The sequence below is a fragment of the Paenibacillus sp. sgz302114 genome, from assembly GCF_056120345.1.
On the sequence record NZ_JBVYOI010000001.1, the window covers coordinates 230,687 to 288,357 of the forward strand.

Sequence of the window (57,671 nt, forward strand, 5' to 3'; positions counted from 1 at the left end):
CCAGAACAGAGAGAGCAGCTAAACAATGCGGTTCCGGCGCAAAACTCGAATTTGACCTTGGATAGCAAAGGCTTTATCTATACGCCTACCGTTCTGATCGACAAGGATCAGATCAAGAAGTTCAACGCGATGGGCGAAAACATTTATGCGAAGAAGTTTTTCGGCGAATCATCAATTGCCAGCGGAGCATTGGAGAATCCATATTTCGTTGACGTTGCAATCGACCAGTACGGAGTCGTGAACGCGCTCGATGCGATGTCCCGGAAGATTTACCAGTATGACCAAGAAGGCAGCCTGCTTGCGGTATTTGGTGGGCAAGGGGATACGAAGAGCCGCTTTGAATATCCGTCCAGTATCGTTGTCGACAAGTCGGGTAACCTTTACGTGCTCGACCGAGACCGCAACAATATTCAAATTTTTGAACCGACGCGCTTTGCGGAGCTCGTCCATCAGGCCAGCCAGCTCTATTTCAACGGTCGTTATCAGGAAGCGTTTGCTCCCTGGCAGGAAGTTTTGAAGATCGACGAGAACTTCCCGCTCGCTCACCGAGGCGTGGCGAAAGCGCTGATGAAAGAAGAGAAATGGAAAGAGGCAATGAAGGAATTTAAGTTGGGCGGGGACCAGGACGGCTATTCCAAGGCTTTTGCCGAATACAGGCATGACCTCATGCGCGAGTACCTCGGCTGGATCCTTATCGCGATTGCCGCTCTCGTATATGTCATCTACCTGATCGTCAAATTTATGATCCGCATCACCAATACCGTCATTAGGAGGTATGGCTTTTGAACAGAACAGCGGAAATCAAACAATCGGGCTTTCGCTCGCTGCGGCTTGGAGTCGCAGTATTATTCCATCCGATAGACGGTTTTGAGGAGATTCAGAAAACGAGAAGCTTGATAACGGCTTTCGTGCTCATTCTGCTCACCCTTTGCGTCAGAGTCGTCACGATCTACATGACAAGCTTCCATATTACTTCGCTTCAGCCCGAGGACGCCAATTTAAACTTGGAGCTCATCCGCTTCGTTGCGCCGCTGATTTCGGGAGTCATCGCCTGTTATTTGATTACGACGATTATGGATGGCGAGTCTCACTTCAGCCAAGTGCTGACGGCGATGTCGTACGCTTTAATCCCGTATATCGTATTCTCAATCCCGCTTTCAGCATTATCAATCATCCTATCCAGAGAAGAACTCGGCCTCTATAACAGTATTGATTCTCTGATCTGGATTTGGGTTGCTCTGCTTATCTTCATTCAATTGAAAGTGCTCAACGACTATACGTTCAAGAAGGCAGTCGGCGTCATGCTGTTAGTCCTTTTCGCGTTCGTCACCTTCTGGGGGACGGTAGGACTGGCATTCGCGCTGACGAACCATGTTCTGCAATTCGCACACGAAATTATGGTTGAAATACGATACTTGGCGAACAATTAGGGGGGCCCATGAATACGAGAACAGCCAAACGAACCATCTATTATGGAGCTGTTAGCTTGATTGTCGCGGCGCTTGTGTTCTTGGCTTATCCCTCGGTGAGAAGCGCCATCGACCGTGCGAATCAGGAGATGCATCCGCAGAGCGCCGCGGCGCAAGCTGCGGATGATACCTCGGTTCAAGCGGGGCAGCAGCAAGGCAGTTTCGAGAAGATTGCCGAAACGGACCGCCTTGAGCTGTTCTTCCGCTCATCCGACTCCGCCATTCAGGTCAAGGATAAGAGCAACGGGCATGTATGGAATTCGGCCGTCCCGATCAAACAGGCCGTCACGGACGGGAATGAGCTGTGGTCAGCGAGCAGCCAGTCCATCTTTCACATGACGTACACGGATCCTGAAGCTCCGACGTTAGAAACGCTGGACACCAACTCGGCTATCGAACAGCCGGTTATTAAGACGACCCCGCTGGATAACGGAATATCCGTGCATTATGAGCTGCAAGCGCTCAAGATGAGCTTTGATATGAGCTTTACGTTGAAGGATAATGCCCTCGAGGTCAAAGTGCCGGGGAAATCGATTCAAGAGTCGAACAGTTTCTGGGTGATGTCGATATCCCCTCTTCCTTTCTTCGGAGCGGCTACGGACCATGATCAAGGCTATGCCGTTTATCCGGACGGACCTGGCGCATTGTCGATCTTCAAAGCGAACCATCCGAGCTACCTGGACCCATACCGCGCAAGCGTATATGGACCTGATGTCATTAATTTCGACAGCTACAGATCGCAACAGAACGCTATGCTGCCAATCTTCGGTTTGAAGGTGAACAACAACGCATTCCTCGGCATGATTACTGAGGGCGAATACGATGCCAACATTCTGTATGGTCCGAGCGGCTATTTGATTAATCTGAACCGCGTATCCTCCGAGCTTGTCTACAGGCGCGGATATGAAGCGGTGAAGAAGAACGGCAACTTGGCTAAGAAGGCTGAGAAGCAGCTGCTGCGGGAAGATCATACGATCCGCTACGTCTTCTTCAGCGACAAGGAAGCCGATTACGGCCATATGGCCTCGGCATACCGGGAGTTTCTGGTCAAGGAGCAGGGGGTTACTCCTCGTATTCAGAAGGGCGATTCGATTCCATTCGGGCTTGATTTGCTTACGGGAATCAAGAAGGACCAAATCTTGTTTGACCATTTCATCCCGACGACAACCTTCGATGAGGCGCAGGATATTATGGCAGACTTGAAGAAGCAAGGCGCAACCGGGATCTCTGCCAATTTGCTTGGTTGGACAGGGCGAGGATATTTATCATACCCTTCGGGGTATAAGCCGGCTTCCAAGCTTGGCGGTACATCCGGATTGCAGAAATTAAGCGACTTTGCCAAAAAGAATAACATTCAGCTGTTCCTGCAGGATGACTATGTAGATGCTTGGGCTGGCATCGATGGGTACTCGACGCGAGATGACGTCGCAGTCGGAGCCAATCATTTTGCCATAACAGACCGTTACAGCTCGCAATACTATCTGAATGCGGCTAAGCAGAATGCAAGATTTGAAGACAATGTGCTGGATCCGCTTCGCAAGCTGAATATCTCTGGCATTAATTTCGATGCTATCGGATATACGGACTTCTTCGACTATAACAAGGATCATCCGCTCACAAGGGAAGGAACAGCCAAACAGTGGACCGAGATGATGGAGAAGTCGGTGAAGCAGTTCGGTGGCGCGGCATCAATCGGAGGTAACGGCTACACACTTAAAAATTCGTCGCGCTTGTTCGCCATTCCGATGGATGACAGCGGCTTCTTCTTCACCGATGAGACGATTCCATTCTATCAGATGGTCGTGCACGGGCTGATCCCTTACTCGGGCGATCCACAAAATCTATTCTATGATCCGCAGATGCAATATCTGAAGATGGTGGAATACGGCTACATGCCTTACTATCAGTTCACGATGAACTACTCGGAAGACCTGAAAGACACTTATTACAGCGATCTGTTCAGCTCGTCATATAAGAGATGGGTCGAAAAATCCATGAAGCAGTATAAAGAAATGAACGAGAAGCTGCAGCCTGTTTGGTCGCAAGCCATGACCGGACATCGCGAGCTCCAGAAGGATGTATACGAGGTCGAGTATGAAGATGGCACGCGCGTAATCGTCAATTATACGCCTCGCGAGGTTAAGGTCGGAAATTCCGTCGTGCCGGATAAGAACTTCATCGTCGTGAAGGGAGGGGAATAACCATGAGGCGTAGATTAAGCCTGGAACGTAAGAAGATGCTTGCAGGGTACGTATATATCGCTCCATGGGCGATCGGATTCGCGCTGTTCATGTTGTTTCCGCTCGCATATTCCCTCTATCTTGGCTTTCATGAGGTGGTAGGAGTCGGCGACTTCAAGCTGACAAGTGTCGGTTGGGACAATTTCAAGAAAGCCTTCGTGCTCGATACGAACTTCGTTCCGCTCTTCATATCTGTCGTACAGGATGCGCTCATTAATACACCTCTGATCATTGTGTTCTCGCTGATCATATCCATTATGTTGAATCATAACATTCGGGGACGTGCTTTCTTCCGGGCTGCATTCTTCCTTCCTGTCTTGATCGGCTCCGGTCTTGCGATGCAGCAGCTGCTGTATGCAGGTGTAGGCAAGGACACGTTAGTGAACGGGATCGGCGTGCCGGATGAAGTGTTTCTTTATATGGGACCGACCTTCTCTCAGATCGTCTTCGATATGCTGAGCAGGCTGACCGTCATCTTCTGGAAGACCGGCGTGCAAATTCTGCTTTTCCTTGCAGGACTTCAAGGCATTCCGGTTTCTCTCTATGAGTCATCCAGATGCGACGGGGCAACGGAGTGGGAGATGTTCTGGAAGATTACGCTCCCGCTCATGACGCCGATTATTCTGCTCAATCTGGTATACACCTGTGTCGATTCCTTCACGGATATTAACAACCGCATGATGGTGTACATTAAAGATACGGCTTTTACGAAGATCGAGATGGGGTACTCTTCCGCCTTGGGATGGATTTACTTCCTATTTATTTTCGTTCTTCTCGTTCTCGTGTTTGCGTCGACTAGACGTCTGGTTGTATACACAGGAGAAAAATAATATGAGATATCCATTGTTAGGAGGTGCAGCGTGAAGTCGATTCCGATTCCGAAGTCCAAGCAGCACACGGCTGCCGTTGATCGAGTCAAGGTCGAAAGCAAAGTGAAAGCAATTCGCAACAATGCTTTGGTCAGCCGGATAGGCAGCAAGAGCCGTTGGTTCTCGCTCATTTATCGCATCTTTGTCTATGTCCTTCTTATTGATATGGCTTTCGTCTTTCTCTATCCGTTCATCTACATGGTTACGACGACGCTTAAGCAGCCTGAGGATCTGCTCGACTTTACAATTAAGTGGATTCCTCAGAGCATGGCGTGGGAAAATTTCTATTACGGCATGGAAGGCTTGCAATTCATGCGGCACTTGAAATACTCGGCCCTGATCTCTGGCCTTAGCGTAATCGGACAGGTGTTGTCATGCTCTTTCATCGCTTACGGGTTTGCCCGCATTAAGTTTCCCGGACGCGAAGTGCTGTTCGTGCTTTGCATGTTCACCATGATCGTGCCGCCGCAAACCATCATCGTACCGCTGTTCATGCAGTACAAAAATCTAGGTTGGACGGACAGTATCCTACCTATGGTTGTGCCATCCTTCTTCGGAGGCGGACTACGGGGAGCGCTGTTTATCTTCATCTTCCGTCAACTGTTCCGGGGGCTTCCGTGGGAGCTGGAGGACGCAGCTCGAGTGGATGGTTGCGGCAGCTTCCGCGTATACTGGCGCATCATCATGCCGCTCACTCCGCCGGCTATCGTCGTTACGACGCTGCTGTCGCTAGTCTGGCATTGGAATGACTTTTTCGAGCCGTCGATCTTCTTGACCTCTGAGGAGAAATTCACAATACCGATGATGCTTCCTCGTCTCTATCAATCGCTAACTACGATTACAGGCAGCAACTTTGAGGTGTTCAGCTTACCCGTCGTTATGGGTGCGACATTCGTATCACTGCTGCCAATGCTCATCGTTTACTTATTCCTGCAGCGATATTTCATTCAAGGTGTTGCACGTTCAGGACTTGTTGAATAGTTCAGCGAGGTGATCGTTATATGACGAAGGATAACTCCACAACTAGCGCCATGTACAAAGAAGCTTTACAGGCATTTGTGGAGAAGACAAGAAATGATGATCAAGTTATCGCAGCGATCTTGCTTGGCAGTCTCTCCTATGATCAGGTGTGGGAGAAATCCGACATTGATATTAGGCTAATTGTGCATGATCAGAAGCTGATCAAGCATGGCATGTGCTTTGTTGAGAATGGGATCGCCATTAATGCAAACATACAAACCCGCGATGAGTTTAAGCGGTGGATAGAGAAATCTCTATCCACTTCTTTCGTTCATTCCTACATGCTGCGGGGAACGCTGCTGTTCACCAAGGATAAATCCTTGGAAGACTACTTTGCGAATATCCGCTATATTGGCGACCGTGATCGGCAGCTTCAGCTCTTGCAGCTGGGCTGCTTCGTGCTTGGCGGACTCGCTAAAGCGGAGAAGTGGCTTTACGTGAAAGATGATGAGCTGTACAGTTCATTTTGGATAATCAAAATGATCGATACGCTGGCACAAATCGAAGTGATTCGCAACAATGAGGTTCCAATGCGTGAAGCTGTTCTGCAAGCGATGAACATTAATCCGGTTTTCTTTCAGGAGATTTACATCGGGCTAGTTGGCGGTGCAGTCGATAAAGCGAAGGTGAAAGCAGCCTTAGAGAGCATCGTCCAGTTCGTTCAAGAACGGGAGAAGGAATTGTTCTCTCCGATTCTCGATTACTTGAACCAGGAGCAAGATGTCCGCTCCCTATCGGAAATAGTAGAGAAGATTGGAATCGTGATCCGCATGGACACGGGCACGCTCGAGCTCGCCTGCAGCTGGCTCGTTAACCGCGGGTATCTGGTGCTGTTTCCAAGTGACGTGAAGGCTACTCCGAAGAGTAGAGTTTATTTGGAGGAACCAGCCTATCTGCTTGAGGAGGAAGATTAAGTTTATTTGAAGGAGTCGTTGCTGCCGATGAAAAAGAATATCGAGGTAAGAGGCGCCAGGCAAAACAATTTGAAAAATATTGACGTCCTCATTCCACGGGATCAATTGACGGTTATTACGGGTGTGAGCGGCTCCGGTAAATCCTCGCTTGCATTCGAGGTCATTTACGGTGAAGGTCAGCGCCGCTTCCTCGAATCTCTGTCTACGTTCGCCAAAAGCCGGATGAACCAGCTGAAAAAGCCGGATGTCGATTTTGTATTCGGGTTGTCTCCGGTCATTGCAATCGAGCAGAAGAAGGGAAACTCGAATCCTCGCTCCACAGTGGGTACGATGACGGACATGTATGACTTTATGAGACTATTATTCGCCTCTTCGGGCGAAGCGTGCTGTCCATTCTGCCAGCATCCGATTGCAACCAAGTCGGTCAATCAGATGATTGATCACGTCCAGGCATTGCCGACGGGAACCGAGCTTGAGGTGCTCGCTCCAATCTTTAAGCTGTACGACGAAGATTATCAGACGTTGTTTGACGAGATTCGGAGCAAAGGCTTCCGTTCCGTCAAAATCGACGGGCGGGTTCATAACTTGAGCGACCAGCTCGAGCTCGATGATGAAACGGAGTATCAGATGGAGGTCATCGTCGATAAGGTGATCGTCATGCCAGGATTGTTTAAATCGCTTGCTAAGACGATTGAAAACAGCCTGGAGCTAGTCGGCGAAGGTTTTATCCGATTCGAAGTTACGAGCTCGGGCGGTGAACGGTTCGATATGGATGCGTTTTACCACAATTTCGGCTGCCCGGAGCATCATCTCGTTATCGGTGAGCTGCATCCTTCATACTTCTCCTTTAATGATCCGGGCAGCGCATGCCGGACGTGCGGCGGGATCGGTACCTATCTGCGGACAGAGAAGCGCTTCTTAATCAAGAACCCGGAGAAAAGCGTCAGCAAAGGCGCGCTCGACCACAACGTATACGGGCCCAGTACGAAGAAGTCGTATCGGGGCATGCTCTTTCACAGCATATTCACCCACTATGGCGTAAGCCTAGATACTCCTTTTTGCGAATTGCCGGATGACTTTGTCGACCGATTATTTCATGGAACCCAAGGCGAGCAATTTCGGATCTTGGTTACGGATGATCATCCTCGTCACGCGAGGAGCGAGGAGGGCAAGCTGAGAAGATACAGCGGTCTCGTCAATGAAGTGAATCGCTGGTATAAGCAGCATGTGAAACGAAGAGGCGAGAACGGCATCGGGGATAATGATTTCTTCAAGCGAGTCATGGTCGAGCATGCTTGTCCAGACTGCGAGGGCAAGAAGCTCAAAGCCCAAAGGTTCTGCGTAAGCATTGAGGGTAAGGATATCCATGAGCTGTGCAGCATGCCACTGAAGGAATTGAAATCGTTGCTTGATCACGTTACGTTCTCGGAAGAGAAGAAGCAGGCTGCCGGTCAAATCGTTGGCGAAATTTTGTCGAGGCTTAAGCTGCTCATCGATATTGGTCTTGAGTATTTGCACTTGGGTCGAAGATCGGACACCATCTCGGGCGGAGAGGCACAGCGAATCCGGTTATCCACGCAGATCAGCACCGGACTGATGGGGATGCTCTATGTGCTGGACGAGCCGAGCATCGGACTGCATGCCAGGGACAGTATGCGAATCGTGGAGACATTGAAGAAGCTGCGCGATATCGGCAACACCATTATCGTCGTCGAGCATGACCTTGATACGATTCGCAGCGCGGATTATATTATCGAAATTGGGCCAGGGCCTGGCGAGCATGGCGGTCAAGTTATTGCGCAGGGCACGGCATTAGAGCTGCTGGAGCAGAAGGACTCATTGACTGGCGCCTTTCTGACGGGTGCGAGAAGAATCGAAGTGCCTTCCAAACGGAGATCTCCTTTGGGACTATGTCTGAGTATTAAGGGAGCCAGAGCGAACAATCTGCGGAATATCAGTGTGGACATTCCCCTTGGCGTCATGACATGCATCACCGGTGTTTCCGGTTCCGGCAAGAGTACGCTTATTAATGAAGTCATGTTTAAGCAGCTATACTCCCACTTCCATGACCAGCGAATTGTGCCAGGCGAGCATGATTCAATCGAAGGAATCGAACATTTGACGGGCATCATTAACATTGACCAATCGCCGATCGGCCGAAGCACGCGCTCTAATCCGGCTACGTATGTTGGATTCTTTGACCGGATTCGTGAGCTGTTTGCGGATACAGAAGAGGCTAAAGCACGCGGAATCGGCAAGAACGAATTCAGCTTCAATCAGAAGACGGGTCGTTGCGAGCATTGCCAGGGCGAAGGGATCATAACGACGCAGCTTCAGTTTATGCCCGATGTAGAGTCGGTCTGCCCTTCCTGCAAAGGAGCCCGGTTTAACAACGATGTGCTCGAAGTGCTGCTGAATGGGCGGAACATCGCGCAAGTGCTCGATATGAGCATTGAAGATGCCGTTTCTTTCTTCTCCAGTCAACCCTATGTTCTACATAAATTAAATGTGTTAAATCAATTGGGCTTAGGCTACCTGAAGCTCGGCCAATCTTCTACTACCCTCTCAGGGGGCGAGGCGCAGCGAATTAAGCTGGCGACCGAAATCAGTAAGCTGAAGCGAGGCTCACATAATCTATACATTCTCGACGAGCCGACGACCGGACTGCATCTGCACGATATTCAGAAGCTGATCGACTGTATGAATCAATTGGTTGACAATGGACACTCCGTGCTTGTCATCGAGCATCACTTGGATGTCATTAAAGTTTCCGATTACTTAATTGATTTGGGGCCAGATGGCGGAAGAGACGGCGGGACCGTCGTTGCACAAGGGACACCGGAGCAGGTAGCAGCGGTTGAAGCGTCGTATACCGGTCAGTTTTTGAAATCGATTCTATCCACGGATCATCAATATTGGGCTGAGCCTGTCGTTAGCCCTTTGTAAACAAAGAGAAACCCGCGTACCTTGTGTATACGCGGGTTTCTAAGTTTATTGCCCAATCGGGCATTAGTATACGTTTGGTGCTTCCACGGTCGGTTCAACGTCTGCTTCGTAATCGACGCCTTCGGTCTCGAAGCCGAACAGCTGGAAGAACTCTTTGCGATAGCCTTCGAGATCCGACAACTCATGAATATTTTCCGTCGTCATCGCTGCCCATAGCTTCGCTACTTCTTCCTGTACATCCTCGCGCAGCTCCCAGTCGTCGATGCGGATGCGGCCTTCAGCGTCCACGGGCACTTCGCCGCCAGTGTAGAGGCGCTCTGCGAACAGACGGTATGTTTGCTCGATGCAGCCCTCGTGAATGCCTTTCTCCTTCATCACTTTGTACAGTGCGGAGATATAGAGCGGAACGACAGGAATGGCGGAGCTCGACTGCGTGACAAGCGCTTTGCTTACGGTTACGTATGCGTGGCCGCCATTGGAAGACAGCTGTTCGCTGAGCTTCTTCGCCGTCGCTTCCAGATGATCCTTTGCTTGGCCGATGGAGCCTTCTCTGTAGATCGCTTGCGTAATTTGCGAGCCGATGTAGGAGTAGGATACCGTCACTGCACCTTCAGCTAGCGCGCCGCCTTGCTGCAAGGCATCAATCCACATCTGCCAGTCGTCGCCGCCCATAACATGAACGGTGTCTGCGATTTCTTGCTCCGATGCCGGGTCGATGGACACCATGCTCACTTCGCCGGTATGGAAGTTAACGGTCTTGTTCGTGTATGTATCGCCGATCGGCTTCAGCACGGAATTGAACGTCTCGCCTGTGCGCGGGTCGGTTCTGCGCGCGGATGCAACGCTGTATACGACGAGATCGACTTGGCCGAGCTCCTTGCGGATTAGCTCAACTGCCTTCTGCTTCGTCTCATCCGTAAACGCATCGCCAGTTACGCTGAACGATTTCAATCCAGCTGCCTGCGCCGCTTGCTCGAATGCAGCCGAGTTGTACCAGCCTGCGGACGCGGTACGACCGTTCTTGCTCTCGCCTTGGCGGTAAATGCCGACTGTGTTCGCACCAGCGCCAAATGCGGCTACGATGCGGGATGCAAGGCCATAGCCTGCGGATGCGCCGATAACGAGGACATTCTTCGGTCCTTGGATGGGTGCATGCTCTTTCACATAGTTGATTTGCTCCTGCACTTGAAGGGCACAGCCTGTCGGGTGAGCGGTCGTGCAGATAAAACCGCGTGTTCTAGGTTTGATAATCATTGGATGGATTCATTTCCTCTCATGCAAAGTCGAATGGATAGTCGTGTAGAACCTCAATGTTCTGATAGTACCTTTATTGTAGGGAAAATTGCAACATTCCTGATGTCAGACAGCAACTTTTTTTGTATGAGGCATAGGAGGATTGCTTGCATCTGGAGAAATTTTACAGATTGAAGTGATTAGTGATGATAAAGGAGCAAACGTGATGATGAGACAGCTGTCCGAGCATTTATACCAACATGAAGATACTTGCAATGTGTATGTAATTGTTAACGGTTCTGAGGCGGTGCTCATTGATTTCGGATCAGGCTCTGTTCTGGACGAGCTTGCGTCAATCGGCGTGGAGCGTGTTACAGATGCGCTGATGACCCATCATCACCGGGATCAGGGTCAGGGGCTTTCGCGAGCTGAAGCTTCCGGTATAAAAATCTGGGTTCCGCATCATGAGCAGGATCTGTTCGCGAACGTCGATTTGCACTGGTATGGAAGACAGATATATAACAATTATGATGTTCGCCAGGATCGCTTTTCATTACTTGCGCCTGTTGCGATTGCGGGAACATTGAAGGATCACTCGCGGCATGATTTTGGCGGAAGATCCTATCTGATCGTGCCGACGCCTGGTCATACAATCGGTTCGATCTCCATTGCTTCGGAGGTGGATGGACGGAGGGTGGCATTCACAGGCGATCTCATCGCTGGGCCGGGCAAAGTGTGGTCGATGTCAGCGACGCAGTGGACGTACAACGGCAGCGAGGGTGTAGTGAGCACAGTGCTATCCGTCTCAGACTTGCGTGTGCTAGAGCTAGATATGCTGCTGCCATCGCATGGCGTCGTCATGGAGGAGCCGGCTGCTGCTATTGATTCATTGGTTGCGAATATGAAGCAGTTGCTGCAGCTGCGGGGTAATGAAGAGGTTCTGGAACAGAGCAAGGAGCCGAGGTATAGGGAGATTACGCCGCATTTGCTTTGGAATATGCGCTCTTTTGCCTATTCATATGTGTTGATTTCGGAGAGCGGAAAGGCGCTGATGATCGATTACGGCTATCCGTCGTTTCATCAGGCGTTCTATGCGGGGGTAGATCGTTCCTCGAGGCGGCCGGATTTGCGGCAAATTGCTTACTTGAAGAAGCGGTATAATGTGCAATGCATCGACGTTGTTATGCCGACACATTACCATGACGACCATATAGCGGGCTTCAATCTGCTGAGGGATGTGGAAGGCGCTAAGACATGGGTAGCGGAGAGCTTCGCGGATGTGCTGGAACAGCCTGCAAAATATGATGTGCCGTGCCTCTGGTACGATCCGATCCCGGTGGATCGGCGGCTTCCGCTTGGCGAGCCGATTGAGTGGGAGGAGTATACGTTCCGGCTCTATGAGCAGCCGGGGCATACGTTGTATGCGGTGGCGATCTCGTTCGAGGTGGACGGCAAGCATGTGGTAGCGATTGGGGACCAGCAGGGCACGGATGGGAAGCTGAACAATTATGTCTATAAAAATAAATTCAGATCTCACGATTATGTGCTAAGTGCGGAGCTGTACCGACAGTTGAAACCGGATCTCATCATATCGGGTCACTGGGACCCGCTTGAGGCGACGGATGACTACTTGGAGAAGCTCGCTCGCGATGGCGAGAGCTTGAAGAAGCTGCACGACGAGCTGCTGCCTTTGAGCGAGATTGATATGGGCGCTGAGGGCTTCTGCGCTTGGATCAAGCCTTATCAGATCGAGCTAGTTGCTGGGGCGACGATGGCGATCAGGGTGGAGGTGCTGAACCCGCTGCCGGTGAAGGAGCGGGTAACGGTGCGGCTCGTTGCGGAGGCAGAAGGCCTAGCGTTTGAAGTGCCGGAGCAGGTGGTGGAGCTTGAGGCGGGAGCAGCGGGCGAGCTGCGCTTCGAATTGACGGCGGAAGCGAGCATGCGCGGCGTGAAGCGCGCGCGCATCGCCGCTGATGTCACCGTCGGCGCGCGAAGGCTCGGCCAACAAGCGGATGCGATTGTGACGGTGGTTTAGGGCGCTATCTCCCGCCAAAGTGGCATCAAGCCGTCCTGCTGAGAGCACGAATGTGATCTCTCAGCGTTCAAAACCGGTGAAAAGTAGGCTGAGAGAACGTATATGATCTCTCACCGCCAAAGAGGCATCAAGTAACTCGATTCATGCTGCGGAGAGCACGAATGTGATCTCTCAGCGTTCAAAACCGGCGAAAAGTAGGCTGAGAGAACGTATATGATCTCTCACCGCCAAAGAGGTAGCAAATAACTCGATTCGTGCTGCGGAGAGCACGAATGTGATCTCTCGGCGTTCGAAACCGCGCGAAAAGTAGGCTGAGAGAACGTATATGATCTCTCACCGCCAAAGAGGTAGCAAATAACTCGATTCGTGCTGCTGAGAGCACGAATGTGATCTCTTACATTTGGGATGATGGTGGAGTATGTTGTGAAATCCTATCTCGAGGCTTGAAGCCGCCGAAAACTCGGCTCAAGTCCCACTGAAAGTGGAAAAACTCTCTCTCAGCTCCTGAAAGCCGACAAAGTCCGGCGCGAGAGAGGAAAAAGCCTCTCTCAAGAGTCAAAACCGCCGCCAACTCGGCTCAAGTCCCACTGAGAGAGGGAAAAGCCTCTCTCAACGCTATTTTCGGCGAATGGAGTGGCTGGAAGAGTGTATATGCTCTCTACAACTTTCAAAGGGGTGGACGACTGTGAGATAAACGTATTTGCTCTCTCTCACAGTCGACCTCCAATCGCGGGAGCTGCTTGACCGGCTATACCGATTTCCGCAGCCGTAGCAGTCTCCCTACCACAAAAGGCAAGTACATCAAAGCAAAGATCACAACAGCAATCGCTTCCTCGACCAGTAAGTAATACGGGTATGGACCCAATACCGAGAGCAGCGAAGCGCCAGCAGGCTTGTGACGAAGGAACATATAATTGGCATCGAGCCAGAAGTCGATTCCGCCGACTACGATAACGAGAATGTTGAGGAATATCATCGTGATTCCGATGGATTTCCAGGTTGGACGATAGCGCTCGACCCATGTCAAATAAAGCGGCGCTAGGATGATCGCGATATGCACGATGAAGAAGTGGAAGAAGCGGAAATGCGGATACGGATAATCGAGATCAGGCGTGAAAATCGCCTGCAGCGCCCCTCCGATCCCGGCGAAGTAGACGATTTGGTAAAGCAGTCTGCTGCGCGTGACCAGCAATACAATCGCAAGCATTTGCGAGATGCTGCAGAGCTCGAGCGGGAGTGTATACCTGGTATTCCAGAGCTGCTCAGCGGCATACCAATAGTAGAGACCTGCCTCGGGAACGGCCAGTCCGAGGAGCAATGAGGCACGAATAATCGTTCGAAGTCTTGCTCGCTCACGAATGGAGTCGCGAAATAGATACAGCACCAAGGCAAGTCCGAGCAATATGGCGATCATGAACAAATGTGGAGCCGTGTATGCGATGAAATGCTCCTGAGTATGAGGCGAGAACAATGAACCCATTAACGGTAGCCCCCTTCTTACAATAACAATTCGGGAAGCAGCTTCGAAAATCCTTTGCAAATGTTGGGAGGTTTGTACGTGCGTGAGCCAGTCGGTCAGTGTCAGCTATGTAACCATACCGTTTATTGCGAGGATGGTTTCTTGAACGGAGTCATCGAGGAGAACGGTACGCTTATCTGCATGGAATGCGCTGAGGAGCGTAAGGAGCGAGAAGAGATAGTAGAACTCTAGGACTGTCTCAGATAAAAAAGCCGAATGCGACATCAAGTCCGCACTCGGCTTATCGTTATTTCTTCTGCACAACCGGCATCATCATGCCGTCCATGCCCATCATGCTGACGTTCTCGCCATCGGAATCGTCGCCGTCATAGAGATACACTTCCGTGCCGAACTTCGGCTCGGCATAAGGCAGATGCGTCCGGCCGCGGGCAAGAATTTGCCGATAGTTGCCGGAATCGCCGTCGAAGTGATCGTGATCCCAAGGCACCCATGAGCGTGCGTTGCAATAGTGGAGCACGTAAGAGCGGCGGAAGCGATCGACCGTCTGATTCGGATACGATCTATGGAACAGATGCGAGTGGAAGAATAGGACATCGCCTGGCTGCATCGGCACCGAGATTGGCGGCGGATATTTTGCAACGACGCGGGAGAGCGTGTTGACCTCATCGTCGAGATGACTCACATGCTGCACGGCATGAAGGTCGGAGAATGCATCAAGCGCGTGCACATTGCCGCCTCCGATGCCGTCCGGCGGATAAATCGGTTCATGATTGGAGCCTGGCACAACCCATAGGCAGCCGTTCTCTTCATCGACCTCTTCAAGGGCGATCCATGCGCCGATAAGCGTATCCGGATGTGTCCGGATATAGCAAGCGTCCTGGTGCCAGCCTTGGCCGCCACGGCCCGGTGGGTTCAGGAACATCATCGACTGCACGGCATAAACATCCGGTCCGATCAATGCTTCGATGACGTCGACGATACGAGGATTTAGCAAGCCGCGCTCTGCGGCCGGTTCAAGCCGGGACAGCATATGGATACGCGTCTGCTGCTTAAATTCTTCATTAAGCGGATCGCTGGCATTGTTGCGGTCTTCATTTGGTGTTGTCTTCAAACGAGTATCCTCGGCAAGCTGGTAGAGCTCGGCGATGTCTTCTTTTGACACGAGTCCTCTAGCAACCAGATAACCATTACGGTGATAATGGGTATACTGGTCCGTGCTTACCAGATAACGGTCTTCCCGTTCACGAGACTTAGGCGTATAGTAAGTTCCCATCGTTATGAATTCCTCCAGTAAACGTAAATTATGCTTCTATTGTGCAGGAGAGAGGCAGCGTTTTCAATGGAGGAAAGAGAATAAACGATGTGTTTATTTGATATCGGGATTAACGACAATATGCCGGTTAACAAAGGAACGGTCACGATTATCCTCAATTGCCGCATGACGGAAAATCGGGGACTTACACCTTTCAATGTACTCCGTCGCCGTAATGCCACGAATCCGCTTATACATTTTTGAGAAGTGATGCTCGTCTCCGAAGCCGGCCAAATAAGAGATTTGCTTCACCGTGCCTTGGCCCCGCATCATCAATTCCTCCGCGTAGTGCAGCCGTCGTTCCAGCAGCATACGCTTCGGCGTCATCCCGACAGCTGCAACGAACATGCGTGTAAAATGCTCATGCGACCAGCCAGACTGCTGTGCAATGCTCTCGATGGTAATCGGTTCAGTCAAATGAGCGTCCATATAAGCGATGCTTCGGGCAATTTGCACAGGGTAGCTGCTGGCTGCGAACTCAGGCGTTTTGTCCGCGTAGGCGGCCAATTCCTCAAGCGCGGCATCGAACAGGGAGGTTAGCCGACGCTTCCAGTAATTCGATTGATGATTGGCGACGACGACAATTTGCTGCATGATGGCGGCAATAAGCGAGCTGTGGCGGGCCGGGACGACGTGCACCTGCTGCAGCATTGAAGTGAACCTCGGATCTCTGGCCCGGAGCAGCTCGTAATCGAAATGAACGAACAGATGCCGGACGTTGCGGTCACGGTCGAACAGATAGCGGTGCTGAACGCCTGGCTGAGTGAGAACGAAACAGGGCGTGTCGAGCGGGAAGGACAGCTCTTCAACCTCATAGATCGTCCCGGTCCCGTCCGGAAAATATACGAGCTCATAATCTTCAATAGCGCGCGGCCCTAGAATATGACCGCCTGCTTGAACGCGAATATCGCCGATGCTGTTAATGACAGGTGTGACATGTGCGTCCATCCGCTAAGTCACTTCCTTTCTATCTTCTATCGTTATTATTACTGAGAGGCGGGGAGTGGCGCAAGCTCATCCATTTGGAGCAGATGCCGTGCTTTTTTATGTTGAAATTACTTGTGACGCGAGCTATAGTGGAGATAGATTAGTTTACTATATAAAAGTTGGTTTTATATGAAAAACCTACTGGATATGGATGAGGCGATGGTGTAGCAGTGGCTGAGGAACGCAAATATTGGGTGCCTGCGCTAGAGAAGGCAGATAAAGTGCTGGCTGTGCTCGCTAAGGAGCCGGCCAAGCTTAAGCTGATTGACCTTTCGCGGAAGCTGGACATTAACAAGAGCTCGATGTTCTCGCTTTTGAACACAATGGAGACGCTTGGCTGGGTGAGGCGCAGCGGGAGCGGGGGAGATACGTACTCGCTTGGGCATGCTTTTGCCGAATACGGTTCGTCGTACTTGAAGCAGTATGATCTGCATCAGTCGTTCCAGGAGGAAGCGTCAGGCGCCCGGGATCGGCTGCAAGAGACGGTTCAGCTGGCGAGGCGCGCAGGCAATCAGGTTCTCTACTTAGGGAAGCTCGAAGCGGTATCTCCGGTTCGGCTGCAATCCGAGCCAGGGATGCGGCTGCCTGCGCATGCAACGGCACTTGGCAAAGTGATACTAGCTCAGCTGAGCGAGGAAGAACTGCTTCGGTTATACCCGGAGGAGCAGCTAGCGCAGCTCACGCCACATACGATTAGTACCCGAAGCGCGCTGTTCAAGCAGCTGGAAGCGATTCGTGCAGATGGCTTCGCGCTGGACGATCAGGAGTCCGTGATGGGCTTCCGATGTGTAGCGGCGCCGATTCGTGCAAGCAGCGGGGAGCAAGCGGCGGTCAGCTGTTCCATGCTGCTGCATCAATGGGCAGTGAAGTCAGATCAGGCAAGAGCAGAAATGCTGGATTTAGCAAAGCGGTTATCCGTGTAAAACGACTATGTTTAGGGAGATGAGAAGCATGCGTTTGCAAAAAAAAGTTATCCTCATTACAGGCTCAGGTTCAGGTATCGGCAAGGCGACGGCGCTTCTGTTCGCAAGCGAAGGGGCGAAGCTGATCATTAACGACTTGTCCGAGGAGAATGGACAAGCAACGGTGCAAGAAATCGAAGCAGCAGGCGGCGAGGCGATCTTCATTCGCGCTGACGTCACGAAGCCGGATGAAGTATCCGCAATGGTGGATCAAATTATTGCCCGCTACGGCGCCATCGATGTGCTCTTCAACAATGCCGGCATCAGCGGCGTCGGCGTTCTCCACGAGATCGAGCCGGAAGCTTGGGATCGCGTCATTAATGTGAACATCCGCGGCGTCTTCCTGCCGAGTAAGTATGTCATTCCGCATATGATCGAGCGCCGCAGCGGTTCAATCATCAATATGTCCTCTTGTATCGCGGAGATCGGACTAGCCCGTCGCGCTTCCTACGCGGCAACGAAAGGCGCTGTGCTTGCGCTGACGAAATCGATGCAGGTTGACTATGCGCAATATGGCATTCGCGTAAACGCGCTGTTGCCGGGCACGATTATGACTCCTTTTGTAGAAAATTACTTGAAAACGTCCTACTCCGATCCAGAGGAAGCGATCAAAGGACTCAAGAAGCGCCAGCTGAGCGAGGAGCTTGGATACCCAGAGGATGTAGCGAAAGCGGCTCTGTTCCTTGCATCGGATGAGTCTTCATTCGTAATGGGTTCGCCATTCTATGTAGATGGCGGCGTCGTATTCGGTAAGAACGCATAACAGGTGTGATTCCATAGCAGCTTTTTTTTATAACTACTATTTGAATGGAGGCATTCGAGCTTTATGAAACTGGTTACGATCTCGAAACAAGGACGGGGCGCATTGGGAGTTGCTGTCGCGGACGGCATCATTATCGATATTGAAGAGGCGCTTCAAGTTGTAAAAGCTGATCGCGAGGTACCAACTACGGTGACAGCGGTAATTGAGGGTGGCGAATCCGTGCTTGCCGCGCTGCGCAGCTTTGTGAGCGCACTGCCAGTGACTGGCAGCGAAGCTTATGCTCGCAAGGAAAGCGACATTGAATGGGGACCGTGTGTCACACATCCGAACAAAATCATCTGTGTCGGTCTTAACTACCGCAAACACGCGGAAGAGACGAACGCGCCGATCCCGGATTACCCGATTCTGTTCAATAAATTCAACAACACGTTGACTGGCCACCTGAAGGACATCGCCGTGCCGAAAGTAACGGAGAAGCTGGACTATGAAGCAGAGCTTGTTATCGTCATCGGCAAGAACACGAAATATGTGGCAAAAGAAGATGCGCTGAGCCACGTATTCGGCTACTGTGCGGTAAACGACTTGTCTGCGCGCGACTTGCAGCTTCGTACGCAGCAATGGCTGCTTGGCAAGACTTGCGACGATTTCAGCCCGCTTGGACCATACCTGGTTACAGCTGATGAGGTTGGCAATCCGAACGACCTGTGGATCAAATCGACGGTGAACGGCGAGGTGCGCCAGTCTTCGAATACGTCGGATATGATTTTCCACTGTGATGAGATTGTGAGCTACATCTCGCAGCATATGACGCTTGTGCCTGGCGATGTTATTTTGACAGGAACGCCTGAAGGGGTCGTACTCGGCTTGCCGCCGGAGCAGCAGGTTTACTTGAAGCCTGGCGATGTCGTCACGATCGAGATCGAGAAGCTTGGCGCACTGACGAACCGATTCGTACCGGATCAAGGATAGTAGACATGAAGAAGGAGTGCCGAGGCACTCCTTTTTTATAGATATTTAGTCAAGGATTACAGTCGCGGTGATCGGATAGTGGTCAGAAGGGTATCGCCCGTTATAGAGGCCGCGGTCGATAGAAGTTGACGAAATTCGTATATCCTTCGAAACGTAAATATAATCGATAGGACTTCCTGTATCGCCGCCTTGGAAGGCGTGATAGGTGCGGCTTAGCGGTTCTTCCAAGACCGAGAAGGCGGAGATGAGGCCTGCCTCATGAATGAGTTCGATGACCCGGCTAGTCGGTTCGCAGTTGAAGTCGCCAGTTAGCATAGAAGGGATGAGGCTGGTTGAATGGTTCATCTTGGAAAGGATGAGCTGTATGCCATTCTGCCTCGCTTCTTCGCTCACATGATCGAGATGGGTGTTATAGACGATCCATTCCTTGCCTTCACGACCGCTGAATCTAGCCCATGTGCACATGCGAGGACAGGCGGTGTTCCAGCTCTTAAGCCCGAGCTCTTCTGGATGCTCGGAAAGGCCGAAATGACCGTACTCTTCTAGTGTAATGACATCATGCTTGTAAAATATCGCGCAGCATTCGTCTGGCGTACCACTGCTTCGGCTTGCGCCAATTGATCGATATTCGGGCAGCAGCGCTTGCAGATCTTGCAGCATGGAAGGCAATCCTTCTTGGGTGCAAACGATGTCTGCTTGTGCTTGCTTAATGGCTTCAGCAGCCTCATTTATCCGGTTCGGCCACGCATTGTCGCCATCTCCCAGAACGTGAACGCGCAAATTGAATGTCATTAGGTTTAGTTGCATAAGTATCCTCCTACGATATGGAATGAATAAATAGCAAGCGCTTACAGTTTGTTCCTATTATAACCGATGAACCGCTTCAGAACGAACCAAATATGAATAAGAGGTGTATGGAAAATGATCAGAATAGATGCGCATCAGCATTATTGGAAGCTTGATCGTGGCGATTACGGCTGGCTGACTCCGGAAGCGGGACCGGTTCTTTATCGCGATTATGGACCAGCCGACCTTGAGCCGGAGCTTGAACGCGCCGGTGTATCCCGTACGATTATTGTCCAGGCGGCAGCTACCCATGCGGAGACAGAATATATGCTGCAGCTTGCCGAGCAATCGGAGTCGGTGGCTGGCGTAGTGGGGTGGCTTGATTTTGCCGATCCGAACTGGCGTCAGGTGCTGGAGTCGTTCTCCTCGCATCCGAAATTTGTCGGCATCCGCGTCATGATCCAGGACATGGTGGATGCGCGTGAAGTGCTGCAGCCGCAATTTGTGGAGGCGCTTCAAGAGCTGGCGGAGATTCAGCTGCCTGTCGATCTGCTCCTTGTATCGCATCAGCTCCCCGAAGCCATTGAACTGCTGAAGCAAGCGCCTGGCCTGCATGCGGTTATTGACCACATTGCGAAGCCTCGGATCGGCGAAGGAGTTATTGAGCCTTGGGCGAGCCAGATGAAGGAGATCGCGGAGTCGTTCCCGGGCGTGTATTGCAAGCTGTCCGGCATGCTTACGGAGGCGAACCATCAGGAGTGGAAGCCAGAGCAATTCGTTGCGTATGTGCAGCATATCGTTGAGGTATTCGGTACGAAGCGTATCCTGTTCGGCAGCGATTGGCCGGTATGCTTGCTCGCTGGCAGCTACGGTGATGTGTGTGATGTACTGGCTTCCGCGCTGCCATCATCACTCGAAGCGGAGGAGCTCGAGGCGATTTACGGTGGAAACGCCGCCGCATTCTATAAGCTGACTTAGCCGAATACTCCTTTTATACAACTTTCGCATAATATCTGGAAGATGCATGCTCTGTGTACAATAGTAGAGAGTTGCATGAGATCGTTATGTGGGAGGTAAGAGGATGCTAAGTTTGAATGGCGGTGCATACGCGCGGAGGCTTATATGTCTGTTATGTGCAATGCTGCTCGTTTCCGTAGCGCTGCCGCTTCCGAGGGCGCATGCGGAGGTGCACATCTCCAAGTTCCAACTTTTAACGTTCGGCGCACCTTACTTAATTGGCGGGGCGAAGATTAGCTACAGTGTTGCGGATGATAAAGCAATCAACACGGATGTAGAAAGCACGAATATTATGTACTCTTCAGATAATGGTCTCAATTGGTATCCGGTTCAGGAGTTGAATGCATATGCACCTGGATTCGGGGGCTCATTCAGTCTGCCGCTCGATTCATCAATAACAAGCGTGAAGCTGAGGCTGGATTCTGAATACTCGCCTCTGTTTGGTTCCAATAGCCATCCTTCCATCACGATCGGCCCTTTCCCTGTCAAGCAGCCCGTTCAGTTGGATGGTTTGACCCTAACGGAGAACAAGGGCGGCTCCGTTACTCTTGCTTGGAATGATAATTCGAACATGGAATCGTACTATCAGATCAAACGAACAGGCGGCAAGGACGGCGAAAAGGTCTTCTATGTCAATGATACGATGGATCATATGGGACCGCTTAGCTTCACCGATCCTGTAACGAGTCCGGAGACCGTCTATGTCTATTCAGTCGAAATGATCATCGATAAGTTTACGCTGCCGGATTATTTGATTCCAGGCGACGTGCCGCGTCTTTTTCAGACGAAGAAGAGGTTACTTATCGATTCAATTACGGATATCGATGTTATATCCGTGGCTCCGGGGATCAAACTTCCAGATCTAGGCGAGATAGTCGGCGGGAACACAGGTGGAACAGGGACCGGGGCAGGTTCTGGAATAGGCGCTGGAACAAGTGTGCCGCCTATCACCGACGAGCAGCTTGCGGCTCTCGTTGCAGGAGCCAGCGAGTGGGCGAAGCCTGATCTGATCGAGGCAATCAAGCAGAAACTAACGACTGATGTCGTACTAAACCGTTATCAGAGTTCAATTACAAGAGAAGAATTCGCCGGAATCGTCGTTCAATTGTATCAAGCGATGACTGGCACAACCGTACAGCTAACAAAGCCTATTACCTTCTCCGATACGGTTGATAGGCATGTGTTGGAAGCGAGCCAGCTTGGCATCGTAAAAGGTACGTCAGCTACGACATTCTCCCCGAAGGCGACGATTACACGTCAGGAAATCTGCGTGATGCTGTACCGAGCTGCGCAAGCGGCCGATCCGGCGCTGGTCAATTCAGATAATCACCCTTCATTCACGGATCAATCTCAAATTGCTGCTTGGGCACGGGATGCCGTCGGTTTTCTGTCTAGCAAAGGAATTATGAAAGGCGTCGGCGGTGGCAAGATCGATCCGCTGGGCAAAGTAACGCGTGAGCAAGCGATCGCACTTATCATTCGTGCGTATAAGACGTTGTAATTAGCCGTTATTCCAGCACTGAATAGAAGCCTAAAGTACTCGCGAGGTACTTCGGGCTTTTTATTATGCTCTGGGGCAAGTTATAGAGAAATGTAGAAATGAAATCAGTCCCGGGACCGTTGACTTTGATCATCCGAAACCGTATAGTCGAAGTAGACTATGCGGTGTTACTGCGTTTCGAAGGAGAGAATGGGAGATGCTCAAACGGAAAGTGAACAACATGCTGGCACTAGCTGTCTTGTCATTGCTCATTGAGAAACCGATGCATCCGTATGAAATTTCCGCAACGATGAAGCAGCGCGGCATTCCGGATGTGATCAAGCTGAACAATGGCTCGCTCTATTCCGTTGTTGAATCGCTGCTTAAGCAGAAGTGGATTGTGTCGCTTCAGACGGAGCGGGAAGGGAGGCATCCTGAACGTACGATCTATGCGCCAACGGATGCAGGCCGTGCAGGATTTCATGAATGGCTCCGGGAGCTGATCTATTCACCGGTGAAGGAGTATCCGCACTTCCCGGCGGCTCTGTCGCTCATCGGCCACATTGCCCCGCAGGAGACGATAGAGCTGCTCCATCAACGCGTCGGCTACATCGAGAAGGAAATTGTGGAGCGGCGTGCGAGTATTGAGCTTTTCTTGAGCAAGGGGCTTGCACGAATCTACATTGTGGAGCAGCAGTTCATTCTGCATCAGCTGGAATCGGAGTTCTCATGGCTTCAAGCTTTTATTCGGGATATTAAGGATGGAAGCTTCACGGAGCTGCAGGAAGGCGAGCAAGCGTGGTCGAACACGGTGCCGATTTTTGATGATGAGCTGTAATGGCGGGGATCACAACACGAATCATTTTATGAACTGGAGGGGAGCTTCACACAATGGTAGCAAAGCGTAATAATGTGGGTATCGTAGTCGCTGGCTTGCTGTTAGGCATTCTGATGGCATCCATGGACAATACGATCGTAGCAACAGCAATGGGAACAATCGTCCACGATCTCGGTGGAATGGACAAATTCGTATGGGTGACATCCGCCTATATGGTAGCGGAGATGGCCGGCATGCCGATCTTCGGAAAGCTGTCCGATATGTACGGACGCAAGAAATTTTTCATATTCGGAATTTTGACGTTTATGCTCGGCTCCATTCTATGCGGAACGGCGCATTCGATTGTAGAGCTTAGCATTTATCGTGCTATTCAAGGTATTGGCGGCGGCGCACTCGTTCCGATTGCATTCACGATCATGTTCGACGCCGTCCCTCTCGAGAGTCGCGGTAAGCTTGGCGGTTTGTTCGGTGCGGTATTCGGTATGTCAAGTATATTCGGTCCGCTTCTTGGTGCGTACATTACGGATTACATCAAGTGGGAATGGATCTTCTACATTAATTTGCCGCTTGGCTTAATTGCTTTCGTTATGATTGCCTTCTTCTATAAGGAGTCGGTAGAGCACTCCAAGCAGAAAATCGACTGGGGCGGCGCCTTCACGCTGGTAGCCGGCATCGTCTGCCTCATGTTCGCGCTCGAGCTTGGCGGCAAACCGAATTATGCTTGGGACTCTGCGCGCATTCTCGGCTTGTTCGCCGGATTCGCGGTCATGCTCATCGCGTTTATCATTATTGAGAGTAAAGTATCTGAGCCTATTATTAGCTTTAAAATGTTCCGCAAGCGGCTTTACTGGACCAGTAACGCGATGGCGATGTTCAGCGGCGCGGCGTTTATTACTGCGTCTGTGTACATCCCGATATTCATTCAAGGGGTACTGGGCGGAAAAGCAACGAACGCCGGTCTTGTGCTTCTGCCGATGATGCTAGCTTCGGTTGTTACAGCTTCTGGCGGCGGTTTCTTAATGACCAAATTATCATTCCGTACACTTATGTGGCCAACGTTAGCAACCCTTGTTCTTGGAAATATTTTGCTTACCACACTCGGTGTTGATTCCACTCGTTTCATTGTAACGATCTTCATGATACTTGTTGGACTCGGCATTGGCGCTTCGTTCTCCGTACTGAGCAATGCTGCGATTTATTCGTTCTCGCCTAGAGAACGTGGTGCCGCGAGCGCGACATTGAATTTCCTTCGCTCGCTCGGAATGACGATTGGCATCACGGTATTTGGTATTGTTCAGAGTCACGTTATGACAGGTAAGCTTAAAGATGCGTTTGCAGGTTCCGATAGCGCCCAAATTCCTGCCAATCTGGACCTTAGCGATCCGCGAGCGATTCTGACTCCGGAGACGCGCAAGCTTATCCCGACGGAAGTGTTGGATAAGATCGTCGCGGCGCTGTCCTCTTCCATCACCTACACCTTCATGTGGGCGATCATTCCATCTGTACTTGCGCTTGCCTTCGCGTTCTTCATGGGTCGCGAGAAGCTCGACGCGATTGCAGAGAGCAGTGAATACGGTCCGTCGCACTAAGATTGTTAAGCTTATCGTTCTAACCTAAAAAGCCTGTCGTTCTAAGCCCCATGGCTTAGGCGGCAGGCTTCTTTGTTACGAATTAAGCAATAGCGCAAGCATGACGACATCAAGAAACTTGTGCGTCACTTCATGCATCAGATACTGCTTCAGCACACCTTCCTCATGAAACCCAAGCTTGTGCAGCACGCGTATAGACGCTTTATTCTCCGGCAGCACTTCTGCCTGAATCCGATTAAACCCAATCGATTTGCGGCTGAAGTCGAGCACGCCGTTCAACGCCTCGGACGCGATACCTCTATTCCAATAATTGGGGTGCAGATCATATCCGAGCGACAGGGGGAATTGAGGGACTTCATCGAATGTCCCTCTGGTCGGCATAAGGATAACGGACCCGATGACTTTGTCCTCTTCATGCTGGGATATGCCCCAAGCCAGCAGCTTGCGATCGGTGTAAGCTTCATTCCAAGAATCGATCAATGACTCCGTTGCTTCGATCGTCGGCGGCCCGGCCCAATCTTGGTGCTGCATCACGCGCGGATCTGAATAGAAGTCGAAGACGTCTGTCGCGTCTGCCGGATGTATTTGCCGCAGGCGCAATCGTTTGGTTTGAATGAGCGGGAAGGAATGAAACAGTGAGTTGGATACTTCCATGGATAATCAACCTTTTATCTTTAATAAGTGATAATAGGATCTTACCTTGTAATTCTTAAATTCAAATGAAATGAATATGAAATTTGGCTGGTGATTACTGAGACCATCGTTGAAGAGCTGCTTCTATTGTCGTTTATTGGCGACGGAAGCGGCTTTTTTTTGTGCTGAAGGGCTGGATGCTGGTTCCGTGGCACTCCTTTACAATACATCCACAATAGATTAACTGTTACTTTACAATACCGGAGAACTAGATTAACGACCTCTTAACACTAGATCCATATAATCAATCTTGTACATAGTTGTTTAGGTAAAAGAAACCATACCAGAAGGGTGAGTACGAGCCAAATGTCTATGAAAAAAACGCTTATGATTTCTGCACTGGCAGCAGCGCTAAGCACTACAGCATGTGGGGTAGTATCGGCGGCAACTGCGAATCAAGTTACTTCGGCGGCAGCTACACTTAACGTATTGGTCAACGATTCGGCGGTTCAGGTTCGTTCTATTCAAGCACAAGGCGCTGCATTCGCATCGCTTCGTGACTTGGGAACAGCGGTAGGCGCAATATTCGTTGTCAACGTGAAAGCTGGCGTAACGGCTTACTTCCAAGGTCATGCAATTGAGCTTCACGCAGGTTCGAACGAAGCGCTTGTTGACGGCGAAGCAGTAACACTGGCGCAAGCCGTGCAAAACGTGAGCGGTAGTTACTATATCTCGTCCGAAGACTTCCTTAGCGCGTTTGGTCTGGACGGAAATGTTGATGATGCTGGTACACTGTCGATTGATGTTGTACAGAAGGTACACGCAGACGCAGCTAACTGGATCGATGCGAGCCACCTGCTTGTTTCGGAACTGACAGAAACAGGTCGTAACGATTACATCGTTGATGCTCAAACAGCGGCATACCAACTGATTCTTAGCTCGGAATCAGCTTCTGATCTGACCGTTTCCCCGAACGGCGCACTTGCGGTTTACACGAATGAAGACGGTACGGTAAATGTAATCGACCTGAAGAGCAGCAGCTTCGCTTCGAAGACGGTTTCCACGGATAACTCGATCAAGCCAGAGCTCGTATGGGCAGCTGACAGCAGCGCGATCTACTTCCTGCTAGGTGACAAAGGCTCCGTAATCGCGAAGCTGAACCTCGCTGACGGTGCGATCACGAAGGTGCTTGAAGACAAGGTTGATTACAAATCCAACCTGGCCGTATCGAAGGACGGCACGAAGTTCTTCTATACCATTACGAAGCCAGGCACAGTAACAGCTGATGCAACGAAGCCAGTTGACGCTGACGATGTTGCAATCGACACGACAGGTACGGAGCCGCAAGTATTCAGCTTCGACACTACGGTTAAAGACGGCAAGCCAGTTCAAGTTACTTCGCAAACGGATGACAAAGTATTCGTTGGCGCAACAACTGACGGCTCGAAGGCTGTATACATCAGCGCTGTAGACAACAAGCCTTCTGCCTTGGTTGCAGTAGCAGCTGACAAAACATTGACTACGCTGATCGGCGATCAAGACGTGCTTGCAGCTACTATCGCTGGCGACACGGTATATGCACTTGTTGATTCCGGCGATGCATCTACGTTGATTAAAGTGGACGCTCTGACTGGCGTGAAGGAAACGGTACGCAAGATAGATAGCGATGCAAGCGAAGTAATCGCAGCTCCAGGCACACCGATTGCAATTGTGATTGACGGCAACGTTAATGTTGTGAATGGCGATACGTTCAAGAGAGTAACAAACTAATAGATTGTCCCAAATTGAGAGGAGAACTCACATTCTATGAAAACAAAATGGTTTAAAAGCTTTGCATTTGCTGCAATTGCATTGACAGTTGCATTCGGTTCCATCACTTCCGTTGCCAGCGCTTCGAGCAAGCTGAGCGGACGCATCGTCATCAACGGTTCTTCGGCGCTTCTTCCACTGACGCTGCAAGCGAAGAACGAATTTCAGAAGCTCAACCCGAAAGTGAAAATTTCGGCATCGGCAGCAGGCTCCGTAACGGGTCCGCAATCTGTACGTAAAGGTATCGCAGATATCGGCGCATGTGACTGGGATGCATCGCTTGACGTACCAGGCTTCAAAGCTTTCACAGGTCTTGTAGCTAACAAAGTAGCAGTAACGCCTTTCGCAGCAATCACGAACAGCAACGTTGGCGTAAGCAGCCTGACAACGGTTCAGCTGCAAGGTATCTTCTCCGGCAAAATCTCCAACTGGAAAGAAGTTGGCGGTAAAGACGCTGATATCATCGTAATCAACCGTGCATTCGGTTCCGGCACACGCGTTAACTTCCAAGTGAAAGCGTTGAACGGCTCTGACTACATGACTAAAGGCGACAATTACAAAGAGGTTAAATCAAGCGGTGACATGAAGACTGCGATCGAGACTACACCTAATGCTATTGGTTATATCGACCTTGTCTATGTAACTAGCAAAATGACAGCTCTCAAAATCAACAATGTTGCTCCGACAGCAGCTAACGTAATCAACGGTACGTACAAAGTTTGGGGCTACGGTTACTACATGACTAAAGGCCAACCTACTGGCGCAGTAAAAGCATTCATCGAGTACATCCAAAGCGCGAAGTTCCAAAACGGCTCTCTGAAAAAGCTTAAATTTATCCCGCTCTCCGCAATGAAGAAGTAATTGAGGGATGGATGGAGCCAGCTTCTGCAGTTGATACATGCGAAGCTGGCTTCTCTTATAATCGAAAGGAGTTAAAGCGCCATGAGCATGATGGAAGTTCCCACTTCTGGCAAGGTATTGAAAACGGATGAACTGGGGAGCAGTCTCAAAGCTTCATCAGGCAAGAAATTCGGCCGTAAGGCAAGGCTATCTCTGTATAACCGTACGTTTAAAGTCATCTGCATCGCCAGCGCCGTATTTGTATGTATCATCCTGTTCTCGATCTTGTTCCTTATGGGCCGTACAGGGGTGCTAACCTTTGAGACGGTTTCAGTGAAGGACTTCTTTTTCAGTACAGAATGGGTACCTGAGAATGATCAATATGGTGCATTTATATTTATTTTCGGCACGTTTGCACTTACTTTATTGACGATGCTGATTTCCGTACCGCTCTCCGTTATCATCGCGGTCTTCTTGGCCGAAATGACACCGAGCTGGCTCAAGACAGCACTTCGTCCGATCCTTGACCTGCTTGTCGGTATTCCTTCAGTCGTCTACGGTTTCCTTGGTATGACTGTCCTGATTCCGATGCTCCGCTCCGTAACAGGCACGAATATGGGGGATGGTATTCTAGCTGCTGCGATCGTCCTCACGATCATGGTACTGCCTACGATTAGCCGGATTATTGATGATTCTATCGTCGCTGTACCTAAGAAGTTCCGCGATGCTTCGTATGCTCTTGGTTCAACCCGGTTCCAAACGATTACTCGAGTTGTAATCCCTGCTGCAAAAAGCGGCATCATGTATGCAGTTATTCTTGGCATGGCCCGTGCGATCGGTGAAACAATGGCGGTCGTCATGGTTATCGGTAATACGCCACAGCTGGCGAACGCATTATTCAAACCAACTTCGGTTCTGACAAGCAACATCGTCATGCAAATCGCGAATGTCCCGTTTGATTCCACTTGGAACTACGCGCTATATATGATGGGCTTTATTTTGCTCATAATCTCACTCATAATGATTGTTGTTGTTCGCTTGATTCAAGGTAAAGGAGTGAAGCAATGAGCACGGAAACTTCCAAATCCACGACTTTACAAGCGCAGGCGAACCCTTTCTCCTCGCGTAAAGGCTTGAACCGCTTGAACAATCGCTTATTTACCGGGGTCGTATGGCTCGTCGGCCTTTGCACAATTGTTTTTATCTGCAGTCTCTTGTTCCTTATCTTGCAAAAAGGGCTTCCAAAGCTGGACTTTGGCTTTCTCATTGGGCTGCCTAGCGAGATTGACGAGGGTGGAGGCGTCGGTCCGGTTCTATTCAACTCATTCTATGTGCTGTTTATCTCGCTAGTCATTTCGATTCCGCTTGGCATGGCTGCGGGGATCTACTTGGCGGAGTTCGCGCCTGCGAACAAATTTATTGCTTTTATCCGGATTTGCGTTGAAGGACTCGCATCCGTACCTTCGATTATTTTCGGCTTGTTCGGTATCGCTTTGTTCGTCGAGCAGTTCGACGTCGGTCTGACCATTATTGGCGGTGCGGTCAGCTTGGCGTTCTTGAATTTGCCTGTGCTGACACGGGTAACGGAAGAAGCCATTCGCGCAGTGCCGCAAGAAATGAAGCAGGCTTCTTTCGGGCTTGGCGCAACGCATCTGCAGACAATCCGCCGCGTAATCATCCCTGTGGCGCTGAACGGGATTATTACAGGAATCTGTTTGACAGCAGGCCGTGCTTTCGGCGAGAGCGCTGTTATTATTCTGACAGCAGGCGTTTCTTCGTCCGGCGTCATGTGGGATTTCAATCTGCTGTCACCAGGCGCGACGCTTGCGGTTCACTTGTGGTATGTACAGTCGGAAGCGATTGTTCCAGACGCTCAGCTCATTGCAGAGAAGTCGGCAGCTGTGCTCGTGTTCGTTGTTTTGCTTATCAATCTCGTGTTCCGTGTTCCACTTTGGATCAACGCTCGTAGAATGCGATAATCGCGAAAAGGGTCGGAATTTGACATTCGCTTAACATTTAACCGTAATAACGATAATGCTTAGTACCTATAGTATTGAAGTAGATACATAGCCCCAGAAGGGAGAGAACGAATGTCTATTTTAGTGCTAGAAAGAAAAGCTGAGCTCGAAACCGTTCAAAAATTGACTCCCATCATAGATCACGCAGAAGCAATATCGGCAATAACTGAAATTGGCTATGAGATATTAGTGCCATTCATTCGAAGCGTACCGATTGTCGGAATTCGCCATACTTGTGAAGAAGTCATCGAACAGTTCGCTGTGGCACCGGACAATGAGTGTGTTGTCGTGTGCGATGAAGCGAATAAACCACTTGGACTAGTGATGAAGAACAGGTTGACGATTATTCAGACGCACCGTTTTGGCAGGGAAATCTATTATGGCAAATCGATTGCGAAGCTGATGGATGAGCGGCCGCTCATGGTGAACCGGCATATATTGCCGCAGCAGCTATTGGATCTGGCGCTTGGGCGTGATGATAAGACGGTGTATGACTGTGTGATCGTTGCCGAGGATGACCGTTTTGTCGGCATTCTGACGATGTCGGATCTGCTTAAGCTGTCGCGGTTGATTCAACAGAAGACGGTGCAATCGCAAGTAGCGACGATTATCGGCGCAGAAACGATGATTCACGAGATCGACCGTTCCGTTGTTCAGGTGCACGAAGCTTCGCAGCTTGGCGAGTCGATGTCGCAGTCGATGCTCGATTTGACGCTTAAAGGGAAGAATGAGCTGGACAAGGTGTCGGCAGCCTTTCAAAGCTTGTCGGCGCGGACCAATGTGCAGGAAGTTCAAATTAGCGAGCTGCAGGATCGGGCTGGGGCGGTCGGCAAAGTATCGAAGCTGATTCGCGAGCTAGCGAATCAGTGTAATCTGCTCGCGGTGAACGCGACAATCGAGGCGGCCCGCGCAGGCGAGCATGGACGCGGCTTCGCTGTAGTCGCGGACGAGGTGCGCAAGCTCGCGACGCAGACGAAGCAGTCTGCTGATGATATTAACTTGTTCATCAGTGCGATTCTCGAGGCTGTCAAGGAGACGGTGCATCTAGTCGGCGAAGGTAAGTCGGAGGCGGATGCGAGTCAGTCGTATGTCAAGGAAGCCGCTGATGTGTTTCAGCAGCTGTTCCACACTGCCGCAGGCAACAGCAGAAGCGCAGGCGAGATCGGCAAGCTCGCCAGCGATGCGTATCAGCAATCGCAGCGCGTCACCGAGCAGATGAAGCAGCTGATGGCGGATATGCAGGTCAATCGTTAGAGAGAGGAAGCGACCCGGTTTGCGGGTCGTTTTTTTGTGGAGTGGTGTGGGGGATTTCGGGACGGGGGCGGAACCTAGTAAGCCCGGAACTCTGGAAACAGCTGGGTTGCAGAGCCCCCGGAAGCCCGGAACCGGCAACCGGCAACACGTAACCCGTAACCCGTAACCCGTAACCCGTAACCCGTAACCCGTAACCCGTAACCCGTAACCCGTAACCCGTAACCCGTAACCCGTAACCCGTAAACTAACCCCGGGAATCAGGTTCATGTTTCCCCCTTATATGAACCTGATTTTCGTGAACTTTACTACGCACCAAGCTGTGGCCAACCCCGCGAGCCCCGCCAACCCCGCCAAACAATCAGAATTCATCAAACTAACCAATCACTTTAAACTCGCTGAACTTGCTAAACTCATCGCAACTAAGCCCCATGAAGCACCACTTGATAGGCTGAGAGAACATATATGATCTCTCTGCACCGAAACCAACTAATAATGAGGCCGAGAGAACGTATATGTTCTCTCGGAGGTGGAATTGACAATTTACGCTGACTAAATGCTCTTGAGAGAGCGCATATGATCTCTCAACGCTGGAATCGGCTAAGTTTGAAGTTGAAAGAACATATATGATCTCTCAGAATTGAGTGCCTAAATTGGCGGTGCGGATGTTGCTTGGAAGAGTGAATTTTGACTCTCGGCGCTCGAAGCGAGCGACTATTCACGCGATTAGCGCACCCGAGAGAGGGAAAACCCGCTCTCGCACACAAAAAATCTCATTCTCGGCTCTGAGAGAGGCGATTCCCGCTCTCGGCGCTCGAAGCGAGCGACTTCCCGCGATTAGCTTTCTCAGCCTCAAATCCCGCGGGCTCTGGCATCATGCTTTCAGTACCAATGCCACTCGCACAACTCGCGCCGAACAATTTTAATATAGAGTTTACAAAACGATCATATAAACATGACAATTGGAAGCTAATCTAGCAGAGACACAATTGATCATGATCGAATGAATTTGAATAGTCCACCCACCTGAAAGGGGTACAGCATGCAAACTACAGCTACGCAAACCTTGATTGATATTAGCAAATTGAATTTACATTATGGAAGCTTTCACGCGCTCAAGAACGTGAGTATGGATATCCCTGAGAAAGCGATCACTGCATTCATCGGGCCCTCCGGCTGCGGGAAGTCGACGCTGCTTCGTACGCTGAACCGGATGAACGACATGATTCCCGGCACGCGCATTGACGGTAAAATCACGATCGGCGGCGCGGATATCTACTCCAAAGAAGTAGATGTAGAGACACTTCGCAAAAAGGTCGGCATGGTGTTCCAGCAGCCAAATCCGTTCCCGAAATCGATCTACGATAACGTTGCATACGGCCCGCGTCTGCACGGAATCCGCAGCAAGAGCAAGCTAGACGAGATCGTGGAAACTTCGCTCCGTTCCGCTGCACTGTGGGAGGAAGTGAAGGATCATCTCAAGCGCTCGGCGCTTAGCCTTTCCGGCGGTCAGCAGCAGCGTCTTTGTATCGCTCGCGCAATCGCGGTAGGCCCAGATGTTCTGCTCATGGACGAAGCCACTTCCGCGCTTGACCCGATTTCTACGCTGAAGATTGAAGAGCTTGCGCAAGAGCTGAAAGACAAATATACGATCGTCATGGTAACGCACAACATGCACCAAGCGGCGCGTGTATCCAATCAAACGGTGTTTTTCTTGAACGGTGAAGTGGTAGAGTACTCCGACACGGAGAAGCTGTTCTCGAACCCGCGTGACCAACGTACGGAAGATTACATTAGCGGACGTTTTGGATAAAACAATTCCGCCAAGCAACCAACGAACCAACCAACCAACCAACCAACCAACCAATAAGCCTAAAATAGAGGAGAGCATCTAACGCATGATGACGAAACGTAGAGAACTCGATCATGGACTTGAAGAGTTGAACGAAATGATCGTTGAGATGGGCCGCCGCGTTGAAACCGCGTTGACGCAATCGATGCAAGCGCTGGAGAAGGTAGATGTAACCGCAGCGAAACGGCTTATCATTGAAGATAAAGAGCTGAACAAGATCGAAGAAAAAATATCCGAAATCGGATCGCGCCTGATCGCAACGCAGCAGCCCGTAGCGAAGGATCTCAGACGGATTCTCGTCGCCTTCAAGATTGCCAGCGACCTGGAGCGAATGGGCGACCTTGCCGTTGACATTGCGAAGGTCGTTGTACGACTCGAAGGACAATCGCTGATCAAGCCCCTGATCGACCTGCCGCGCATGAGCCAAATCGTGCAAATGATGACATACGAATCCATCCAATCGTATGTCCAGGAAAATGTAAACATGGCTTACAAAATGGCAAAAGACGACGATCTCGTCGACGCCCTCTATGCGCAAATCATTCGCGAGCTGCTTACCATTATGATGGAAGATCCTAGAACGATTTCGCAGGCAAATCTGCTGAGCTTCGTGGGACGTTACATCGAGCGCTTCGCCGACCATGCAACGAATATCGGCGAATCCGTTGTTTATCTTGTAACAGGCTCCCGTCCTGACTTGAACGCATAAATATAGCCGATCTTATCGTACCCGCCAAACCTAGACCCTATACGCAGCAGCTGATCCGAAGCGAGCAACAACACGCCTTCGTGATATCAGCTGCTTTTTTATTATTCAGCTTCTTGCTTAGCTAGCAGCTCCTTCATCAAGCCGCTCAATCGCTGAAGCAGGGCGGGATTCCAATAATCGCTGCGCCAAATCGCAGTCAATGGGTAAGACTTCTGCGCCCCGGTTAACGGGATCAGCGCAATGCCCTTTGGCAGCTGCGAACTCTTCAAAGCCGGCAATATCGCAACTAAACTGCCGGAGCGAACGGCACTCAGCGCATGTTGAATCCGATCCGTCGACAGCGTAAATGTCAGATTGACTTTCTCATGCGCCTCCCAAACGAGCAGCGCCTCCTCCAGCTCACGATCCTCAAGCTTTACAAAAGGCAATGCCGCTAATCGATACGAAGGAATCGCCGCTGACTTCGCAAGTGGATGCGACTCCGACATATAGATGACGAGCGGTCGTTCATGCAGCACTTCTTCTAATAATGGAGGCGACTCGGTCTGAGTCAGAGTTGTCCGGTGCGTTATGGTTTGTGCATTCGACGCATTCGATACATTCGGTACATTCGGCGAATTCGCCGAATTCGCCGCGTTCGTTGCACTGCTGCCGTTCAATCGGCCAGTTACAATAAGATCGACCGTGCCATCTCTAAGCTTCGCTAATAACTCACCGCTCGATCCGGTCACAAGCTTAATCTGCACCTCGGCAGCTTCGGTAACACGCGCATACCAATCGTCCTCGAATAGAATTGCAGCCGCGCAATCCGTGCAGCCAACAACGAACTGATGCTTTCCCTCTTGCTCAAGCACGGCAAATCGAGCTTCTGCTTCTCGATATAACCGATCAATGCCCGCTGCATAATGGCAGAGGAGCCTTCCAGCCTCAGTGAGCAGCACTTTCCCAGTCTTCATCTCAAAGAGCGGCGTGCCCCATTCCTCTTCGAGTTTCTTCATATGAAAGCTGACGGTCGGCTGCTTGACGCCAAGCACTTCGGCTACTGCGGTGACCTTTTTCAACTGATCTAGCAATACCAAAATTTGCAATCTTAATATATTCATAATATTTGAGCTCCCAAATGGCGAGATTATATATAGATTTTATAATACCCCCATTTAATATTCAATTATTCTATATACTTTTATCATTGCGTTAACACTTCGAAAATATCACATTAATACGCCGCCGTTACAATAAGTCTTGTAAACAAATAAACCGCCTGGGAGCGGAAGGAGAAACTAACGAAATGAAAAAGGTATTACTCGTTGTTGTAGCACTGATGTTGACAATCGGACTTGCAGCTTGCGGCTCCAAAAATGCGAGCACTAACGGCAATTCACAAAATAGCAATACAGAGAACACATCAAACGCGGGCGGAGACGCTCTAAACGGATCGCTTCTGGCAGCAGGCTCCACAGCGCTTCAACCACTCGTTGAGCAAGTTTCGAAGAAGTTCATGGAAGACGCGAAATACGCAGACGTTACGGTTCAAGTTCAAGGCGGCGGCAGTGGTACTGGCCTGACGCAAGTATCCGCAGGTCAAGCAGACCTCGGTAACTCCGATATCTTCGCTGAAGAGAAATTCGTTGATGCAGATGCAGATAAAGCAAAAGAATTGGTTGACCATCAAGTAGCAGTCGTTGCAATGGCTACAGTCATTAACAAAGAAGTTGCTATCGACAACCTGACTAAACAACAATTGGTCGACATCTTCACTGGTAAAGTAACGAACTGGAAAGACGTAGGCGGCAAAGATCAAAAAATTACAATCGTTAACCGTCCAAGCAGCTCCGGTACTCGCAAAACGTTCGAGAAATTCGCGCTTGGCACGAAATCCGAAGACATTCAAGGTTCGATCCAAGAAGATTCGTCCGGTACAGTTAAGAAGCTTGTTGCAGAAACACCAGGCGCTATCGGTTACCTAGCACTTTCCTACCTCGATGATTCTGTAAAAACAGTGAAATACGAAGGCGTAGAAGCAAAAGAAGAGAACATCGTATCCGGCAGCTATCCAGTATGGGCTTACGAGCATGTGTATACAAAAGGCGAGCCTAATGCAGTAGCAAAAGCATTCATTGACTACCTGATGAGCGATGCCATCCAGAACAGCGACGTTGTAGAGCTTGGCTACATCCCAGTCGGCAAAATGCAAGTAAAACGCGATGCAGCTGGCAACATCACCAAATAACATAAAATAATAAGTAACGCAGGAGGGAGAGCAAGAGGTGGAGCGATCCGCCTCTTGCTTCCTCTGGTGTTTAACCAAGGAACATAGAAATGCTTGTAGAAGGAGAGAAAATCCATGGAGCGGCCCGCTGCTACTGAAAAACAATATGTGCAACCAGTAAAATCAACAAGAGCTCTCGTTAAACCGCATTTGGTGGAAGAGTGGGTAGGCAAGGTGTACACGGCGCTCTGTATTCTTGTGCTTGTCGTGACAATCGGAGCTATCGTATATTTCGTCTCTTCCCGCGGTTTGACTACGTTTGTTAGTGATGGCGTCAGCCTCAGCGGGCTTCTCAGCGGATTTAAATGGGATCCTGAAGGCGACATTCCGCTATATGGCGCTTTGCCGTTCATCTTCGGCTCATTCAGCACTTCTCTGCTTGCAGCTTTGATCGCAGCTCCGCTCGGCGTATGCGCTGCGGTATTTATGACACAAATTATGCCCGGTCTTGGCAAACGTATTCTGCAGCCGGTTATTGAATTGCTTGCAGGCATTCCATCTGTTGTATTCGGATTTGTTGGACTGAGCGTAGTCGTTCCTGCGCTCCGCGCGATTTTTCCAGGTCAAGGGATCGGTATTGCGGCAGGGTCAATCGTACTGTCGCTGATGATTCTGCCGACGATTACGACTATTGCCACGGATGCCCTTTCCGGCTTGTCCGCGGGTCTTAAGGAAGGCTCCTTCGCACTTGGCGCAACGCGCTGGCAGACCATTTACCGCATCGTCATTCCGACGACATTGCCTTCGCTTCTGACAGGCGTTGTACTCGGCATGTCGCGTGCATTCGGTGAAGCTCTCGCCGTTCAGATGGTAATTGGCAACTCGCCGCACATCCCGCACTCGCTGTTCGAGTCGGCATCGACGCTGACTAGCGTCATTACGCTTGATATGGGCAATACGGTTATGGGCTCTGCGCATAACAATGCACTTTGGTCCTTGGCACTCATTCTACTCGCAATGACATTCGTGTTCGTATTCGTAGTTCGCTTCCTTGAAAGGAGAAGAAATCGATGAGCGCAAAAACGGCAGATCGTATCGCAACCGGGGTCATTTACGCTGTATCCGCACTCATCGTATTGATTCTTGCGAGTTTGCTTGGGTTTATCTTGTTCCGTGGCATCGGCCATATCAGCTGGCACTTCTTGACTTCTGCACCGCAGACGATCAAAGCTGGCGGCGGTATCGGACCGCAATTGTTCAACTCGCTGTTCTTGCTTGTGCTTACGCTAATTATTACAATTCCGCTCGGCCTTGGCGCCGGCATCTATATGAGTGAATATGCGAAAGCAGGGCGTTTGACGGACGCGATCCGCTTGATCGTTGAAGTGCTTTCGTCGTTCCCATCCATCGTTATCGGTTTGTTCGGTTTGCTAGTTATCGTCAACTTGTTTGGCATTGGCTTCTCGTTATTCTCGGGCGCACTGGCGCTCACCGTATTCAACTTACCTCTGATGGTTCGTATTACAGAGCAAGCTCTGAAGAACGTACCGCGTGAGCAGAAGGAAGCAAGCCTCGCGCTTGGCCTCTCCCGCTGGAAAACGATCACTTCGGTTATGCTGCCGATCGCAACACCTGCAATTGTAACTGGGACGATTCTTGCAGCGGGCCGTGTATTCGGTGAAGCAGCAGCATTGCTGTTCACAGCCGGCATGAGCTCTCCGCGGCTTGATTTTACCAACTGGAATCCGCTAGACCCGCGCTCTCCAATTAACCCGTTCCGACCGGCTGAAACACTGGCCGTGCACCTCTGGAAGATCAACAGCGAAGGACTTGCACCGGATGCCGCGCAAATTGCAGCTGGCGCGTCGGCGGTTCTGATCCTTATGGTTTTGATCTTCAACTTCGGAGCTAGATGGTTTGGAAGATACCTGCACCGTAAATTTACTGCGACCAAATAGGAGAGTGACAATTTTGCATACACAAGGCGGTTTATCAGCAAAAAATTTGCATGTCTTCTATGGTGAGAAGGAAGCGATTAAAGGGGTGTCGCTTGATTTCGCACCTCGCGAGGTTACGGCGCTCATCGGTCCTTCCGGCTGTGGCAAATCTACGTTTCTGCGCAGCTTGAACCGGATGAACGATACGATTGACAATGCAAGTGTTACCGGGGAAATTTGGATCGATGGCCAGAACATTAATGAGCCAGGCGTCGACGTCGTTCTGCTTCGTCAGAAGATCGGCATGGTATGGCAGCGCCCGAATCCTTTTCATAAATCGATTTACGAGAATATCGCTTTCGGTCCGCGCTATCATGGCATCAAGGACAAGAAGCATCTGGACCATATCGTAGAAGACTGCCTCCGCAAAGCTGCGCTGTGGGACGAGACGAAGGACCGTCTGCATAATTCCGCACTGGCGCTGTCCGGCGGCCAGCAGCAGCGTCTCTGTATTGCGCGTTCCATCGCGGTTAAGCCCCAGATCATACTGATGGATGAACCGGCCTCCGCGCTTGATCCGGTATCGACAGCGAAGGTAGAGGAGCTTATTTCCGAGCTGAAGCAGGAGTACACCATTGTCATCGTTACGCACAACATGCATCAAGCTGCGCGCGTATCTGACAAGACGGCGTTCTTCTATATGGGTAAAGTCGTCGAGTACGACAAGACAGACAAAATCTTCACGAACCCGTCAGAGAAGGCGACGGACGATTATATTTCCGGCCGTTTCGGCTGAATAGTAGATCCGAATGCTGCTTATGTGATAAGCGGCGCGGATCTTTTTATTTTTACATGAATTTAACAGTCTTTCACGTTCCCATCACATACATGTCCTACAATAGTAATGATTGGAAGCACCTACTATATGACTGGATACCTAAAGAGGGATGCGAGTGGACGAAATCGGATATGGGCTATTAGACCGCGCGATGATTCAGCACCTTCGGGAAAGGTCGGGCAGCGGAGGTATTGGGATCATCATCGCGCATTTATCCGCAGCAATGCCTTTGCCGGTCCAAGACGCGATGTCAGAATGGGTCATGCAGCAGCGAGGACTCATATGGCGGTATAGGATGGAGAACGATTATTTCTTCTTCTTGCAGCGCGTCGGCAAGTCGGAAGAGAAGCTGGACAAGCTGCTGCGTAGTGCTATCGACTCCCTTCAGAGCAAGCTGCTCCTTGGTTATGAAAGATTCGAGGGGAATAGCAGCACAGGCGGCAAAATCATCATTGGCTTCGCAACGGCAGTTCCATCAGCAACGGGGCGATCTGCGGAAGCGACAATCTACAAAGGAATTAGAGAAGCTGTGCTTTCGATGTTAAAACAGCAGCTGCAGCAAGTGCAAAGCGCGGCGATGGAACAAGCGGCGGTGGCATTGGAACGTGATGCTCATTCCAGCGGAAGCCAGGAGAGGGAGCATCAGGAATGGAGTTGGGGAAGCGGGGCCAGAGGATTGCCTGCTGACTCGCCAGCGCCATTCTTAATCGGAGCGCTCGCGAAGCCGATTCCAACGTTCTCTCCAGCCTCGCTCGTGTCGGATCTTGCCCGTATGTTCGAGATCAACACACATGTTCAGGGTGCGGTAATCGCAAGTGAAGGCAAGCCGCTAGGGCTCGTCATGAAGGAGAATATGAATCAGCTGCTCGCTGGACAGTTCGGATTGCCGCTTTATTGGAACCGCTCGATTACAAGAATGATGGATGAAGAAGCGCTCGTTGTCGATGCAAACCTGACCGTTGAGCAGGTTGCGCAGCAGGCGATGGCGCGAGATATATCAAGGCTTTACCATGTCGTCCTTATTACACGGCACGAGAAGCTGATCGGCGCCGCATCCATTCGTTCTATTCTGGAATGTATGACTCAGCTGCGCACCGAGGAAGCGAGAACGGCGAATCCGCTGACCGGATTGCCTGGCAATGCGACCATTCAACGAGAGATGCAGCGGCGTATCGACGCAGGCAAGCCCTTCTCGATCATCTATGGCGATTTGGATTATTTCAAATGGTATAACGATTGCTACGGCTTCAGCCAAGGTGATGAGCTGATTCGGTTCCTTGCCACTGTGATGGAGGACGTGACTGGGCATGCGGGGGAGCAGCATGATTTTGTCGGCCATATTGGCGGAGATGACTTCATCGTACTGTCAGAGACGGAAGATCCCATCAAGCTGTGCAAATATATGATTGCGCGGTTTGACGGGGGAATTGGTGCCTATCATCAAGGCGCGAAAGCCAGCATAGCGGTTATGGACCGAAGCGGTAAGACGGTGGAGCAAGACGGCGTTACGTTATCGTTGTCTCTGCTGCGCTGGGATGGAGAGCATAAGGTGACGCCAGCGATGATCTCGCAGGCCGCTGCCAGATTGAAGAAACAGGCGAAGGCGGTGAGCGGTAGTGCCTATGTTGCAGCCGGAATACCCGAGAGCATCCGAGAGAGGGAATAATGTGATAGCAGCAAACAAAGAGCAGATGGGGATCATCTATTTCGCATGGCACGGCAAGGCTCAGGAGCAAATGGAAATTAGCGGCAGGCTGAAGGCGGAGTGGAAGCCGTTCGCCGAGCAGGTGCTGCAGAAGCAGAAGCCGGAAGGTCTAAGCGGATTATCGCGACTATGGCTGCGGGACGATCTGTTCGTCTGCATCAAGCTGCCTTATGTAAGGAGGGAACTGATGGAAGAACAGCTGCTCGAGCTAGGCAGTCAGATGAAACAGGATTGGGAGCAGCAGTTTGTTCATGCGGTATTCGGCGGCCATGTGCCTGAGCTTAGTCTTCATGCAGGCGTCTCGATCCTCGACACTGGCATTCGTTCCGAGCAGGAACGGATGTACGAAGGGATCAAACAGGCCATTATTCACGGCCAGTCGACGAGTGCGACAGAACGCGGCCTGAAGCGGCGCACGCTGGATCAGATCTTGCATGGACGCCTCATTCAGCCGGTGTATCAGCCCATCATTTCGCTGCAGTGCGGGACCGGTGCGGCCTATGGCTATGAGGCACTTACGAGGGTGCCGGCGCAGCAGTGGTTTGACGGACCGCTGCCGTTGTTTGATTTTGCCGCGGAAGAAGGTCTTACATACTCCGTTGACCGGCTTGCCCGGGAACGGGCGATCGAATGCAGCACGGGACTATCGAGCGGACAGAAGCTGTTCATTAATATGACGGCGCAGATTATGCAGGACCCGACCTTCACGCCGGGACAGACGCTCTTGCTGCTCGAGCAATACGGGCTGTCGCCGCATCATGTCGTATTCGAAATAACGGAACGGAGCTCGATTGAGGATTTCGCCTCGGCGAAGAAGCTGCTTGAGCATTATCGCAGCCAAGGTTATGAGATCGCGATTGATGATGCGGGAGCGGGTTACTCGTCCTTGCAATCCATCGTTGAACTGAAGCCGGACTACATCAAGATCGACCGATCGCTTATCAGTGGCATCCATCAAGACGAAATGAAAGGCCATCTCGTTCATACCTTCACCGAGCTGGCAGCGCAGATGAACATCTCGCTCGTAGCAGAGGGCATCGAAGAGGAAGAGGAGCTTACGTATGTGAAAGCGCTTGGCGTGCAATATGCGCAGGGCTATCTGCTCGGACGGCCAAGACCGACGATCGGTTAAATGAAGACTTATGAAACAGGCTTTTTCACTTAAACGCATGGCTTGCCTCGCGTCTTTGGTGGGAAAGCTTGTTTGCTTTATGCTATGATAATCAGTAGGAAAAATAAGGTGAGGTGTGCCAAGCTAATGGCTAAATGGATATTGATCGACGGCAACAGTATCATTTATCGGGCATTCTTCGCTCTGCCGCAGCTGACCAATTCGGCAGGGCTGCATACGAATGCCGTATATGGCTTTACAACGATGCTGCTGAAGCTTATTGAAGATGAGAAACCGACGCATATGCTTGTCGCGTTCGATGCCGGGAAGGTTACTTTCAGACATGAAGGCTATGCCGAGTATAAAGGCGGACGGCAGAAGACGCCTCCGGAGCTGTCCGAGCAGTTCCCGGTCTTGAAGGAGCTCTTGAAATCCTTCGGCATTGCCCAGTATGAGCTGCCGGGCTATGAGGCTGACGACATTATCGGAACGCTCAGCCGGATTGCGGATGAAAGCGGCATAGAGACGGTCGTCGTCTCCGGCGATAAAGATATGCTGCAGCTTGCTTCCGACAATGTGACGATTGCGCTCACCCGTAAAGGGATCACTGACGTGGAGCGCTATAATCCCGCTGAAATTAGCGAGCGCTATGGCCTGACGCCGCTGCAGATTATTGACCTGAAAGGGTTAATGGGCGATACGTCCGATAATATTCCAGGTATCCCGGGCGTTGGGGAAAAGACGGCGCTGAAGCTGCTGCACGAGTACGGCAGCGTTGAAGGCGTCATTGCAGGCGTGAATGAGCTGAAGGGCAAGATGAAGGAGAAGGTTGAGGAGCATCAGGAAAGCGCCGTGATGAGCAAGAAGCTTGCGACGATCTACCGTGAAGTGCCGCTTGAACATCAATCGGACGAGCTTGTTTATAGCGGCTATGATGATGCGGCGCTCGGCGATGCGTTCCGCAAGCTGGAATTCAAGTCGCTCATCGAACGTCTTGGCTTGTCTGAAGCAGGCGGCGCTTCGGATGTACCGGCAGCAGAAGTGACGTATGAAGTTGTCTCGTTAAGCGAAATGACATCATCGGCGGCAGTGTCTGAGCTGCTCGCATCATCTGAGAGCATCTATATTGAAGCGATCGGCGACAATCCGCACCAAGCGCGATTGATCGGCATTGCGGCGGCAGCCGGCGACCGTATCTTGACGGTGACGTATGACGAGCTTATGGATACGAATCTGTCGGGGCCGGTTCGCGCTTGGCTCGAGGATGCGGACGCGCCGAAGAAAGGCTACGATCTGCACAAAGCGGAGCTGACCTTGTGGTGGATCGGTATTGAACTGCGCGGAGTGGCACTCGACGCGATGCTTGCTGCGTATTTGCTCGACCCGACCGATACGAGCTTGACGCTTGCTGCGCTAATATCCCGCTATAAGCTTGCGACTATCCAGTCGGATGAGGCGGTATATGGCAAGGGAGCGAAGTTCCAAGTGCCGGGCAGGGATGTGCTTGCCGCGCATTTGGCTGCGAAGGCGGACGCTGTTCGCAGGCTCGTTCCGGTTCTGACGGAAGAGCTGGAGAAGGGCCATATGAGCAAGCTGTGCTACGAGCTTGAGCAGCCGCTTGCGGTTGTGCTGGCAGGCATGGAGAAGCAGGGCATTAAGGTGAACCCAGCTGTGCTTGAGGATCTGGGCGCAGAGCTGGAGCGGAATATTTCACAGTATATGAGCGATATCTACACGCATGCTGGCATGGAGTTCAACATTAACTCGCCTAAACAGCTGGGCGAGGTGTTGTTCGAGAAGCTTGGCCTGCCGTCGTGGAAGAAGACGAAGACCGGCTACTCCACCGATGCGGAAGTATTGGAGAAGCTGGCGCCGTACCATGAGATCGTCGGCTTGATTCTGCACTACCGTCAGCTGGCGAAGCTGCAGTCCACATACGTGGAAGGGCTGCTCAAAGAGATTCGCCGCGATACGGGCAAAGTGCATACGTATTACCGGCAGACGATTGCTGCGACTGGCCGTCTGTCGAGCCAATTCCCGAACCTGCAGAACATACCGATTCGTCTCGAGGAAGGCCGCCGTATCCGTAAAGCGTTCGTGCCGTCGGAGCCGGGCTGGACGATTCTCGCAGCCGACTATTCGCAGATCGAGCTTCGGGTCCTTGCGGAAATCTCGGGCGATGAGAATATGAAGGAAGCGTTCATTACAGATATCGACATTCATACGAAGACGGCGATGGATGTGTTCGGCGTAATGGCTGATCAGGTGGATTCGAACATGCGCCGCCAAGCGAAAGCCGTCAACTTCGGTATCGTCTACGGCATCAGCGATTTCGGTCTCTCGAACAACTTGAACATTACGCGGGATGAGGCGGCAAGGTTCAAGGAGCAATATTTTGCCGCGTTCCAAGGGGTTCGGACCTACATGGACAATATCGTCGTTCAGGCGCGCGAGAACGGCTATGTGACGACGCTCTTGGATCGCCGCCGCTACTTGCCGGATATCCATGCGTCCAACTTCAATATTCGTTCGTTCGCGGAGCGGACGGCGATGAATACGCCGATTCAAGGAACAGCGGCGGATATCATTAAGCTGGCTATGGTGAACATGGACAAGGAAATCCGCGCGCGCGGCCTGCGCAGCCGGATGCTGCTGCAAGTACACGATGAGCTCGTCTTCGAAGTTCCGCAGGAGGAATTGGAACTGATGAAGACACTCGTGCCGCAAGTGATGGCAGGCGCACTGAAGATTAGTGTGCCGCTGCGAGCGGATGTCAGCTACGGCGACAATTGGTATGAAGCAAAATAATTTGCAAAATAATTGGAGAGGCTGCCTCGGCAGCTTCTTTCTTTTTTACAGGAATTAACTTGATAAAACCGGGTATTGCACCTATAATAATGCCACATGTGTAACCGCTTACTTAAGTTCAAGGGGGATTATGAATTGACACAGACAACGATACCTAACGATTATGTGCAGCGGGTATATGCCGGCTGGCTAGGTAAAGTCATTGGCGTGCGCCATGGCGGCAATATTGAGCAATGGTCGTATGACCGGATAGCAAGAACGTTTGGAGAAATTACAGGCTACCTGCATACGTTCAAAAACTTCGCGGCTGACGATGATACGAACGGCCCGATGTTCTTCCTGCGGGCGCTAGAGGATTATACGCATACGAGCGACATTACGGCGGAGCAGATGGGCCTCACTTGGCTTAACTATGCGCCGGACGGTCACAGCTTCTTCTGGTGGGGCGGCTATGGAAAGTCGACGGAGCATACGGCGTACCAGAACTTGAAGAATGGCATTATGGCGCCGCGTTCCGGCTCGATCGAGCAGAATGGCGCAGCCGTCGCCGAGCAGATTGGCGGACAAATCTTCATCGATGTCTGGGGACTCATCAATCCAGGAAATCCGAAGCTCGCTGCCGAGTACGCGGAGAAGATCGCAAGCGTATCCCATGACGGCAACGGCAAATATGGCGGCATGTTTATTGCGGCGTGTATTGCTGCTGCTTTCGTTCATCGCGATATGAGGAGCATTTTGCAAGAGGGCTTGGCGGTTATCCCAGCAGACTGCGAGTTTACGCGCATGACGCGGGCTGTCATGGATTATCATGCCGAGCAGCCGGACAATTGGCGCGATGCTTTCTTCTATGTTAGAGAAAATTTCGGCTATCAATTGTATCCTGGCGAATGCCATATTATCCCGAATGCGGCTGTTATCGTGCTATCGCTTCTCTATGGCGGAGGGGACTTCTCCCGTGCGATTAACATCTGTAACATGTGCGGCTACGATACGGACTGCAACGTTGCGAATGTCGGCACGATCATGGGCGTCATGAACGGACTTGACGGCATTGATGCATCCTGGCGCAAGCCGATTAACGATTTCCTCTGCTGCTCGAGCGTCATCGGAACGCTCAATATGCTCGATATTCCTTGGTGTGCTTCTTATATCGCGAGCTTCGGCTATAAGATTGCGGGCGTCGAACCGCCAGCGGAATGGGCGTCAGTGTTGCATGGTGAAAGCCCGCGTTTCCACTTTGAGTATCCGGGTTCTACGCATGCGTTCCGCACGGATTCGGACCCAAGCGGGGCACACGTAACGAGCTTCGTGGAAAATACGACAGAGGCAGTGGCGAGCGGCAGCCGTGCGCTTAAAGTATTATTCGACCGCGCGACATGCGGCTACGGCTATCGTGCGTATTATAAGACGTATTACCGTCCGGACGACTTCAATGACAGCCGATACGATCCAAGCTTCTCGCCGCAGCTCTATCCCGGACAAACGGTTAGCGCCGAAGTGATGGTACCTGACTTTGTAAGAGCAGGCATTCGGGCGCGCTTGTATGTGCGCGACGGTAATGCTGATGTGCGCCATTACGGTGAAACCGTTGAATTAGTGCGAGGCGAATGGGCAACGCTTACGTTCGAGCTGCCGTTCATGGACAATGTATGCATTGAAGAAGCGGGTATCGAATGGATACCTTCGGAGGGTTGGAACGATAATTTGGTCGCTTATGTCGACCATATGCACTTCTCTGGCACACCGCAATATGCGGTGAACTTCCAGCATGAACGGACAGAGCGCTGGCACGGGCTTCATCTTCCAGTGAGCCAGTTCACGAGTCTTCGCGGACTGTGGGCGCTTGAAGGCGGAGAGCTCTCGGGAAGCTATAGCGGTGAGCCGGCGGAATGCTATACAGGTGATCTGTCGTGGCAGGACTATGTTTACGAAGCGGTCGTGCATCCCATCGCAGGCAGCCATCATAACATCCAATTCCGCGTCCAAGGCGGCATCCGATCTTATGCTGTCGGTCTCGCACCCGGCGATAAGATCAGCTTTTACAAAAATGCGCATGGCTACAAAGAACTCGCTTCCGCAGAGTTCGCTTGGTCGCTGAACACCGATTATACGATCAAAGTGGCTGCGATTCAGAACCTCTTCCTCATCTACATCGACGGGAAGAAGGTGCTCCAGGTGGAAGATACGGATGCCCCGTATTTAAACGGGCAAATCGGCTTCTCGAATATGGCGGGCAGCCATACGCATTACAAGCAATTTGAGGTGCGTGGCCAGTAATAACGTTCGAGCCATAATAGCTCTCGTCGCTTCGTGCGGCGGGGGCTTTTTTGTATAGGCATCCAGCCGAACGCTGCGAGTCCTTATTGCTAGGAGTTTTAGCCGCGCTGAGGTATAATGGTGGTTGAGCTTTTTGGCATGGGAGGGGAAATAGGTAATGCCGGAATTACCTGAGGTTGAAACCGTTCGGCGCACGCTGAACGAGTTGGTTGCAGGCAAAACAATCGAACGGGTTACTGTTTCGCTTCCGCGAATTATACAAAAGCCGCACGAACCGGAAGTTTTCGCTGCTGCGCTCGCGGGCCACACGATTCAATCCGTGGAACGAAGGGGTAAGTTTCTAAGGATAATACTGGATGGCCTTGTGCTCGTGTCGCATCTGCGCATGGAAGGCCGTTATGGTGTATATAAGCAAGATGAAGCAGTTGAACTGCACACGCATGTCAGGTTCCATTTCGTCGACGGCACGGAGCTTCGTTATAAAGACGTGCGCCAGTTCGGAACGATGCATCTGTTCGCGCCTGGAGAGGATTTGACGCTGCCGCCGCTCAATAAGCTCGGCATCGAGCCGCTTGATGAGGCGTTCACGCTGCAAGCGTTCAAGAAAGAAGTCGCGCATCGCACGACGAAGATTAAGCCGCTGCTCTTGAATCAAGAATATGTTGTCGGGCTTGGCAACATTTACGTCGATGAAGCGCTGTTCACATCAGGCATTCACCCGGAGCGGACGGCAAATTCGCTGAAGGCTGCGGAATGGAGCCGTCTGTATGAGGCAATCCGGGCAACGCTTAGCCGCGCAGTCGATGCAGGCGGTTCCTCGATCAAATCCTACGTGAACGGGCAAGGGGAAATGGGCATGTTCCAGCATGAGCTGCTCATCTATGGACGCGAGAAGGAAGCGTGCCGCAGCTGCGGCGGTCCAATCACGAAGACGGTTGTCGGCGGTCGAGGCACGCATATTTGTTTGCGCTGTCAGCCTTTGCCAAAGCTAAGAACGAGAGCGAAGCAAGCGGGTCAAAACGCCAAATAAGGCACGACTTGAGGCGGCGCGCATATGATGTACCATTCATGTTCTAGGCGAATGCACAGAAACCTGTGCGTCACGTCATCATGGGAGGGACATCAAAGTGCTTGTACATGCCGCATCATTGCTGCTGCTCGCTTTTGCCGTAAGCTTGGATGGATTTGGCGTTGGAGTTACGTATGGCTTGAGACGCATTCGGATTCCGCTCTTCTCGATTGTCATTATCGCGTTCTGCTCAGGTCTAGTCGTCTGGCTGTCTATGCAAATCGGTTCGATCTTAACAGGTTATATGTCGCCGGTTATAGCAAAATGGATCGGTGCGCTTCTGCTGATGTGTATCGGCGTCTGGGCACTCATTCAATATTGGCAGCGCCGAAAGTCCGGAGAGAATGGCGCGAATGAGGATGCTGCTGATCAGGCAGCGTCGCAAGTGAGCGGCATCGCCGTCACCGAGGTGGAGCCCGCGGCAGGCGAGCTTGCTGCATCGGCTATTGTCAATCTCGAGCTCAAGCGGCTCGGTATCGTCATTCAGATTCTGCGTACACCGCAAGTGGCTGACGTGGACCGTTCCGGGACGATCTCGGCTTCGGAAGCGATTCTGCTTGGCTTCGCTCTGTCGCTCGACAGCTTCGGCGCGGGGCTTGGCGCTGCGATGGTTGGGTTCAACCCGCTGCTGACTGCTTTCGTCATCTGTACCGCCAGCGCCGTATTTTTGCTTGCCGGCATGAGGCTTGGATTCCGCTTCGCCGGATGGCGCGGCATGCAGGCGTTATCGGTATTGCCTGGCATTATGCTTATTGTGATGGGCTTTTTGAGGCTTATGTAGAATAGAATGGTATTGTAAGTGAAACAAGCAAGCAAGTGTGTAGGCTTATTCCAATATGAGGTGAATGGATTGAAACTCGGATTAACAGGCGGCATCGCTTGTGGCAAAAGCACAGTCAGCGCGATGCTTCTCGCGCGCGGCGCCAAGCTTGTTGATGCAGACCAGGTCGCTCGGGAAGTAGTGCTTCCCGGCGAGCCTGCGCTATTAGCAATAGCTTCTGAATTCGGACAAGCTGTCTTGAATGCAGACGGCACAATGAACCGTGCGGAGGTCGGCAAGCTGGTGTTTGGCAACCCGGAACGGCTCAGCAAGCTGGAGTCGATTCTGCATCCTGCAATTCGGAAGAGAATGTGGGACAGAATAGAGGCATATGAATTGGAAGATCCGAGTCAGCTGATCGTCGCTGACATTCCTTTATTGTTTGAAACGGGACAAGATGGGGCGTACGATGCGGTGATGGTCGTCTACGTGCCGCAGCGCATTCAGCTTGAAAGGCTGATGCAGCGGAATCAGCTTACAGAGGAGCAGGCTTCGCAGCGAATTGCGCTGCAGCTGGATATTGAAGAGAAGAAGCGCCGGGCTACATACGTCATCGACAACAGCGGATCGCTGGCAGAGACTTCGCTGCAGGTTGAACGATTTTGGCGTGAGCAGGGACTGCCATGAACAAGATAAAACGAACGAACAAAATTCGTCGCAGAGTGGTCCTCATCCTCGTCATTGCACTTCTAGCTTTATTATTCGTACGCTCGGAATGGATGAGCCATTGGATGTACCCGGTGAAATACCGCACGGATATAGTCGTTAGCGCGACCAATTACAAGCTCGAACCGCATCTCGTCGCAGCCATTATCCGCGTTGAGACGAACTATAAGCCAGGCGTCGTTTCCAAAAAAGGCGCGATCGGCGTCATGCAGCTTATGCCGGATACGGCCAAATGGATTATCGAGCGCGGCGGGTTCACGAATGTCACGCTAGAAGCGATTTCGAACCAGCCGGATATCGGAATTGAGATGGGCTCGTGGTACTTGAGTGCGCTGTATAATCAGTTTGATGGCAATATGTATACGGCAATTGCTGCTTATAATGCCGGACCCGGCACGGTGAACCGCTGGCTAAAAGCCGGAACCTGGGACGGGAAGCTGGAGACGGTAGATCAGGTGCCATACGGCGAAACAAGGCACTATGTACAGCGAGTCATTTATTATTATAATAAGTACAAGGACCTATATCCGGATTTGCTCGTCGAGTAATATCGTAGGTTTCGGTATAATGAAAAAACTTTGGCCGGCTGCCTACCGGCAGCCAGCCAAAGCCTGTTGATTAAGCCATCAGATTATCGACCTGCTAGAGATTGCTCTGCAATTTGCACCAGTTTGCGGGTAATGCTACCACCGATGGAACCGGCATCTTTTGTTGTGATGTTGCCGTAGTATCCATCTTGCGGAAGAGAAATACCCAGCTCTTGTGCGACCTCATATTTCATTTGGTCTAGTGCAGCGCTAGCTTGTGGTACAACTAGTTGGTTGCTGTTTCCGTTAGCCACTGTCGTTCACCTCCTCGCGGTTGGTAACTGTATTATGTGCGGTATGCTTTTTTTAATAACAGGTAACGGTTGGTAAACGATTGCTGAAGAGATTTGGCGTTCACTTTGACATGAAGACGGAGGATATAACCGATGAAATGCCCGTATTGCGACTATGCTGGGACAAAAGTGCTTGATTCCAGACCCGCTAACGAAAATAAATCGATTCGCCGCCGCCGTGAGTGCGAGAAATGCACGAGGCGGTTCACGACGTTCGAAATGGTGGAGGAAACTCCCCTGATCGTCATTAAGAAAGACGGCAGCCGTGAAGAGTTCAGCCGCGATAAGATTTTGCGCGGACTTATTCGGGCTTGCGAGAAGCGTCCGGTCTCAGTCGATCAGCTTGAAATCATTGTGTCTGAAGCGGAGAAAGAATTGCGTACGACGGCGCTTGCCGAAGTGGAGAGCCGCGAAATCGGTGAGCTCGTCATGTCACAGCTGTATCCAGTCGATGAAGTCGCATACGTCAGATTCGCCTCCGTCTATCGCCAATTCAAAGACATCGACATGTTCATGAAAGAGCTGAGCAATTTGCTTTCGAAGAACCCGATGGAATAGTGATAATGATGTAATGATGGACAGTCAGCCATAGTCACGTTAAAGCCTGGACCCTTGATGGTTCGGGCTTTTTTTTGTTGATGGGACGAAAAATGTTCGGAGATGGTTTGTTTTTGTTTGGACTTGTCCGTAGCCCGTATCTGAGCGTGGATAAGCATGCTATAGTGGGGTGAATATTAGGAGAGAGGTTGTCTGAGCCAGATGAAAATTACGCGTTGCGAATCGAACCCGATTGTTACTCCCGGCCTCTATGATTGGCGTAAAGCTACGGTATTCAACCCGGCCGTCATCATTGAAGGCGATAAATTTTATATGATTGAACGCACGGCAGGCAGTCTTGATCCGTTCCAATGTTTCTTCGGCTTGCTTGAGAGCGAGGATGGTGTGCATTTCAAGCATGTGCTGGATAAGCCGGTTATTCATCCGGAGCAGTTCGGCTTTCCTTATGGCAGCATTCAAGATCCGCGTCTTGTGAAATTCGACGATACGTACTATTTGAATTATGCGCTGCGTCCTTGTTCGATGAGTTACTGCCCAACAGGCATCGGCATTCCGAACAATTCGCGTCCGTCATTTCCGGATGGCTGGGGCGAGGAGGAGGTTCACTGGCGGACGCGTTCGTCTATTGCAACGTCGAAGGATTTAATCAATTGGGAGTTCCTTTGCGATACGACCCCGCTTGATATCAATGACCGCGACAATATTTTGTTCCCTGAGAAGATTGGTGGCAAATATGCGCTGCTCCGCCGTCCGGAGGAGTTTATCGGAGAGGCTTACGGCACGGAGAAGCCGGCGATGTGGATCTCGTACTCCGAGGACTTAATCACTTGGGAAGATCCGATTCTGTTTGCCACGGTGGAGCAGGAGTGGGAATTCAAGAAAATCGGCGGATCGACTCCTCCCATCAAGACCGACAAAGGCTGGCTCGTGCTATATCACGGCGTAGGTCCAGACCATGTTTATCGCGTCGGCGCGATGCTGCTCGATCTGGAGCAGCCGGAGAAAGTAGTCGCTCGCGCACCGGGCTTCGTGATGGAGCCGGAGACGTATTACGAGAAGTTCGGGTTGTTCATCCCGAACGTCGTATTCCCGACAGCGAACGTCGTAAAGGACGGCTTGCTGTACATCTACTACGGCGCGACAGACACCGCGATCTGCCTCGCGACCGTGCCGCTGGATGAGCTGGTGGAGTATGTGATTGCGGAGAGCGAGAAGCGATAGCTGGATGGAGAAACGCACCTGGTTTGCAGGTGCGTTTTTTGCTGTTGGTGCTTGTACGTCTCAGCTCGTTCCGTGCATGTTGTAACAGCTCTCCCTGCCTCGGTTCGGTTCGCATCTGCTCTTCTAAGGAACCGTACAGCTGCTATTTAACGAAATTTCCACTTTACTATGAGCTAAGGAACTTCAGTAACCTTATTTGGTCGTGTAACGCAGAATTTCACTTCAAAGTGCGCCAATAGTGTGTGTGGAGTTCCTTAGGTGTCTGAAACCGCCAATTTCGCTCCTATAGTGCCGCTGGAGTTCCTTAGAGTTAGAGCTCGGCCTCACAACCGCTCCGAAACAACTTGTACGCATTCCCGCAACTATGTACGTATCACAAACGTTCGGTATCGCTCCTTACCGCTTGCTACAACTAGAAGTTGCCGTTCGACTAGCTTATGAAGGATACGGTGCGTATGTTGTTTGGATATGCGCAGATGAGAGGAGAGCTCTGACTGTACAAAAGGCCGCAGCAACCGCCGAGCGAACCGCAACGTTTCCGCTTCCAGCCACTAGGTGCCATGGCCAAGCCCTTTTTCCAGTAGTTCTCTTCTTCGTTGGTTAGGTTCTTTCATAATTTGCAGGTGCAGCCAAGCATCGTAATCATTTTTGAACGGAGGCATAACGCGAATCATTCCTTTCCTCATTAGGACGCATCAACGCAAAAAGCCGCCTTGCGTACTATGGCACCTGATTAGGTGCGCCAGTAACAAAGCGGCGTGTGCTTCACGACCTGTTTTTTAGCCAGTATAGTGGATGTTGGTACATTTGGCAATGTACACTGACGGTCTACTACCGATCCGAGCTAATCGCTCTCCCCGGATAAAACATATTCTCAGGCTGAGCTTCATTTTCCTTTGCGGTGATAGAGGCAGCAATGAGCTTGTACACGGCCGTTTTGCTTCCCATCGAGGACACATATCTCTCTAAGTGGCTTTGCGGCAGCGGCTTGTCGTAGTAGCCAGGCACGTACTTGTTCAGCATCCCTTGCATCGCTGCAGTTGCTTCGACGATATCGGTTACTTTGACGATCGTGCCATCAACAATGGCGCTCATGTAGGCGGTATCCGTATGGGCGGGGATTGGCGATGTGATTGTCCCGTACTCCTCGCTGACGATGAAGCAGGCACGCGGATTTCGGTCGATCATCGTGATTTTGCGGCCTTCTGCTGCGCCATGGAAGTAGACGGCACCGTCCTGCCAGTAATAATTCAGCGGTACGACATAAGGGATATCATCTGTGGTTAGGCCTAGAAATCCAATTTGGGCTTGCTTGAGAAAATGTTGGATGCGGTCTTGGTCGGTGCATGCGCGTTTAGCCAATCGTATTGGAAACATGGATATCTCTCCTTCTATTGCTGATGGTGTCTGTCTTTGTTATAGTCATTTTAGATGGAAATTGACCCTATCTAAAGTGACAGTTATATATAAAATGATGGGTACAGATGGTGAATGGATATGATTAGCTTAACACCAAAACTTGAAAAAGAGAGCGAAAGTCCGCTATACGACCAGCTCTATCGGTATATCCGGAAACAAATCGAGGATGGCGTGCTAGTAGTAAATGACCGGTTGCCGTCGATTCGCCAATTGTCCGCACACTTAATGGTCAGCAAAAACACAGTAGAGGCGGCCTATCAGCAGCTGCTATCAGAAGGTTATCTTCAGAGCCGCCAGAGGAGCGGGATATTCGTGCTGCCATTGGAGCAGCAGCCTGAAGTGGAAGGGAAACCTGTTGCAAATGTAAGGCAGATGAGAGAACAAGCTTTGCAGGAGACAGGTGAGCAGAGGCGAGCTGGGACGATAGATTTTGAGTATGGGGATGTGGAATTGGAGCTTTTTCCGGTGAAGGTATGGAAGAAGTGTTTGGCGGAAGCGATGGATGACCGATTGCACGAGGTCGTTGGCTACGGGGATCGGCAAGGTCACTCGGGGTTGCGAGAGGAGATTGCGAGGTATCTGTTCCAGTCACGCGGAGTTTCGTGCTCGGCGAATCAGATCTTCTTGAGCGCTGGAACTGCGCAGGCGATCAGCTTGCTGTGCCAGCTGCTACCGCTGACGCAGCGGATTGCGATGGAGGAGCCCGGGTATAACGGGGTTAGAGCCGTGTTCGCGAACCACCTCAGAGAGGTCGTTCCAATTCCGCTGGAGGAGGATGGTCTGTCGATTGAAGCGCTTCGGGGTAGCGGGGCAAATGTGGTCTATGTGACGCCTTCGCATCAGTTCCCGATTGGCATTGTAATGCCGGTTCAGAAGCGGGGAAAGCTGCTGCAGTGGGCTTATGAGCAGGACGGATTCATTTTGGAAGACGACTATGACAGCGAGTTTCGCTATCAGGGGCAGCCGATCCCGGCGCTCAAGGCGCTTGACCGTTCCGATCGCGTCATCTACTTGGGCACATTCTCGAAGTCTTTTTTGCCTGGGGCGAGACTAAGTTATGTTGTGCTGCCAGAATCGCTCGCGGATACGTATAGGGAGGGGCTGCAAAATTACAGCCAGTCCGTATCGACGCTCGTCCAGACAGCGATGTATCTGTTTATGAGAGACGGCGGTTTCGAACGGCATGTCCGCAAGATGCGCAAGCTCTATCAGACGCGACACCGCGCATTGCTTCGGGTGATCCAGGATCAGCTCGGGAGCCAAGTCGGCATTATTGGGCAGAAGTCCGGGATGCATCTGCTGCTTGATGTATTCGGACGCGACTGCGAGGAGCTAATCTCTCTGGCAGCTCAGCGAGGCGTGCAGGTGTACTCGCCGATGAAGCACTGGACGAATCCGGCGGAATGCCCGAGATCGTATGTCATGCTTGGTTTTGCTGGCTTGCAGGAGGAGCAGATTCGTGAAGGAGTGTCACGGCTTCGGCAGGCATGGCTCGAGTGAATGTAGCGGGGATAGGGGCGTGATTCTGTGAAAATATTGCTTGTTCAGCCTGTGCGCCGCGTGCTATAATTCCCCTTGTGACACGCTATATTCACGGGGCCATAGCTCAGCTGGGAGAGCGCTTGCATGGCATGCAAGAGGTCAGGGGTTCGATCCCCCTTGGCTCCACCAAATAATACACTCAACGCAACCCATAGTTATGGTTGCGTTTTTTTATTTGGTGGAACGCCAAGGGGGAGATGAACCCCTATAGGTTCGCCCGCGCGGACGGAGTCGTAGACGGAGGAGCACGGCGTCTGAATCTACCGCTAAACAATAATTAAAGATTCGGACATCCCATAATGGATAGACGAGCCTATGCGAGTCGATCGATCCCCCTTGAGGCAGTAGCTAAGTTGATAGGGCGTAGTAGCCTTCTTTTTGAGCTTGCTGTCTTACTTTATCAGGCATTTTTTAATTTCATCTCTTGATAGAGAATCTCTGTACCGCGTGTATATTGTTCACCATAAATATAAATTTGTTTTTCGTAGCTCTCAATGACAGTCCAGGCTCTCATCGTTCACTTCCGCAATATCACTGCTTGCATGGCATAAAAAAAAGCACTACAACCCTTGAGGTTGTAGTGCTTCTTCTTTTGAACGGATCAGCCTTTAACGCCGCCAGCAGTTAACCCTTCAATAATCTGCTTCTGCAGGACGGCATAGATAACCATGACCGGAAGGATGCTGTATACAATGCCAGCCGACATTTGGGCGTAATTCGTATTATAGATATCGCGGAAGCCAACCATTCCGACAGGCAGCGTTCGTAATTCATCCGTGGAGATGAAGAAGTTCGCAAGAAGAAACTCGTTCCAGTTGCCAATGAAGTTAATGATAAATACAGTTACCAAGGCCGGAATTGTAATAGGCATGATGATTTTGACGAATATTCCCTTTGGACGCAGACCGTCCATCACGGAGGCTTCTTCGATTTCACTCGGAATCGATCGCATAAACGCAGACAGAATAATCACTGTAAATGGAAGAGCCCAGGCGGTGTAAGGTAGGATGAGCGCCATATGGGTTCCTAAGATGGGGTGACCGAATACCTCCATATCATTCAACATTTTGAAGATAGGCAGCAGTAAGGCATTACCCGGAATGAGCATGCCAATCAGGATGAATTGGTATACGCCTTTGCTTATCTTCAAGTAGCGCATCCGCGTAATCGCGAATGCCCCCATGGCCGCGAAGATAATCGAAGCGATCGAGCATAGCGTTGCGATGTACAAGCTATTAAAAAAGTAAACACTGATTTTCGCATTCACCCAAGCTTCATAATAATTCTCAAAATGAAACGTAGAAGGGAAACCGAATGGATTACTAGCAATCGCTTGATTATCCGACTTGATCGACGAGAATAGGACGAACAGGAATGGGTAGAGGGTCAAGATGAGATAGCTGATTAAAATAATATGGGGAATACTTTTTTTCAAGGAGTTGAGCGACGTCGTCATTAGTATTCCACCCTTTCGACTCTTCTCGCAAATAGAACTTGGTACAAGGCTGTAAGAATGAGGGAGAACAAGAAGATGAGCACCCCAATGGAGTTGCCATACCCGTATTTCGCATTCGTAATCCCGTATTTAATTAAATAGGTTGCCATAACATCCGTAACCCCACCTGGGCCGCCGTCTGTCATTACGATAATAATATCGGCCGCTTTCATTGCACCTGCGATGGAAAGCATGATCACAACGGAGATGACGGGCATGATGAGCGGCACCGTAATCCGAGTTGCACGAGTGAAAGAGCTAGCACCATCAACAATCGCAGCTTCATCGATTTCTCTAGGAATGGCCAAGATGGCAGCAAGAACCATAACGATGTAGAAACCCGTCCACTGCCATGCATTGGTGATCAAGATCGAGAACATCGCCCAATGGGTATCGGACAACCACATGACAGGGTGTAATCCAATTCTGGTCAGAACGATATTGAACAAGCCGATATCCGGTTCGTAGATGAAGCTCCACAAGATGCCGATGACCGCAGTTGACATGACGGAGGGGACGAAAACAGCTGTTTTATATAATCCCTTAAGTTTTTTTACGTTGCTAATTAAGAGCGAGAAGAAGATAATGATGGGCACTTGCACGAACACCGAGAACAGAATGAATTTGCCGTTATTGAGAACGGAATCCCAAAATAGACTGTCATGAAACGCATGCTTAAAGTTGGTCAAACCATTAAACTTAGGTTCCGTAAGACCGTTCCATTTCATAAAGCCTGTGGTGAAGGCAGAGATCATCGGATAAATGAAAAACATGATATAGAGCACAAGGAGAGGGAGCAGAAACAGTATATACGTCCATGGATTTCTTAATGTTTTGTTCATCATTTCCTCCGCGATATTCTGACGTTTGCTGCAAAATTCGGTTTTATAAAAAAGTACCACCCACTCTGAGGAGGGTGGTACTTTTCTCACCTATCCTAGCTTAAAAATCGTCGTCGTTGTTTACTGAGTTCTGAACTTTTTGAACGCCGTCGAGCATAGCCTTAGGTGTAATTTTACCGCCAATTAGTTTTTGGATGCCTTCACTAATCGCCGTATTTACGTCAGGTTGAACGAGTGAATCGAATGCTGGGAA

At 51.0% G+C, this 57,671-nt stretch carries 51 protein-coding genes, 1 tRNA gene and 1 pseudogene (2 of these 53 running past the window's edge); 39 read left to right on the forward strand and 14 right to left on the reverse strand.

The genetic code is table 11. From position 1 onward, the window contains the following. The 7 genes in view from AC0LWF_RS01005 to uvrA are tightly spaced (at most 30 nt apart) and all read left to right on the forward strand, a layout consistent with a single transcriptional unit that may run on beyond the window. On the forward strand, positions 1-786 hold the 3' portion of the coding sequence (locus tag AC0LWF_RS01005; protein ID WP_474649718.1) for a hypothetical protein. Its footprint begins 636 nt before the window's first position; 786 of the gene's 1,422 nt are visible here — the last part of the coding sequence; the start codon falls outside the window, past its left edge; its stop codon occupies positions 784-786. Next, positions 783-1,430 (forward strand): Yip1 family protein, encoded by a 648-nt coding sequence (locus tag AC0LWF_RS01010; protein WP_474649719.1) that lies wholly within the window; start codon positions 783-785, stop codon positions 1,428-1,430. Before AC0LWF_RS01005 ends, AC0LWF_RS01010 begins: the two co-directional genes overlap by 4 nt. An 8-nt stretch (positions 1,431-1,438) precedes the next feature. Further along, entirely contained in the window at positions 1,439-3,670 is a 2,232-nt protein-coding gene (locus tag AC0LWF_RS01015) for a DUF5696 domain-containing protein (protein ID WP_474649720.1), read from the forward strand. Between the two features lie 2 nt (positions 3,671-3,672). Then, positions 3,673-4,539: a carbohydrate ABC transporter permease gene (locus tag AC0LWF_RS01020; RefSeq protein ID WP_474649721.1), complete on the forward strand. Its 867-nt coding sequence runs from the start codon at positions 3,673-3,675 to the stop codon at positions 4,537-4,539. 30 nt (positions 4,540-4,569) lie between these two features. After that, positions 4,570-5,559, forward strand: a complete 990-nt coding sequence (locus AC0LWF_RS01025) for a carbohydrate ABC transporter permease (protein WP_474649722.1) — start codon at positions 4,570-4,572, stop codon at positions 5,557-5,559. A gap of 20 nt (positions 5,560-5,579) precedes the next feature. Next, a complete protein-coding gene (locus AC0LWF_RS01030; RefSeq protein ID WP_474649723.1) occupies positions 5,580-6,512 on the forward strand; it encodes a hypothetical protein in 933 nt (310 codons plus the stop codon). 27 nt (positions 6,513-6,539) lie between these two features. Then, complete coding sequence (gene uvrA, locus AC0LWF_RS01035; RefSeq protein WP_474649724.1) at positions 6,540-9,458, forward strand: excinuclease ABC subunit UvrA; 2,919 nt, start codon at positions 6,540-6,542, stop codon at positions 9,456-9,458. A gap of 63 nt (positions 9,459-9,521) precedes the next feature. On the opposite strand, the gene fabV is transcribed toward uvrA, so the two are convergent. Next, positions 9,522-10,712 (reverse strand): enoyl-ACP reductase FabV, encoded by a 1,191-nt coding sequence (fabV, locus tag AC0LWF_RS01040; protein WP_474649725.1) that lies wholly within the window; start codon positions 10,710-10,712, stop codon positions 9,522-9,524. Positions 10,713-10,917: 205 nt separating this feature from the next. Here fabV and AC0LWF_RS01045 point away from each other — a divergent pair, with 205 nt between their 5' ends. Then, entirely contained in the window at positions 10,918-12,726 is a 1,809-nt protein-coding gene (locus AC0LWF_RS01045) for an MBL fold metallo-hydrolase (RefSeq protein WP_474649726.1), read from the forward strand. 748 nt (positions 12,727-13,474) lie between these two features. Here the strand turns inward: AC0LWF_RS01045 and AC0LWF_RS01050 are convergent. Continuing rightward, positions 13,475-14,206: a YwaF family protein gene (locus tag AC0LWF_RS01050; RefSeq protein ID WP_474649727.1), complete on the reverse strand. Its 732-nt coding sequence runs from the start codon at positions 14,204-14,206 to the stop codon at positions 13,475-13,477. A gap of 78 nt (positions 14,207-14,284) precedes the next feature. Between AC0LWF_RS01050 and AC0LWF_RS01055 the strand changes: the two genes are divergently transcribed. Next, positions 14,285-14,437, forward strand: coding sequence for a hypothetical protein (locus AC0LWF_RS01055; RefSeq protein WP_474649728.1), 153 nt, complete (start codon positions 14,285-14,287; stop codon positions 14,435-14,437). 55 nt (positions 14,438-14,492) lie between these two features. Here AC0LWF_RS01055 and AC0LWF_RS01060 read toward each other — a convergent pair whose 3' ends face one another. Continuing rightward, positions 14,493-15,479: a phytanoyl-CoA dioxygenase family protein gene (locus AC0LWF_RS01060; protein ID WP_474649729.1), complete on the reverse strand. Its 987-nt coding sequence runs from the start codon at positions 15,477-15,479 to the stop codon at positions 14,493-14,495. A gap of 93 nt (positions 15,480-15,572) precedes the next feature. Then, positions 15,573-16,466, reverse strand: coding sequence for a helix-turn-helix domain-containing protein (locus AC0LWF_RS01065; RefSeq protein WP_474649730.1), 894 nt, complete (start codon positions 16,464-16,466; stop codon positions 15,573-15,575). A gap of 209 nt (positions 16,467-16,675) precedes the next feature. Between AC0LWF_RS01065 and AC0LWF_RS01070 the strand changes: the two genes are divergently transcribed. The 3 genes from AC0LWF_RS01070 (at position 16,676) to AC0LWF_RS01080 (ending at position 19,199) form a co-directional block, all read left to right on the forward strand. Then, on the forward strand, positions 16,676-17,428 hold the full coding sequence (locus AC0LWF_RS01070; RefSeq protein ID WP_474649731.1) for an IclR family transcriptional regulator: 753 nt from the start codon (positions 16,676-16,678) through the stop codon (positions 17,426-17,428). A 28-nt stretch (positions 17,429-17,456) separates the two neighbouring features. Beyond that, on the forward strand, positions 17,457-18,230 hold the full coding sequence (locus AC0LWF_RS01075) for an SDR family NAD(P)-dependent oxidoreductase (RefSeq protein ID WP_474649732.1): 774 nt from the start codon (positions 17,457-17,459) through the stop codon (positions 18,228-18,230). 63 nt (positions 18,231-18,293) lie between these two features. After that, on the forward strand, positions 18,294-19,199 hold the full coding sequence (locus tag AC0LWF_RS01080; RefSeq protein WP_474649733.1) for a fumarylacetoacetate hydrolase family protein: 906 nt from the start codon (positions 18,294-18,296) through the stop codon (positions 19,197-19,199). A 45-nt stretch (positions 19,200-19,244) separates the two neighbouring features. Here AC0LWF_RS01080 and AC0LWF_RS01085 read toward each other — a convergent pair whose 3' ends face one another. Then, positions 19,245-20,006 carry an endonuclease/exonuclease/phosphatase family protein gene (locus AC0LWF_RS01085; protein WP_474649734.1) on the reverse strand — a complete coding sequence of 254 codons (762 nt, stop codon included), beginning with the start codon at positions 20,004-20,006 and terminating at the stop codon, positions 19,245-19,247. A gap of 114 nt (positions 20,007-20,120) precedes the next feature. Between AC0LWF_RS01085 and AC0LWF_RS01090 the strand changes: the two genes are divergently transcribed. From AC0LWF_RS01090 to AC0LWF_RS01105, 4 genes are all read left to right on the forward strand, one after another. After that, entirely contained in the window at positions 20,121-20,963 is an 843-nt protein-coding gene (locus tag AC0LWF_RS01090) for an amidohydrolase family protein (RefSeq protein ID WP_474649735.1), read from the forward strand. A gap of 103 nt (positions 20,964-21,066) precedes the next feature. After that, complete coding sequence (locus AC0LWF_RS01095; RefSeq protein ID WP_474649736.1) at positions 21,067-22,503, forward strand: S-layer homology domain-containing protein; 1,437 nt, start codon at positions 21,067-21,069, stop codon at positions 22,501-22,503. Positions 22,504-22,699: 196 nt separating this feature from the next. Further along, positions 22,700-23,320, forward strand: coding sequence for a PadR family transcriptional regulator (locus tag AC0LWF_RS01100; protein WP_474649737.1), 621 nt, complete (start codon positions 22,700-22,702; stop codon positions 23,318-23,320). 53 nt (positions 23,321-23,373) lie between these two features. Continuing rightward, positions 23,374-24,909, forward strand: a complete 1,536-nt coding sequence (locus AC0LWF_RS01105; RefSeq protein ID WP_474649738.1) for an MDR family MFS transporter — start codon at positions 23,374-23,376, stop codon at positions 24,907-24,909. 75 nt (positions 24,910-24,984) lie between these two features. Here AC0LWF_RS01105 and AC0LWF_RS01110 read toward each other — a convergent pair whose 3' ends face one another. Beyond that, positions 24,985-25,563: a GNAT family N-acetyltransferase gene (locus AC0LWF_RS01110; RefSeq protein WP_474649739.1), complete on the reverse strand. Its 579-nt coding sequence runs from the start codon at positions 25,561-25,563 to the stop codon at positions 24,985-24,987. A 345-nt stretch (positions 25,564-25,908) separates the two neighbouring features. On the opposite strand from AC0LWF_RS01110, the gene AC0LWF_RS01115 reads away from it, so the two are divergent. The 7 genes from AC0LWF_RS01115 (at position 25,909) to phoU (ending at position 34,021) form a co-directional block, all read left to right on the forward strand. After that, the gene (locus AC0LWF_RS01115) at positions 25,909-27,312 is read left to right on the forward strand and encodes a stalk domain-containing protein (RefSeq protein ID WP_474649740.1); all 1,404 of its coding nucleotides are present in this window, start codon (positions 25,909-25,911) and stop codon (positions 27,310-27,312) included. 36 nt (positions 27,313-27,348) lie between these two features. After that, entirely contained in the window at positions 27,349-28,212 is an 864-nt protein-coding gene (locus tag AC0LWF_RS01120) for a phosphate ABC transporter substrate-binding protein (RefSeq protein WP_474649741.1), read from the forward strand. Positions 28,213-28,299: 87 nt separating this feature from the next. Next, on the forward strand, positions 28,300-29,259 hold the full coding sequence (gene pstC, locus AC0LWF_RS01125; protein ID WP_474650444.1) for a phosphate ABC transporter permease subunit PstC: 960 nt from the start codon (positions 28,300-28,302) through the stop codon (positions 29,257-29,259). Next, complete coding sequence (pstA, locus tag AC0LWF_RS01130; protein ID WP_474649742.1) at positions 29,256-30,170, forward strand: phosphate ABC transporter permease PstA; 915 nt, start codon at positions 29,256-29,258, stop codon at positions 30,168-30,170. Before pstC (AC0LWF_RS01125) ends, pstA (AC0LWF_RS01130) begins: the two co-directional genes overlap by 4 nt. A gap of 111 nt (positions 30,171-30,281) precedes the next feature. After that, entirely contained in the window at positions 30,282-31,463 is a 1,182-nt protein-coding gene (locus AC0LWF_RS01135; protein WP_474649743.1) for a methyl-accepting chemotaxis protein, read from the forward strand. A gap of 1,039 nt (positions 31,464-32,502) precedes the next feature. Further along, entirely contained in the window at positions 32,503-33,273 is a 771-nt protein-coding gene (gene pstB / locus AC0LWF_RS01140; protein ID WP_474649744.1) for a phosphate ABC transporter ATP-binding protein PstB, read from the forward strand. Positions 33,274-33,361: 88 nt separating this feature from the next. Next, positions 33,362-34,021 (forward strand): phosphate signaling complex protein PhoU, encoded by a 660-nt coding sequence (gene phoU, locus AC0LWF_RS01145; RefSeq protein WP_474650445.1) that lies wholly within the window; start codon positions 33,362-33,364, stop codon positions 34,019-34,021. A 101-nt stretch (positions 34,022-34,122) separates the two neighbouring features. On the opposite strand, the gene AC0LWF_RS01150 is transcribed toward phoU, so the two are convergent. Continuing rightward, on the reverse strand, positions 34,123-35,124 hold the full coding sequence (locus tag AC0LWF_RS01150) for a LysR family transcriptional regulator (RefSeq protein WP_474649745.1): 1,002 nt from the start codon (positions 35,122-35,124) through the stop codon (positions 34,123-34,125). Between the two features lie 185 nt (positions 35,125-35,309). On the opposite strand from AC0LWF_RS01150, the gene AC0LWF_RS01155 reads away from it, so the two are divergent. From AC0LWF_RS01155 to AC0LWF_RS01210, 12 genes are all read left to right on the forward strand, one after another. After that, on the forward strand, positions 35,310-36,251 hold the full coding sequence (locus AC0LWF_RS01155) for a phosphate ABC transporter substrate-binding protein (RefSeq protein WP_474649746.1): 942 nt from the start codon (positions 35,310-35,312) through the stop codon (positions 36,249-36,251). Positions 36,252-36,365: 114 nt separating this feature from the next. Further along, positions 36,366-37,304, forward strand: a complete 939-nt coding sequence (pstC, locus tag AC0LWF_RS01160) for a phosphate ABC transporter permease subunit PstC (protein ID WP_474649747.1) — start codon at positions 36,366-36,368, stop codon at positions 37,302-37,304. Next, complete coding sequence (gene pstA, locus AC0LWF_RS01165; protein WP_474649748.1) at positions 37,301-38,188, forward strand: phosphate ABC transporter permease PstA; 888 nt, start codon at positions 37,301-37,303, stop codon at positions 38,186-38,188. Before pstC (AC0LWF_RS01160) ends, pstA (AC0LWF_RS01165) begins: the two co-directional genes overlap by 4 nt. A 13-nt stretch (positions 38,189-38,201) precedes the next feature. After that, positions 38,202-38,963, forward strand: a complete 762-nt coding sequence (pstB, locus tag AC0LWF_RS01170; RefSeq protein ID WP_474649749.1) for a phosphate ABC transporter ATP-binding protein PstB — start codon at positions 38,202-38,204, stop codon at positions 38,961-38,963. Positions 38,964-39,120: 157 nt separating this feature from the next. Next, positions 39,121-40,671 carry a GGDEF domain-containing protein gene (locus tag AC0LWF_RS01175; RefSeq protein ID WP_474649750.1) on the forward strand — a complete coding sequence of 517 codons (1,551 nt, stop codon included), beginning with the start codon at positions 39,121-39,123 and terminating at the stop codon, positions 40,669-40,671. 1 nt (position 40,672) lies between these two features. Next, positions 40,673-41,842: an EAL domain-containing protein gene (locus AC0LWF_RS01180; protein WP_474649751.1), complete on the forward strand. Its 1,170-nt coding sequence runs from the start codon at positions 40,673-40,675 to the stop codon at positions 41,840-41,842. Between the two features lie 126 nt (positions 41,843-41,968). Continuing rightward, positions 41,969-44,629, forward strand: coding sequence for a DNA polymerase I (polA, locus tag AC0LWF_RS01185; protein ID WP_474649752.1), 2,661 nt, complete (start codon positions 41,969-41,971; stop codon positions 44,627-44,629). Between the two features lie 135 nt (positions 44,630-44,764). After that, positions 44,765-46,906: an ADP-ribosylglycohydrolase family protein gene (locus AC0LWF_RS01190; RefSeq protein WP_474649753.1), complete on the forward strand. Its 2,142-nt coding sequence runs from the start codon at positions 44,765-44,767 to the stop codon at positions 46,904-46,906. A 157-nt stretch (positions 46,907-47,063) separates the two neighbouring features. Beyond that, positions 47,064-47,936, forward strand: a complete 873-nt coding sequence (gene mutM, locus AC0LWF_RS01195) for a DNA-formamidopyrimidine glycosylase (RefSeq protein WP_474649754.1) — start codon at positions 47,064-47,066, stop codon at positions 47,934-47,936. A gap of 97 nt (positions 47,937-48,033) precedes the next feature. Further along, the gene (locus AC0LWF_RS01200) at positions 48,034-48,756 is read left to right on the forward strand and encodes an MntP/YtaF family protein (protein WP_474649755.1); all 723 of its coding nucleotides are present in this window, start codon (positions 48,034-48,036) and stop codon (positions 48,754-48,756) included. Positions 48,757-48,825: 69 nt separating this feature from the next. Then, positions 48,826-49,422, forward strand: coding sequence for a dephospho-CoA kinase (gene coaE, locus AC0LWF_RS01205; protein ID WP_474649756.1), 597 nt, complete (start codon positions 48,826-48,828; stop codon positions 49,420-49,422). Further along, positions 49,419-50,009: a lytic transglycosylase domain-containing protein gene (locus tag AC0LWF_RS01210; protein ID WP_474649757.1), complete on the forward strand. Its 591-nt coding sequence runs from the start codon at positions 49,419-49,421 to the stop codon at positions 50,007-50,009. The genes coaE and AC0LWF_RS01210 overlap by 4 nt, the downstream gene beginning before the upstream one ends. A gap of 83 nt (positions 50,010-50,092) precedes the next feature. Here AC0LWF_RS01210 and AC0LWF_RS01215 read toward each other — a convergent pair whose 3' ends face one another. Next, positions 50,093-50,302, reverse strand: a complete 210-nt coding sequence (locus AC0LWF_RS01215) for an alpha/beta-type small acid-soluble spore protein (RefSeq protein WP_090572721.1) — start codon at positions 50,300-50,302, stop codon at positions 50,093-50,095. A 132-nt stretch (positions 50,303-50,434) separates the two neighbouring features. On the opposite strand from AC0LWF_RS01215, the gene nrdR reads away from it, so the two are divergent. Then, positions 50,435-50,899 (forward strand): transcriptional regulator NrdR, encoded by a 465-nt coding sequence (nrdR, locus tag AC0LWF_RS01220; RefSeq protein ID WP_474649758.1) that lies wholly within the window; start codon positions 50,435-50,437, stop codon positions 50,897-50,899. A 201-nt stretch (positions 50,900-51,100) separates the two neighbouring features. Further along, positions 51,101-52,120, forward strand: coding sequence for a glycoside hydrolase family 130 protein (locus AC0LWF_RS01225; protein WP_474649759.1), 1,020 nt, complete (start codon positions 51,101-51,103; stop codon positions 52,118-52,120). Between the two features lie 551 nt (positions 52,121-52,671). On the opposite strand, the gene AC0LWF_RS01230 is transcribed toward AC0LWF_RS01225, so the two are convergent. Both AC0LWF_RS01230 and AC0LWF_RS01235 read right to left on the reverse strand, forming a co-directional pair. Next, entirely contained in the window at positions 52,672-52,794 is a 123-nt protein-coding gene (locus AC0LWF_RS01230; RefSeq protein ID WP_474649760.1) for a hypothetical protein, read from the reverse strand. Between the two features lie 157 nt (positions 52,795-52,951). After that, positions 52,952-53,497, reverse strand: coding sequence for a pyridoxamine 5'-phosphate oxidase family protein (locus AC0LWF_RS01235; protein WP_474649761.1), 546 nt, complete (start codon positions 53,495-53,497; stop codon positions 52,952-52,954). Positions 53,498-53,617: 120 nt separating this feature from the next. Between AC0LWF_RS01235 and pdxR the strand changes: the two genes are divergently transcribed. Together pdxR and AC0LWF_RS01245 are read left to right on the forward strand one after the other, a co-directional pair. Beyond that, a complete protein-coding gene (gene pdxR, locus AC0LWF_RS01240; protein ID WP_474649762.1) occupies positions 53,618-55,039 on the forward strand; it encodes a MocR-like pyridoxine biosynthesis transcription factor PdxR in 1,422 nt (473 codons plus the stop codon). 95 nt (positions 55,040-55,134) lie between these two features. Further along, positions 55,135-55,210 (forward strand) — tRNA-Ala (locus tag AC0LWF_RS01245). Positions 55,211-55,432: 222 nt separating this feature from the next. On the opposite strand, the pseudogene AC0LWF_RS01250 reads toward AC0LWF_RS01245, so the two are convergent. The 4 genes and pseudogenes from AC0LWF_RS01250 to AC0LWF_RS01265 all read right to left on the reverse strand — a co-directional run. Beyond that, positions 55,433-55,574 (reverse strand): annotated as a pseudogene (locus AC0LWF_RS01250) (ABC transporter substrate-binding protein); the annotation flags it as partial. 108 nt (positions 55,575-55,682) lie between these two features. Beyond that, a complete protein-coding gene (locus AC0LWF_RS01255; protein ID WP_474649763.1) occupies positions 55,683-56,537 on the reverse strand; it encodes a carbohydrate ABC transporter permease in 855 nt (284 codons plus the stop codon). Next, positions 56,537-57,418, reverse strand: coding sequence for a carbohydrate ABC transporter permease (locus tag AC0LWF_RS01260; protein WP_474649764.1), 882 nt, complete (start codon positions 57,416-57,418; stop codon positions 56,537-56,539). The genes AC0LWF_RS01255 and AC0LWF_RS01260 overlap by 1 nt, the downstream gene beginning before the upstream one ends. Positions 57,419-57,518: 100 nt before the next feature. Continuing rightward, on the reverse strand, positions 57,519-57,671 hold the end of the coding sequence (locus AC0LWF_RS01265; protein WP_474649765.1) for an extracellular solute-binding protein. It continues 1,167 nt past the right edge of the window; only the last 153 of its 1,320 coding nucleotides appear in the window; the start codon falls outside the window, past its right edge — the gene reads right to left on this strand; its stop codon occupies positions 57,519-57,521.

Coding starts and splice junctions, on each gene's coding strand:
- pstA (WP_474649748.1), top strand. CDS start 37,301: ATGAGCGCAAAAACGGCAGATCGTATCGCAACCGGGGTCATTTACGCT.
- AC0LWF_RS01150 (WP_474649745.1), bottom strand. CDS start 35,124: ATGAATATATTAAGATTGCAAATTTTGGTATTGCTAGATCAGTTGAAA.
- AC0LWF_RS01020 (WP_474649721.1), top strand. CDS start 3,673: ATGAGGCGTAGATTAAGCCTGGAACGTAAGAAGATGCTTGCAGGGTAC.
- AC0LWF_RS01230 (WP_474649760.1), bottom strand. CDS start 52,794: ATGATTCGCGTTATGCCTCCGTTCAAAAATGATTACGATGCTTGGCTG.
- pstC (WP_474650444.1), top strand. CDS start 28,300: ATGATGGAAGTTCCCACTTCTGGCAAGGTATTGAAAACGGATGAACTG.
- AC0LWF_RS01015 (WP_474649720.1), top strand. CDS start 1,439: ATGAATACGAGAACAGCCAAACGAACCATCTATTATGGAGCTGTTAGC.
- AC0LWF_RS01080 (WP_474649733.1), top strand. CDS start 18,294: ATGAAACTGGTTACGATCTCGAAACAAGGACGGGGCGCATTGGGAGTT.
- AC0LWF_RS01065 (WP_474649730.1), bottom strand. CDS start 16,466: ATGGACGCACATGTCACACCTGTCATTAACAGCATCGGCGATATTCGC.
- AC0LWF_RS01115 (WP_474649740.1), top strand. CDS start 25,909: ATGTCTATGAAAAAAACGCTTATGATTTCTGCACTGGCAGCAGCGCTA.
- AC0LWF_RS01105 (WP_474649738.1), top strand. CDS start 23,374: ATGGTAGCAAAGCGTAATAATGTGGGTATCGTAGTCGCTGGCTTGCTG.
- polA (WP_474649752.1), top strand. CDS start 41,969: ATGGCTAAATGGATATTGATCGACGGCAACAGTATCATTTATCGGGCA.
- AC0LWF_RS01235 (WP_474649761.1), bottom strand. CDS start 53,497: ATGTTTCCAATACGATTGGCTAAACGCGCATGCACCGACCAAGACCGC.
- AC0LWF_RS01045 (WP_474649726.1), top strand. CDS start 10,918: ATGATGAGACAGCTGTCCGAGCATTTATACCAACATGAAGATACTTGC.
- nrdR (WP_474649758.1), top strand. CDS start 50,435: ATGAAATGCCCGTATTGCGACTATGCTGGGACAAAAGTGCTTGATTCC.
- AC0LWF_RS01225 (WP_474649759.1), top strand. CDS start 51,101: ATGAAAATTACGCGTTGCGAATCGAACCCGATTGTTACTCCCGGCCTC.
- pstB (WP_474649744.1), top strand. CDS start 32,503: ATGCAAACTACAGCTACGCAAACCTTGATTGATATTAGCAAATTGAAT.
- AC0LWF_RS01075 (WP_474649732.1), top strand. CDS start 17,457: ATGCGTTTGCAAAAAAAAGTTATCCTCATTACAGGCTCAGGTTCAGGT.
- AC0LWF_RS01210 (WP_474649757.1), top strand. CDS start 49,419: ATGAACAAGATAAAACGAACGAACAAAATTCGTCGCAGAGTGGTCCTC.
- AC0LWF_RS01030 (WP_474649723.1), top strand. CDS start 5,580: ATGACGAAGGATAACTCCACAACTAGCGCCATGTACAAAGAAGCTTTA.
- AC0LWF_RS01085 (WP_474649734.1), bottom strand. CDS start 20,006: ATGCAACTAAACCTAATGACATTCAATTTGCGCGTTCACGTTCTGGGA.
- phoU (WP_474650445.1), top strand. CDS start 33,362: ATGACGAAACGTAGAGAACTCGATCATGGACTTGAAGAGTTGAACGAA.
- AC0LWF_RS01135 (WP_474649743.1), top strand. CDS start 30,282: ATGTCTATTTTAGTGCTAGAAAGAAAAGCTGAGCTCGAAACCGTTCAA.
- pdxR (WP_474649762.1), top strand. CDS start 53,618: ATGATTAGCTTAACACCAAAACTTGAAAAAGAGAGCGAAAGTCCGCTA.
- AC0LWF_RS01255 (WP_474649763.1), bottom strand. CDS start 56,537: ATGACGACGTCGCTCAACTCCTTGAAAAAAAGTATTCCCCATATTATT.
- AC0LWF_RS01110 (WP_474649739.1), bottom strand. CDS start 25,563: ATGGAAGTATCCAACTCACTGTTTCATTCCTTCCCGCTCATTCAAACC.
- AC0LWF_RS01090 (WP_474649735.1), top strand. CDS start 20,121: ATGATCAGAATAGATGCGCATCAGCATTATTGGAAGCTTGATCGTGGC.
- AC0LWF_RS01260 (WP_474649764.1), bottom strand. CDS start 57,418: ATGAACAAAACATTAAGAAATCCATGGACGTATATACTGTTTCTGCTC.
- AC0LWF_RS01095 (WP_474649736.1), top strand. CDS start 21,067: ATGCTAAGTTTGAATGGCGGTGCATACGCGCGGAGGCTTATATGTCTG.
- AC0LWF_RS01155 (WP_474649746.1), top strand. CDS start 35,310: ATGAAAAAGGTATTACTCGTTGTTGTAGCACTGATGTTGACAATCGGA.
- uvrA (WP_474649724.1), top strand. CDS start 6,540: ATGAAAAAGAATATCGAGGTAAGAGGCGCCAGGCAAAACAATTTGAAA.
- AC0LWF_RS01060 (WP_474649729.1), bottom strand. CDS start 15,479: ATGGGAACTTACTATACGCCTAAGTCTCGTGAACGGGAAGACCGTTAT.
- AC0LWF_RS01100 (WP_474649737.1), top strand. CDS start 22,700: ATGCTCAAACGGAAAGTGAACAACATGCTGGCACTAGCTGTCTTGTCA.
- AC0LWF_RS01120 (WP_474649741.1), top strand. CDS start 27,349: ATGAAAACAAAATGGTTTAAAAGCTTTGCATTTGCTGCAATTGCATTG.
- mutM (WP_474649754.1), top strand. CDS start 47,064: ATGCCGGAATTACCTGAGGTTGAAACCGTTCGGCGCACGCTGAACGAG.
- pstA (WP_474649742.1), top strand. CDS start 29,256: ATGAGCACGGAAACTTCCAAATCCACGACTTTACAAGCGCAGGCGAAC.
- fabV (WP_474649725.1), bottom strand. CDS start 10,712: ATGATTATCAAACCTAGAACACGCGGTTTTATCTGCACGACCGCTCAC.
- AC0LWF_RS01050 (WP_474649727.1), bottom strand. CDS start 14,206: ATGGGTTCATTGTTCTCGCCTCATACTCAGGAGCATTTCATCGCATAC.
- pstC (WP_474649747.1), top strand. CDS start 36,366: ATGGAGCGGCCCGCTGCTACTGAAAAACAATATGTGCAACCAGTAAAA.